General features: G+C 63.8%; 61 protein-coding genes and 1 tRNA gene (1 of these 62 only partly in view). 57 read left to right on the forward strand and 5 right to left on the reverse strand.

Going from position 1 to position 55,653, the window contains the following annotated elements; genetic code table 11:
* Positions 1–44: 44 nt before the first annotated feature.
* Positions 45–1,142, reverse strand: a complete 1,098-nt coding sequence (locus GB880_RS06120; protein WP_154490472.1) for an ATP synthase F0 subunit B — start codon at positions 1,140–1,142, stop codon at positions 45–47.
* Positions 1,143–1,529: 387 nt separating this feature from the next.
* On the opposite strand from GB880_RS06120, the gene GB880_RS06125 reads away from it, so the two are divergent.
* The 56 genes from GB880_RS06125 to GB880_RS06400 all read left to right on the forward strand — a co-directional run bounded on the left by GB880_RS06125 (position 1,530) and on the right by GB880_RS06400 (position 49,931).
* Positions 1,530–3,371, forward strand: coding sequence for an ABC transporter ATP-binding protein (locus GB880_RS06125; RefSeq protein WP_154490470.1), 1,842 nt, complete (start codon positions 1,530–1,532; stop codon positions 3,369–3,371).
* 48 nt (positions 3,372–3,419) lie between these two features.
* Positions 3,420–3,495, forward strand: a tRNA-Trp gene (locus GB880_RS06130).
* 120 nt (positions 3,496–3,615) lie between these two features.
* Positions 3,616–3,810, forward strand: a complete 195-nt coding sequence (gene secE, locus GB880_RS06135; protein WP_154490468.1) for a preprotein translocase subunit SecE — start codon at positions 3,616–3,618, stop codon at positions 3,808–3,810.
* 184 nt (positions 3,811–3,994) lie between these two features.
* Entirely contained in the window at positions 3,995–4,534 is a 540-nt protein-coding gene (gene nusG, locus GB880_RS06140; RefSeq protein ID WP_154490466.1) for a transcription termination/antitermination protein NusG, read from the forward strand.
* A gap of 71 nt (positions 4,535–4,605) precedes the next feature.
* Entirely contained in the window at positions 4,606–5,058 is a 453-nt protein-coding gene (gene rplK, locus GB880_RS06145; RefSeq protein WP_154490464.1) for a 50S ribosomal protein L11, read from the forward strand.
* 3 nt (positions 5,059–5,061) lie between these two features.
* Complete coding sequence (rplA, locus tag GB880_RS06150; RefSeq protein ID WP_154490462.1) at positions 5,062–5,760, forward strand: 50S ribosomal protein L1; 699 nt, start codon at positions 5,062–5,064, stop codon at positions 5,758–5,760.
* A 233-nt stretch (positions 5,761–5,993) separates the two neighbouring features.
* Entirely contained in the window at positions 5,994–6,509 is a 516-nt protein-coding gene (gene rplJ / locus GB880_RS06155) for a 50S ribosomal protein L10 (RefSeq protein WP_263467365.1), read from the forward strand.
* A gap of 66 nt (positions 6,510–6,575) precedes the next feature.
* Positions 6,576–6,950 carry a 50S ribosomal protein L7/L12 gene (gene rplL, locus GB880_RS06160; protein ID WP_011747091.1) on the forward strand — a complete coding sequence of 125 codons (375 nt, stop codon included), beginning with the start codon at positions 6,576–6,578 and terminating at the stop codon, positions 6,948–6,950.
* 251 nt (positions 6,951–7,201) lie between these two features.
* Entirely contained in the window at positions 7,202–11,350 is a 4,149-nt protein-coding gene (gene rpoB, locus GB880_RS06165; protein ID WP_154490458.1) for a DNA-directed RNA polymerase subunit beta, read from the forward strand.
* Positions 11,351–11,402: 52 nt separating this feature from the next.
* Positions 11,403–15,608: a DNA-directed RNA polymerase subunit beta' gene (gene rpoC, locus GB880_RS06170; RefSeq protein WP_154490456.1), complete on the forward strand. Its 4,206-nt coding sequence runs from the start codon at positions 11,403–11,405 to the stop codon at positions 15,606–15,608.
* 268 nt (positions 15,609–15,876) lie between these two features.
* Positions 15,877–16,758: a DMT family transporter gene (locus GB880_RS06175; protein ID WP_229774265.1), complete on the forward strand. Its 882-nt coding sequence runs from the start codon at positions 15,877–15,879 to the stop codon at positions 16,756–16,758.
* Complete coding sequence (locus tag GB880_RS06180; protein ID WP_154490454.1) at positions 16,758–17,567, forward strand: glycosyltransferase; 810 nt, start codon at positions 16,758–16,760, stop codon at positions 17,565–17,567. The genes GB880_RS06175 and GB880_RS06180 overlap by 1 nt, the downstream gene beginning before the upstream one ends.
* Positions 17,568–17,671: 104 nt before the next feature.
* Positions 17,672–18,277 (forward strand): methyltransferase family protein, encoded by a 606-nt coding sequence (locus tag GB880_RS06185; RefSeq protein WP_154490452.1) that lies wholly within the window; start codon positions 17,672–17,674, stop codon positions 18,275–18,277.
* 261 nt (positions 18,278–18,538) lie between these two features.
* Positions 18,539–18,910 carry a 30S ribosomal protein S12 gene (gene rpsL, locus GB880_RS06190; RefSeq protein WP_010399029.1) on the forward strand — a complete coding sequence of 124 codons (372 nt, stop codon included), beginning with the start codon at positions 18,539–18,541 and terminating at the stop codon, positions 18,908–18,910.
* Positions 18,911–18,922: 12 nt separating this feature from the next.
* Positions 18,923–19,393 carry a 30S ribosomal protein S7 gene (gene rpsG / locus GB880_RS06195; RefSeq protein ID WP_154490450.1) on the forward strand — a complete coding sequence of 157 codons (471 nt, stop codon included), beginning with the start codon at positions 18,923–18,925 and terminating at the stop codon, positions 19,391–19,393.
* A gap of 17 nt (positions 19,394–19,410) precedes the next feature.
* Positions 19,411–21,534: an elongation factor G gene (gene fusA, locus GB880_RS06200; RefSeq protein WP_154490448.1), complete on the forward strand. Its 2,124-nt coding sequence runs from the start codon at positions 19,411–19,413 to the stop codon at positions 21,532–21,534.
* 66 nt (positions 21,535–21,600) lie between these two features.
* Entirely contained in the window at positions 21,601–22,776 is a 1,176-nt protein-coding gene (tuf, locus tag GB880_RS06205) for an elongation factor Tu (protein WP_154490446.1), read from the forward strand.
* 363 nt (positions 22,777–23,139) lie between these two features.
* Complete coding sequence (gene rpsJ / locus GB880_RS06210; RefSeq protein ID WP_010400227.1) at positions 23,140–23,448, forward strand: 30S ribosomal protein S10; 309 nt, start codon at positions 23,140–23,142, stop codon at positions 23,446–23,448.
* 11 nt (positions 23,449–23,459) lie between these two features.
* Positions 23,460–24,329: a 50S ribosomal protein L3 gene (gene rplC / locus GB880_RS06215; RefSeq protein WP_154490444.1), complete on the forward strand. Its 870-nt coding sequence runs from the start codon at positions 23,460–23,462 to the stop codon at positions 24,327–24,329.
* Positions 24,326–24,946 (forward strand): 50S ribosomal protein L4, encoded by a 621-nt coding sequence (gene rplD / locus GB880_RS06220; RefSeq protein ID WP_154490442.1) that lies wholly within the window; start codon positions 24,326–24,328, stop codon positions 24,944–24,946. The genes rplC and rplD overlap by 4 nt, the downstream gene beginning before the upstream one ends.
* Positions 24,943–25,239, forward strand: coding sequence for a 50S ribosomal protein L23 (locus GB880_RS06225; protein WP_154490440.1), 297 nt, complete (start codon positions 24,943–24,945; stop codon positions 25,237–25,239). The genes rplD and GB880_RS06225 overlap by 4 nt, the downstream gene beginning before the upstream one ends.
* Positions 25,240–25,333: 94 nt before the next feature.
* Positions 25,334–26,170, forward strand: a complete 837-nt coding sequence (gene rplB / locus GB880_RS06230) for a 50S ribosomal protein L2 (RefSeq protein ID WP_154490438.1) — start codon at positions 25,334–25,336, stop codon at positions 26,168–26,170.
* Between the two features lie 3 nt (positions 26,171–26,173).
* Entirely contained in the window at positions 26,174–26,452 is a 279-nt protein-coding gene (gene rpsS / locus GB880_RS06235) for a 30S ribosomal protein S19 (protein WP_010400236.1), read from the forward strand.
* A 5-nt stretch (positions 26,453–26,457) separates the two neighbouring features.
* A complete protein-coding gene (rplV, locus tag GB880_RS06240; protein ID WP_154490436.1) occupies positions 26,458–26,838 on the forward strand; it encodes a 50S ribosomal protein L22 in 381 nt (126 codons plus the stop codon).
* Positions 26,838–27,560 (forward strand): 30S ribosomal protein S3, encoded by a 723-nt coding sequence (gene rpsC / locus GB880_RS06245; protein ID WP_154490434.1) that lies wholly within the window; start codon positions 26,838–26,840, stop codon positions 27,558–27,560. The genes rplV and rpsC overlap by 1 nt, the downstream gene beginning before the upstream one ends.
* Positions 27,561–27,571: 11 nt before the next feature.
* A complete protein-coding gene (gene rplP / locus GB880_RS06250) occupies positions 27,572–27,985 on the forward strand; it encodes a 50S ribosomal protein L16 (RefSeq protein ID WP_024844057.1) in 414 nt (137 codons plus the stop codon).
* Between the two features lie 189 nt (positions 27,986–28,174).
* A complete protein-coding gene (gene rpmC, locus GB880_RS06255) occupies positions 28,175–28,381 on the forward strand; it encodes a 50S ribosomal protein L29 (protein WP_154490487.1) in 207 nt (68 codons plus the stop codon).
* An 11-nt stretch (positions 28,382–28,392) separates the two neighbouring features.
* Complete coding sequence (gene rpsQ / locus GB880_RS06260; RefSeq protein WP_154490432.1) at positions 28,393–28,641, forward strand: 30S ribosomal protein S17; 249 nt, start codon at positions 28,393–28,395, stop codon at positions 28,639–28,641.
* A 63-nt stretch (positions 28,642–28,704) separates the two neighbouring features.
* Entirely contained in the window at positions 28,705–29,073 is a 369-nt protein-coding gene (rplN, locus tag GB880_RS06265; RefSeq protein WP_010400243.1) for a 50S ribosomal protein L14, read from the forward strand.
* Positions 29,073–29,378: a 50S ribosomal protein L24 gene (gene rplX / locus GB880_RS06270; RefSeq protein WP_154490430.1), complete on the forward strand. Its 306-nt coding sequence runs from the start codon at positions 29,073–29,075 to the stop codon at positions 29,376–29,378. The genes rplN and rplX overlap by 1 nt, the downstream gene beginning before the upstream one ends.
* Complete coding sequence (gene rplE, locus GB880_RS06275; RefSeq protein WP_154490428.1) at positions 29,378–29,938, forward strand: 50S ribosomal protein L5; 561 nt, start codon at positions 29,378–29,380, stop codon at positions 29,936–29,938. The genes rplX and rplE overlap by 1 nt, the downstream gene beginning before the upstream one ends.
* A gap of 18 nt (positions 29,939–29,956) precedes the next feature.
* Positions 29,957–30,262, forward strand: coding sequence for a 30S ribosomal protein S14 (gene rpsN / locus GB880_RS06280; protein ID WP_154490426.1), 306 nt, complete (start codon positions 29,957–29,959; stop codon positions 30,260–30,262).
* Between the two features lie 9 nt (positions 30,263–30,271).
* Positions 30,272–30,670, forward strand: a complete 399-nt coding sequence (rpsH, locus tag GB880_RS06285) for a 30S ribosomal protein S8 (RefSeq protein ID WP_154490424.1) — start codon at positions 30,272–30,274, stop codon at positions 30,668–30,670.
* A gap of 11 nt (positions 30,671–30,681) precedes the next feature.
* The gene (gene rplF / locus GB880_RS06290) at positions 30,682–31,215 is read left to right on the forward strand and encodes a 50S ribosomal protein L6 (RefSeq protein WP_154490422.1); all 534 of its coding nucleotides are present in this window, start codon (positions 30,682–30,684) and stop codon (positions 31,213–31,215) included.
* 11 nt (positions 31,216–31,226) lie between these two features.
* Positions 31,227–31,586, forward strand: a complete 360-nt coding sequence (rplR, locus tag GB880_RS06295) for a 50S ribosomal protein L18 (protein ID WP_154490420.1) — start codon at positions 31,227–31,229, stop codon at positions 31,584–31,586.
* Positions 31,587–31,698: 112 nt separating this feature from the next.
* Positions 31,699–32,265 carry a 30S ribosomal protein S5 gene (gene rpsE, locus GB880_RS06300; protein ID WP_154490418.1) on the forward strand — a complete coding sequence of 189 codons (567 nt, stop codon included), beginning with the start codon at positions 31,699–31,701 and terminating at the stop codon, positions 32,263–32,265.
* Positions 32,266–32,277: 12 nt separating this feature from the next.
* The gene (gene rpmD, locus GB880_RS06305) at positions 32,278–32,466 is read left to right on the forward strand and encodes a 50S ribosomal protein L30 (RefSeq protein WP_154490416.1); all 189 of its coding nucleotides are present in this window, start codon (positions 32,278–32,280) and stop codon (positions 32,464–32,466) included.
* 134 nt (positions 32,467–32,600) lie between these two features.
* The gene (locus GB880_RS06310) at positions 32,601–33,338 is read left to right on the forward strand and encodes a hypothetical protein (RefSeq protein WP_154490414.1); all 738 of its coding nucleotides are present in this window, start codon (positions 32,601–32,603) and stop codon (positions 33,336–33,338) included.
* 149 nt (positions 33,339–33,487) lie between these two features.
* Positions 33,488–33,973, forward strand: a complete 486-nt coding sequence (gene rplO, locus GB880_RS06315) for a 50S ribosomal protein L15 (RefSeq protein ID WP_154490412.1) — start codon at positions 33,488–33,490, stop codon at positions 33,971–33,973.
* Positions 33,974–34,079: 106 nt separating this feature from the next.
* Positions 34,080–35,453 carry a preprotein translocase subunit SecY gene (secY, locus tag GB880_RS06320; RefSeq protein WP_154490410.1) on the forward strand — a complete coding sequence of 458 codons (1,374 nt, stop codon included), beginning with the start codon at positions 34,080–34,082 and terminating at the stop codon, positions 35,451–35,453.
* A gap of 30 nt (positions 35,454–35,483) precedes the next feature.
* Positions 35,484–36,146, forward strand: coding sequence for an adenylate kinase (locus GB880_RS06325; protein ID WP_154490408.1), 663 nt, complete (start codon positions 35,484–35,486; stop codon positions 36,144–36,146).
* A 155-nt stretch (positions 36,147–36,301) separates the two neighbouring features.
* Positions 36,302–36,670, forward strand: coding sequence for a 30S ribosomal protein S13 (gene rpsM, locus GB880_RS06330; protein WP_263467366.1), 369 nt, complete (start codon positions 36,302–36,304; stop codon positions 36,668–36,670).
* 12 nt (positions 36,671–36,682) lie between these two features.
* Positions 36,683–37,072, forward strand: coding sequence for a 30S ribosomal protein S11 (gene rpsK, locus GB880_RS06335; RefSeq protein ID WP_028713553.1), 390 nt, complete (start codon positions 36,683–36,685; stop codon positions 37,070–37,072).
* 117 nt (positions 37,073–37,189) lie between these two features.
* Entirely contained in the window at positions 37,190–38,206 is a 1,017-nt protein-coding gene (locus GB880_RS06340; protein ID WP_154490406.1) for a DNA-directed RNA polymerase subunit alpha, read from the forward strand.
* Between the two features lie 109 nt (positions 38,207–38,315).
* On the forward strand, positions 38,316–38,738 hold the full coding sequence (gene rplQ, locus GB880_RS06345) for a 50S ribosomal protein L17 (RefSeq protein WP_154490404.1): 423 nt from the start codon (positions 38,316–38,318) through the stop codon (positions 38,736–38,738).
* 333 nt (positions 38,739–39,071) lie between these two features.
* The gene (locus GB880_RS06350; protein ID WP_154490402.1) at positions 39,072–39,683 is read left to right on the forward strand and encodes an autoinducer binding domain-containing protein; all 612 of its coding nucleotides are present in this window, start codon (positions 39,072–39,074) and stop codon (positions 39,681–39,683) included.
* A gap of 67 nt (positions 39,684–39,750) precedes the next feature.
* Entirely contained in the window at positions 39,751–40,341 is a 591-nt protein-coding gene (locus tag GB880_RS06355; RefSeq protein ID WP_154490400.1) for an acyl-homoserine-lactone synthase, read from the forward strand.
* Positions 40,342–40,400: 59 nt separating this feature from the next.
* On the forward strand, positions 40,401–41,729 hold the full coding sequence (locus GB880_RS06360; RefSeq protein WP_154490398.1) for a replication-associated recombination protein A: 1,329 nt from the start codon (positions 40,401–40,403) through the stop codon (positions 41,727–41,729).
* 88 nt (positions 41,730–41,817) lie between these two features.
* Positions 41,818–42,867, forward strand: a complete 1,050-nt coding sequence (locus GB880_RS06365; protein ID WP_154490396.1) for an RluA family pseudouridine synthase — start codon at positions 41,818–41,820, stop codon at positions 42,865–42,867.
* Positions 42,864–43,523: an HAD-IA family hydrolase gene (locus GB880_RS06370; protein WP_154490394.1), complete on the forward strand. Its 660-nt coding sequence runs from the start codon at positions 42,864–42,866 to the stop codon at positions 43,521–43,523. Before GB880_RS06365 ends, GB880_RS06370 begins: the two co-directional genes overlap by 4 nt.
* Positions 43,516–44,226, forward strand: coding sequence for an ATP12 family chaperone protein (locus GB880_RS06375; protein ID WP_154490392.1), 711 nt, complete (start codon positions 43,516–43,518; stop codon positions 44,224–44,226). The genes GB880_RS06370 and GB880_RS06375 overlap by 8 nt, the downstream gene beginning before the upstream one ends.
* Positions 44,227–44,379: 153 nt before the next feature.
* Positions 44,380–45,405 (forward strand): amino acid ABC transporter substrate-binding protein, encoded by a 1,026-nt coding sequence (locus tag GB880_RS06380; protein ID WP_154490390.1) that lies wholly within the window; start codon positions 44,380–44,382, stop codon positions 45,403–45,405.
* A gap of 114 nt (positions 45,406–45,519) precedes the next feature.
* On the forward strand, positions 45,520–46,773 hold the full coding sequence (locus GB880_RS06385) for an amino acid ABC transporter permease (protein ID WP_154490388.1): 1,254 nt from the start codon (positions 45,520–45,522) through the stop codon (positions 46,771–46,773).
* 1 nt (position 46,774) lies between these two features.
* On the forward strand, positions 46,775–48,229 hold the full coding sequence (locus GB880_RS06390) for an amino acid ABC transporter permease (protein WP_154490386.1): 1,455 nt from the start codon (positions 46,775–46,777) through the stop codon (positions 48,227–48,229).
* 10 nt (positions 48,230–48,239) lie between these two features.
* Positions 48,240–49,010, forward strand: a complete 771-nt coding sequence (locus GB880_RS06395) for an amino acid ABC transporter ATP-binding protein (protein ID WP_154490384.1) — start codon at positions 48,240–48,242, stop codon at positions 49,008–49,010.
* 84 nt (positions 49,011–49,094) lie between these two features.
* Positions 49,095–49,931, forward strand: a complete 837-nt coding sequence (locus GB880_RS06400; protein WP_154490382.1) for a calcium-binding protein — start codon at positions 49,095–49,097, stop codon at positions 49,929–49,931.
* A gap of 46 nt (positions 49,932–49,977) precedes the next feature.
* Here the strand turns inward: GB880_RS06400 and GB880_RS06405 are convergent, their stop codons facing one another.
* Positions 49,978–50,838 (reverse strand): D-amino-acid transaminase, encoded by an 861-nt coding sequence (locus GB880_RS06405; RefSeq protein WP_154490380.1) that lies wholly within the window; start codon positions 50,836–50,838, stop codon positions 49,978–49,980.
* Positions 50,839–51,007: 169 nt separating this feature from the next.
* Between GB880_RS06405 and GB880_RS06410 the strand changes: the two genes are divergently transcribed.
* Positions 51,008–51,964: an L-malyl-CoA/beta-methylmalyl-CoA lyase gene (locus GB880_RS06410; protein ID WP_154490378.1), complete on the forward strand. Its 957-nt coding sequence runs from the start codon at positions 51,008–51,010 to the stop codon at positions 51,962–51,964.
* A 436-nt stretch (positions 51,965–52,400) separates the two neighbouring features.
* Here the strand turns inward: GB880_RS06410 and GB880_RS06415 are convergent, their stop codons facing one another.
* The 3 genes in view from GB880_RS06415 to GB880_RS06425 are tightly spaced (each overlapping or abutting the next) and all read right to left on the reverse strand, a layout consistent with a single transcriptional unit that may run on beyond the window.
* Entirely contained in the window at positions 52,401–54,038 is a 1,638-nt protein-coding gene (locus GB880_RS06415) for an ABC transporter ATP-binding protein (RefSeq protein ID WP_154490376.1), read from the reverse strand.
* A complete protein-coding gene (locus GB880_RS06420) occupies positions 54,035–54,847 on the reverse strand; it encodes an ABC transporter permease (protein ID WP_154490374.1) in 813 nt (270 codons plus the stop codon). Before GB880_RS06420 ends, GB880_RS06415 begins: the two co-directional genes overlap by 4 nt.
* Positions 54,844–55,653: the 3' portion of an ABC transporter permease gene (locus GB880_RS06425; protein ID WP_154490372.1), read on the reverse strand. The gene runs 129 nt beyond the window's last position; the window shows 810 of its 939 coding nt (coding positions 130–939); its start codon lies beyond the right edge, outside the window; its stop codon occupies positions 54,844–54,846. Before GB880_RS06425 ends, GB880_RS06420 begins: the two co-directional genes overlap by 4 nt.

Raw genomic sequence — 55,653 nt, forward strand, 5'->3', positions numbered from 1 at the left:
GGGGCGGGCTTGTGGCATCGTTCAATCGCGAAAAGTTCGGGCGGTCAGCGGCGGTAGGATAATCCGCCCCAGATGCGTCCTTCGTCACGATCGCGCCCGCCGCGAACGGCGCCGATATATGCCGCAGCGGCGGCGACAAGCGCCGAAGCCGCCAGCAGGAAGGCCGTCAGAATTCCGGTTATCCGGGCCTTTTCGGCAGCATCGGCAGCCTGCTGCTTGGCCTCCTCGATACGGCGATCGGCCTCGGCCTTCAGCTGCTCTGCCTGTGCCTTGGCTTCCTCGAGCTTCTTTTCGGCCTCGTCCCGGATCGCCTGGGCGCGCGTCACCGCCTCTTCGACACGGGCATCGACCTGCTGTTCGTCAAGACCGGTGCGCAAGGCAACCTGCTGACGCAGATAATTGCGGTCGGATTCCGGAATTTCACCGGTGCGGATCAGATTGGCGAAAATACCGACGATCTGGCGCTGGGTTTCCGTTCCATTGGCCTGCACATCCTGTTGCAGGTTGGTCAGGGGGCCTTGTCCATCCGGCCGCAGCAAGGTGTCGGTGACATATTCCAGCGGATTGGCCTGCATTCCGGCCGGCATGGCGTCCTCCAGCGCTGGTGCCGCAGCCTGGCTGACACCTTGCGCCATACCGCCAAGCACCTGCCCGGCCCCCGAAACGGCGCCTCCGGCCAGTTGACCGGCGCCCTGGGCAATACCGCCTACCGCGGAACCTGTCGCCTGGACGACACTGTCAACGGCAGTGCCGGCTGCACGCAAGCCGCCCGTGACCGCCGAGGCGGTCATGACTGCGGTCACGATGATGCCGATGCCCCAGACCGTCAGCCCGTTCATGCCATCCCGAACACTGACTTCCTCGCTGGAGGCTGCACCGACAGGACGGCGCATCCGACCGGCAATATAACCGCCCAGCCAATTGGCCGCGACCAGGGATGCAATCATGAAAATGGCGGTGATAATCAACCAGATGATGCTGATTCCGCCATCCTCTCCGATCGAAACCGATCCAAGACCCAATGCGGCGGAAAATGTCGTGAAAACCACGGCAATGGCCGTGGCGACAACCGCACCGGCCAGAACTGCAGCCCAATCCACGTAGCTGCCACTGGTTTTCGTGGTGTTTTCGGGCATCGACATCAGCGCAATCCCAGCAATGACAGGACGAAAAGGACAACGACGACAAGGCCGACCAGATAGATTATCGAGTTCATGGGTTCATATCCTCGGAATGGATGCAATTCCGGGTTTGAACGTATCGGCGGGATATCCGGTTTCCCGTTTTCGCGGCATTTTCTGAAACAGGGCAGGCGAAATAGAAAACGTGCAAGTGGCACATGATTATTGCATATATATCAATGGCGACAAGAAAGTCGCAAATAATGGCGGGCGCGATCGGCATGTGTTGACATGATTGTGGTTGCCACTGACAGACTGTAGCTTCCGGGCAGACCGCGTGCGGGCGCATTGCGCCCCGATGCCATGATCGGGCGCGGTCAATCGACGATCTGCAAAAGAGGCCAGCCGATGTTCACCTGGTTCGAGCGGCGGCTCGATCCCTATCCCGTCGAGGCGCCGCGGATGCCCCCGCAGGGGCTGTGGCGCTTCATCCTGCATTTCTCGGCCGGGGCCAAGGGCTACATGCTGGCCATGGCGGCCTGTTCGGCGCTGATCGCAGTGGCCGAGGTGGTGCTGTTCGGTTATCTGGGCACGCTGGTCGATCGGCTGGCCGCCAGCGACCGCGCGGGGTTCTGGGCCAGTGAAGGGCCGCGGCTTTTGTGGATGGCGGCGATCCTGGTCATCGGCCTGCCGCTGTTGCAGGTGCTGTTTTCGCTGCTGATGCATCAGACGCTGATGGGCAATTTTCCCCAGCGCATCCGCTGGCAGGCGCATCGCTATCTGCTGCGCCAGTCGATGAGCTATTTCCAGGACGAGTTCGCCGGGCGCATCGCCACCAAACTGATGCAGACCGCGCTGGCCGTGCGCGAAGTGGCGATGAAGTTCATGGATGTGCTGGTCTATGTCGGGGTCTATTTCATCGGCGCGCTGGTGCTGGCGGCCTCGACCGACGGCTGGCTGGCGCTGCCGTTTCTGGGCTGGGGACTGCTTTACGGCCTGCTGCTGTGGTGGCTGGTGCCACGCATCGGCCGCATCAGCCAGGCCCAGGCCGATGCGCGGGCGGTGATGACCGGGCGGGTGGTGGACAGCTATACCAATATCTCGACGGTGAAGCTGTTTTCCCATTCCTCGCGCGAGGAGGCCTATGTGAGGGCCAGCATGGACGGGTTCCTGGCCACGGTGCATGGGCAGATGCGGCTGGCGTCCCTGCAGAACATCCTGCTGGCCTCGTTGAACTCGGGGCTGATCTTCGCGGTGACGGGGCTGGGTCTGTGGTTGTGGCTGCGCGAGCAGGTCGAGGTCGGGGCGCTGGCGGTGGCAATTCCGCTGGCACTGCGGCTGGGCAACATGTCGCACTGGATCATGTGGGAATTTGCGGGGCTGTTCGAGAACATCGGCACGGTGCGCGACGGCATCGGGTCGCTGTCCTTGCCGCGCATGGTCACGGATGCGCCCGACGCGCGGCCGCTTGCGGTGGTCGCGGGCGAGGTGCGGTTCGAACGGGTGACCTTCCGCTATCCGCAGGCCGGCCGCGCCGGGGCCGAGGCGGTTCTGGACGATCTTGACCTGACCATCGCGCCGGGCGAGCGCATCGGCCTGGTCGGTCGTTCCGGGGCGGGCAAATCGACGCTGGTGAACCTGCTGCTGCGTTTTCACGATCTGCAAGGCGGGCGCATCCTGATCGACGGCCAGGACATCGCGCGGGTGACGCAGGAATCGCTGCGCGCGGCCATCGGCGTGGTGACGCAGGATACCTCTTTGCTGCACCGCTCGATCCGCGACAACGTGGCCTATGGCCGGCCCGATGCCAGCGAGGCCGACATCCGCCGCGCGCTGGATCTGGCCAGGGCGGGGTTCATCGACGGGCTGACCGATTCGCATGGCCGCCGCGGCCTGGACGCGCATGTGGGCGAACGCGGCGTCAAGCTGTCGGGCGGGCAGCGTCAGCGCATCGCCATCGCCCGGGTGCTGTTGAAGGATGCGCCGATCCTGGTCCTGGACGAGGCGACCAGCGCGCTGGACAGCGAGGTCGAGGCGGCGATTCAGGATCAGCTGGAACTGCTGATGCAGGGCAAGACCGTGATTGCCATTGCGCATCGGCTGTCCACCATCGCCCGCATGGACCGGCTGGTGGTGATGGAACGCGGCCGCATCGTCGAACAGGGCACGCATGATGACCTGCTGGCGCGCGGGGGGATTTACGCCGGCCTCTGGGCGCGGCAATCGGGCGGCTTCATCGAGGCGGGATGATTTCCTCTTGAACCGGGCGCGCGGCTGCCTTAATCAGATGCGCGGCTTAGGGGTTTAGCTCAGTTGGTAGAGCATCGGTCTCCAAAACCGAGGGTCGTGGGTTCGAGTCCCCCAACCCCTGCCAGCCGCCTTTCCGGCATTCCTTGGATCTAAAGCCACCACCGCGCCAATCCGCCCGGTGGCAGGGGTTGAAACGCGGCCCGGCTCCGGCTATCTGAGGCGCTGCAAGACCGAAGGGAAACCCATGGCCAACCCCGCCCAGTTCATCAGTCAGGTGCGCGCCGAAGTCGGCAAGATCACCTGGCCCACCCGTCGCGAAGTCATCACGACCACCATCATGGTGTTCATCATGGCGACCTTGGCGTCGATCTTCTTCTTCCTGGTCGATCTGGCCATCAAGACCGGGATTTCGGCGATCATCCAGTCGGTGGGCAGCTAGGGCTTGCATTGTCTTGCGGGTGGCGGTATGTCCGCCCGACTTGCCCGAACTGCGGCGTGCAACGATTCGCTCGTGCGCGCCGATTTCAATTTGGCCCGGCGGCGTCAGTCGCTTGTGGCGGGCATAACAGGAATTCAATGGGGCGGTGCAGCCGTTCCGGATGGAAGCAGGGGTCGATCGAGACATGGCAAAGCGTTGGTATTCGGTCAGCGTCCTGTCGAACTTTGAAAAGAAGGTTGCCGAAGCCATTCGTCAGGCTGCTGTCGAAAAGGGGCTCGAGGCCGAGATCGACGAGGTGCTGGTTCCGACCGAGGAGGTCATCGAGATCCGGCGCGGCAAGAAGGTGACCTCCGAGCGTCGCTTCATGCCGGGCTATGTGCTGGTGCATATGGATCTGACCGATCGCACCTATCACCTGGTCAACTCGATCAATCGCGTGACCGGCTTTCTGGGCGCCCATGGCAAGCCGATGCCGATGCGCGATGACGAGGTTAATGCGATCAAGCATCGGTCGGGTGTTGGCGGCGCCGAGGTGGCCCCGCGCAACCTGATCCGCTTTGATGTGGGTGAAAAGGTCAACGTGACCGATGGCCCCTTCGAGGGCTTCTCGGGCATGGTCGAGGAGGTGGACGAGGCGGCGAACCGGATCAAGGTCACGGTTTCGATCTTTGGTCGTCCCACCCCCGTCGAACTGGAATTCACGCAGGTGTCCAAGACCGCGTGATCGTTGCGGGAGGCCTAGCGCCGCACCGCTAAGTCGGCCCCCAGCGGGCGTGATGATAAGGAGAGGGCCAGATGGCCAAGAAAGTTGTCGGCAGCCTCAAGCTGCAAATCAAGGCGGGTCAGGCGAACCCGTCCCCGCCCGTCGGCCCGGCCCTGGGTCAGCGCGGCATCAACATCATGGAATTCTGCAAGGCGTTCAACGCCAAGACGCAGGAGATGGAGCCGGGCTCGCCGGTTCCGGTGGTGATTACCTATTACGCCGACAAGTCGTTCACCTTCGTGACCAAGACGCCGCCGGCCTCGTTCCTGCTGAAGAAGGCCGCCGGGCTGAAGCCGGTGGGCAAGCGCAACCGTGCCAAGGGTTCGGAAAAGCCCGGGCGCGTGGTTGCGGGCACCGTCACCGCCAAGCAGGTGCGCGAAATCGCCGAAGCCAAGATGAAGGATCTGTCGGCCAACGACATCGACGCGGCCATGCAGATCATCCTGGGGTCGGCCCGGTCGATCGGCATCGAGGTGAAAGGCTAAGCCATGGCAAAACTGTCCAAGAAACAAGCCGCCGCCCGCGCCGCCTTTGCCGGCAAATCGAACCTGTCGGTCGAGGAAGCTGTCAAGCTGGTCAAGGAACACGCCACCGCGAAATTCGACGAGACCGTCGAGATCGCGATGAATCTGGGTGTCGATCCGCGTCATGCCGACCAGATGGTGCGCGGCGTCGTGACCCTGCCGAACGGCACCGGCAAGGACGTGCGCGTCGCCGTCTTTGCGCGCGGTCCCAAGGCTGACGAGGCGAAAGCCGCCGGTGCCGAGATCGTCGGCGCCGAGGATCTGATGGAGACCATCCAGTCGGGCAAGATCGAATTCGATCGCTGCATCGCCACCCCGGACATGATGCCGCTGGTCGGCCGCCTGGGCAAGATTCTGGGCCCGCGCAACCTGATGCCGAACCCCAAGGTCGGCACCGTCACCATGGACGTCAAGGCTGCGGTCGAGGCTGCCAAGGGCGGCGAGGTCCAGTTCAAGGCGGAAAAGGCCGGCGTGGTCCATGCGAGCGTTGGCAAGGCTTCGTTCGATGCCGAAAAGCTTGCCCAGAACATCCGTGCCTTCGTGGATGCGGTGAACCGGGCCAAGCCTTCGGGTGCCAAGGGCACCTATGTCAAGAAGGTCTCGATCAGCTCGACCATGGGGCCGGGCGTGTCGCTGGACCTGGCTTCGACCGCCGCGCAGTAAGCGGCAAGAATTTCGCCAGAGCAATCTGGCGGATGGCGGGGCAGCGATGCCCCGTCCTGTCCGAGACGGAGGGTGCGGGGAAACCCGCTTAATTTCCTTCCTGAGATGGGATCAAGACCATTTTCCGAAGGTTTCTTCGGGGGATCTTGGACCGTCACGGACCCGTTCCTGCCGCTGTTCTGGCGACAGGAAAGTGAGAGCCGGGGGGAAACCCCCATACTTGGAGTGAAACCGTGGATAGAGCGCAGAAAGAGCAATTGGTCGAGGAACTCGGCCAGATCTTCGAAGCCTCTGGCGTCGTGGTGGTTGCCCGCTACGAGGGGATGACGGTTGCCGAAATGCAGGACCTGCGCGCGCAGATGCGCGAAGCTGGCGGGTCCGTGCGCGTTGCCAAGAACAGGCTCGCCAAGATCGCCCTGGATGGAAAGCCTTGCGCCAGCATCGCCGACTATCTGACGGGCATGACCGTGCTCGCCTTTTCCGAGGACCCGGTGGCTGCTGCCAAGGTCGCGGACAAATACGCCAAGGGCAACGACAAGTTCGTGATCCTGGGCGGTGCCATGGGCGACTCGGCACTTGACCCTGCCGGTGTGAAAGCCGTGGCCCAGATGCCGTCGCGCGAAGAGCTGATCGCTCAGATCGTGTCCTGCATCGGCGCCCCTGCCTCGAACATCGCGGGCGCGATTGGCGCACCTGCTTCCAACATCGCGGGCATTCTCAAGACTCTGGAAGAGCGCGAGGCTGCCTGAGGCAATCCCGTCCCGTCTCGGGGTTGAAACCCCGACGTTGGAACACTTAATCGAAAGAACGGAAAAATGGCTGATCTGAAAAAACTCGCCGAAGAAATCGTGGGCCTGACCCTGCTGGAAGCCCAGGAACTGAAGAACATCCTGAAAGACGAATACGGCATCGAGCCGGCCGCCGGTGGCGCCGTCATGGTTGCCGGCCCGGCCGCTGGCCCGGCTGAAGCCGCCGAGGAAAAGACCGAATTCGACGTCGTCCTGGTCGACGCCGGCGCCAACAAGATCAACGTGATCAAGGAAGTGCGCGGCATCACCGGTCTGGGCCTGAAAGAAGCCAAGGACCTGGTCGAAGCCGGCGGCAAGGTGAAGGAAGGTGCTTCCAAAGCCGACGCCGAAGAAATGAAGAAGAAGCTCGAAGCGGCTGGCGCCAAGGTCGAGCTGAAATAATCGGTCCGGCACCTGATGGTGCGCATCGACTGATGTCGTGACACAGGCAGGGTCCGGGGTTTCCCCGGTCCCTGCCGAGCCTGTCTTGAAGGGCGGTCTGGCTGTCAGACTTTCCTTCAGGGCATGTTCGGGGTTCGGGAGCAGCGCGGTGGGACGCGCGGCACGAATTGAACCCCGCCCCTCATTCGCCGCCTTGCGCCGGTCGGGCCCCGACGGTCGTCGCAAGCGAAAGACGAAAGGTAAGACCCTCTATGGCGCAAGCATTTGTCGGCCAGAAACGCATCCGGCGTTACTATGGCAATATCCGCGAAGTTCTGGAGATGCCGAACCTGATCGAGGTTCAGAAATCCTCCTACGACCTGTTCCTGCGGTCGGGCGAGGGCGAGGGGCATCAGGATGGCGAAGGCATCCAGGGCGTGTTCCAGTCGGTGTTTCCGATCAAGGACTTCAACGAGACCGCGACGCTGGAATTCGTCAAATACGAGCTGGAAAAGCCGAAATACGACGTCGATGAATGCCAGAGCCGCGACATGACCTATGCCGCGCCGCTGAAGGTGACGCTGCGTCTGATCGTGTTCGATGTCGACGAGGCTACCGGCGCCAAATCGGTCAAGGACATCAAGGAACAGGATGTCTACATGGGCGACATGCCCCTGATGACCCAGAACGGCACCTTCATCGTCAACGGCACCGAACGTGTCGTGGTGTCGCAGATGCATCGCTCGCCGGGCGTGTTCTTCGATCACGACCGCGGCAAGACCCATTCCTCGGGCAAGCTGCTGTTCGCCTGCCGCATCATTCCCTATCGCGGTTCGTGGCTGGATTTCGAATTCGATGCCAAGGATCTGGTGTTCGCGCGCATCGACCGGCGGCGGAAACTGCCGGTGACCACGCTGCTCTATGCCCTGGGCATGGATCAGGAAGGCATCATGGATGCGTTCTATGACACCGTCGATTACAAGCTTCAGCGCGCCGGCAAGGGGCAGGGCGCCGGCTGGGTCACGCGGTTCTTCCCCGAGCGCGTGCGCGGCACCCGTCCGACCTTCGACCTGGTCAATGCCGATACCGGCGAGATCATCACCAAGGCAGGTGACAAGGTAACGCCGCGTCTGGTCAAGCAGCTGGCCGAGAAGGGCGAGATCAACCTGCTGCTGCCGTTCGAGCGCATCGTCGGCCGCTTTGTCGCCAAGGACATCATCAACGAGCAGACCGGTCTGATCTATGCCGAGGCCGGCGACGAAATCACCGCCGAATACGACCGCGACGGCGAACTGTCCGGGGGGCTGCTGAAGGTTCTGCTGGACAACGGCATCGAGGACATCCCGGTGCTGGACATCGACCATGTGAATGTCGGCCCCTATATCCGCAACACCATGGCCGCGGACAAGAACATGAACCGCGACGGCGCGCTCATGGACATCTATCGCGTCATGCGTCCGGGCGAGCCTCCGACGATCGAGGCGGCCTCGGCGCTGTTCGACAGCCTGTTCTTTGACAGCGAGCGTTACGATCTGTCGGCCGTGGGCCGGGTCAAGATGAACATGCGTCTTGATCTTGACGCGCCCGACACCCAGCGCACCCTGCGCAAGGATGACATCATCGCCTGTATCCGCGGGCTGGTCGAACTGCGCGACGGCAAGGGCGAGATCGACGACATCGACCACCTCGGCAACCGCCGCGTGCGTTCGGTGGGCGAGCTGATGGAAAACCAGTATCGCATCGGTTTGCTGCGCATGGAGCGGGCCATCCGCGAACGCATGTCGGGGGTCGAGATCGACACCGTGATGCCGCAGGATCTGATCAACGCCAAACCGGCGGCTGCGGCGGTGCGCGAATTCTTCGGCAGCTCACAGCTGTCGCAGTTCATGGACCAGACCAACCCGCTGTCCGAGGTGACGCACAAGCGCCGGCTGTCGGCGCTCGGGCCGGGCGGTCTGACGCGCGAGCGTGCGGGCTTCGAGGTGCGCGACGTGCACCCGACCCATTATGGCCGGATGTGTCCGATCGAAACGCCGGAAGGTCAGAACATCGGTCTGATCAACAGTCTGGCGACCTTTGCCCGGGTGAACAAATACGGCTTCATCGAAACCCCCTACCGCAAGGTGGTGGACGGCAAGGTGACCGACGAGGTCGTCTACATGTCCGCGACCGAGGAAATGCGCCACACCATCGCCCAGGCGAACGCCACCCTGGACGAAAACGGCCGTTTCGTGGACGAGCTTATCTCGACCCGTCAGGCGGGCGATTTCATGCTGAACCCGGTCGAGGCGGTGGATCTGATCGACGTGTCGCCCAAGCAGCTGGTCTCGGTCGCTGCGGCGCTGATTCCCTTTTTGGAAAATGACGACGCCAACCGCGCGCTGATGGGCTCGAACATGCAGCGTCAGGCGGTTCCGCTGCTGCGCGCCGAGGCCCCCTTTGTCGGCACCGGCATGGAGGCGACCGTGGCCCGCGATTCCGGGGCCGCGATCATGGCGCGCCGTGGCGGCATCATCGACCAGGTCGATGCCCAGCGGATCGTTATCCGCGCCACCGAGGATCTGGGCGCGGGCGATGCCGGCGTCGATATCTATCGTCTGCGCAAGTTCAAGCGCTCGAACCAGTCCTCGACCATCAACCAGCGCCCGCTGGTCAAGGTGGGCGAAAAGGTGGTCAAGGGCCAGGTCATCGCCGACGGTCCCTCGACCGATCAGGGCGAACTGGCGATCGGCCGCAACGTGGTCGTGGCCTTCATGCCCTGGAACGGCTACAACTACGAGGACTCGATCCTGATTTCCGAGCGGATCCACCGCGACGACGTGTTCACCTCGATCCATATCGACGAATACGAGGTGGCGGCCCGCGATACCAAGCTGGGCCCCGAGGAGATCACCCGCGACATCCCGAACGTCGGCGAGGAAGCGCTGCGCAATCTGGATGAAGCCGGCATCGTCTATATCGGCGCCGAAGTGGGGCCGGGCGACATCCTGGTGGGCAAGATCACCCCCAAGGGCGAAAGCCCGATGACGCCCGAGGAAAAGCTGCTGCGCGCCATCTTCGGCGAAAAGGCCAGCGACGTGCGCGACACCTCGCTGCGTCTGCCGCCGGGTGCCTATGGCACCGTGGTCGAGGTGCGTGTGTTCAACCGCCACGGCGTGGACAAGGATGAACGCGCGCTGCAGATCGAGCGCGAGGAGGTCGAGCGTCTGGCCCGCGACCGGGACGACGAGCTGGCGATTCTGGAACGCAACATCTATGCGCGCCTGAAGTCGCTGATCCTGGGCAAATCCGTGGTCAAGGGCCCCAAGGGCATCAAGGCCGGCGTCACCATCGACGAGGATCTGCTGGGCCAGTTGAGTCGCGGCCAGTGGTGGCAGCTCGCCGTCGCCGACGAGGATACCGCCAAGGAAGTCGAGGCGCTGAACCAGCAGTTCGATGCGCAGAAACGTGCGCTGGACAACCGTTTCGACGACAAGGTCGAAAAGGTCCGTCAGGGCGACGACCTGCCGCCGGGCGTGATGAAGATGGTCAAGGTGTTCGTCGCGGTGAAGCGCAAGCTTCAGGCCGGCGACAAGATGGCCGGTCGCCACGGCAACAAGGGCGTGGTGTCCAAGGTCGTTCCGATCGAGGACATGCCCTTCCTGGCCGATGGCACCCCCGTCGACCTGGTGCTGAACCCGCTGGGCGTGCCCAGCCGGATGAACGTGGGTCAGATCCTTGAAACCCACATGGGCTGGGCCTCGCGCGGGCTGGGCATCAAGATCGACGAAGCGCTCGAGGAATATCGCCGCAACGGCGACATGACCCCGGTGCGCGAGGCGATGAAAAACGGCTATGGCGACGATTTCTATGCCGAGACCTTCTCGGGCATGGATGACGACACGCTGCTGGAACACGCGCAGGCGGTCCGCGGTGGCGTGCCGATTGCCACGCCGGTCTTCGACGGCGCCAAGGAGGCCGATGTCAACGATGCGCTGAAACGCGCCGGGTTCGACACCTCGGGCCAGTCGGTGGTCTTTGACGGCCGCACCGGCGAGCAGTTCGCCCGCAAGGTCACCGTGGGGATGAAATATGTCCTGAAGCTGCATCACCTGGTCGATGACAAGATGCACGCGCGCTCGACCGGTCCCTACAGCCTGGTGACCCAGCAGCCGCTGGGCGGCAAGGCGCAGTTCGGTGGTCAGCGTCTGGGCGAGATGGAGGTCTGGGCGCTGGAAGCCTATGGCGCCGCCTATACCCTGCAAGAGATGCTGACGGTGAAGTCCGACGACGTGGCCGGCCGCACCAAGGTCTATGAGAGCATCGTGAAAGGCGAGGACAACTTCGAGGCCGGCGTGCCGGAATCGTTCAATGTTCTGGTCAAGGAGGTCCGGGGTCTGGGCCTCAACATGGAACTCCTGGATGCGGAGAACGACGATTGAGGCGCAACAGCGCCTCGATCCGCCCTGCCGCGCCCCTCATTAGGATTTGGAAATGAACCAGGAACTCGCTCATAACCCGCTGAACCCGCTGGCCTCGCCGCGGCAGTTCGACGAAATCAAGATCTCGCTGGCCTCGCCCGAGGAAATCCTCGCCTGGTCCTATGGCGAGGTGAAGAAGCCCGAGACCATCAACTATCGCACCTTCAAGCCCGAGCGCGACGGTCTGTTCTGCGCCCGCATCTTCGGGCCGATCAAGGATTACGAATGCCTTTGCGGCAAATACAAGCGGATGAAGTATCGCGGCCTGGTCTGCGAGAAATGCGGCGTCGAGGTGACGCTGCAGAAGGTCCGCCGCGAACGCATGGGCCATATCGAACTGGCCGCGCCGGTCGCGCATATCTGGTTCCTGAAGTCGCTGCCCTCGCGCATCGGCCTGATGCTGGACATGACGCTGCGCGATCTCGAGCGGATCCTGTATTTTGAAAACTATGTGGTGATCGAGCCGGGTCTGACCGACCTGAGCTATGGCCAGCTGCTGACCGAGGAAGAATTCCTCGACGCCCAGGATCAGTATGGCGCCGACGCCTTCACCGCCAATATCGGCGCCGAGGCGATCCGCGAGATGCTCGCGAACATCGACCTGGCCGCCACCGCCGAACAGCTGCGCGAAGAGCTGAAGGAAGCCACCGGCGAGCTGAAGCCGAAAAAGATCATCAAGCGGCTGAAGATCGTCGAGAACTTCCTGGAATCGGGCAACCGTCCCGAATGGATGGTGCTGACCGTGATTCCGGTCATTCCGCCGGAACTGCGGCCGCTGGTGCCGCTGGACGGCGGGCGCTTTGCCACCTCGGACCTGAACGACCTGTATCGCCGGGTCATCAACCGCAACAACCGCCTCAAGCGGCTGATCGAACTGCGCGCGCCCGACATCATCGTGCGCAACGAAAAGCGCATGCTGCAGGAATCGGTGGATGCGCTGTTCGACAACGGCCGTCGCGGCCGGGTCATCACCGGCAACAACAAGCGGCCGCTGAAATCGCTGTCGGACATGCTGAAAGGCAAGCAGGGCCGGTTCCGCCAGAACCTGCTGGGCAAGCGCGTCGACTTCTCGGGTCGTTCGGTCATCGTGACCGGCCCCGAACTGAAGCTGCACCAGTGCGGCCTGCCCAAGAAGATGGCGCTCGAGCTCTTCAAGCCGTTCATCTACTCGCGGCTCGAGGCCAAGGGGCTGTCCTCTACCGTCAAGCAGGCCAAGAAGCTGGTCGAAAAGGAACGCCCCGAGGTCTGGGACATCCTGGACGAGGTGATCCGCGAACACCCGGTCCTGCTGAACCGGGCGCCGACGCTGCACCGTCTGGGCATCCAGGCGTTCGAGCCGATCCTGATCGAGGGCAAGGCCATCCAGCTGCACCCGCTGGTCTGTTCGGCCTTCAACGCCGACTTCGACGGCGACCAGATGGCCGTGCACGTTCCGCTGAGCCTTGAGGCCCAGCTGGAAGCGCGCGTCCTGATGATGTCCACGAACAACGTGCTGTCGCCCGCCAACGGCGCGCCGATCATCGTGCCGTCGCAGGACATGGTGCTGGGGCTTTACTACACCACCATGGAACGCGAAGGCATGCCGGGCGAAGGCATGGCATTTGCCAACCTTGAAGAGGTGGAACACGCCCTTGCCTCGGGCGCGGTGCATCTGCATGCCCGCATCACGGCGCGTCTGCCCCAGATCGACGAAAACGGCAATGAGGTGGTGAAGCGTTTCCAGACCACCCCCGGCCGGATCCGCCTGGGGGCGCTGCTGCCCAAGAACGCCAAGGCACCGTTCGATCTGGTGAACCGCCTGCTGCGCAAGAAGGACATCCAGAACGTCATCGACACCGTCTACCGCTACTGCGGTCAGAAGGAATCGGTGATCTTCTGCGACCAGATCATGGCACTGGGCTTCCGCGAGGCGTTCCGGGCCGGGATTTCCTTCGGCAAGGACGACATGGTTGTTCCGCCCACCAAATGGGAACTGGTCGAGGAAACCCAGGAGCAGGTCAAGTCCTTCGAGCAGCAGTATCTGGACGGCCTGATCACCCAGGGCGAAAAATACAACAAGGTCGTCGATGCCTGGTCGAAGTGCAACGACCGCGTGACCGAAGCGATGATGAAGACCATCTCGGCCACCAAGAAGGACGAGAACGGGGCCGAACTGGAGCCGAACTCGGTCTACATGATGGCCCATTCAGGCGCCCGGGGTTCGGTCAGCCAGATGAAGCAGCTGGGCGGGATGCGCGGCCTGATGGCCAAGCCGAACGGCGAGATCATCGAAACGCCGATCATCTCGAACTTCAAGGAAGGTCTGACCGTTCTTGAATACTTCAACTCGACCCACGGTGCCCGCAAGGGTCTGTCCGACACCGCGCTCAAGACCGCAAACTCGGGCTACCTGACCCGGCGTCTGGTGGACGTGGCGCAGGATTGTATCATCCGCGAGCATGACTGCGGAACCGACCGGGCGATCACCGCCTCGGCCGCGGTCAATGATGGCGAGGTGGTCAGCCCGCTGGCCGAACGCATCCTGGGCCGTGTCGCGGCCGAGGACGTGCTGGTTCCGGGTGAAGACACGATCATCGTGCGCAAGAACGAACTGATCGACGAGCGCAAGTCTGACGAGATCGAGGCTGCCGGCATCCAGTCGGTGCGCATCCGTTCGGCGCTGACCTGTGAATCCGACGATGGCGTCTGCGCGCTGTGCTATGGTCGCGACCTGGCGCGGGGCACGCTGGTCAATATCGGCGAGGCTGTCGGCATCATCGCCGCCCAGTCGATCGGCGAGCCCGGCACCCAGCTGACGATGCGGACCTTCCACATCGGCGGTATCGCGCAGGGTGGCCAGCAATCCTTCATCGCCGCCTCGCAAGAGGGCACGGTTGCCTTCGAGAACGAAAGCACGCTGGAAAACGCTTCGGGCGAGCTGATCGTGATGAGCCGCAACATGCAGCTGCACGTCAAGGGTGCCACCGGCGATACCCTGGCCAGCCACAAGCTGTTCTACGGCTCGAAGCTGTTCGTGCGCGAAGGCGATGCGGTGACGCGCGGTCAGAAGATGTTCGAATGGGATCCCTATACCCTGCCGATCATCGCCGAAAAGGGCGGCGTCGCCAAATATGTCGATCTGATCACCGGTCTTTCGGTCCGCGACGAGACCGACGATGCCACCGGCATGACCCAGAAGATCGTGACCGATTGGCGCTCGGCCCCCAAGGGCAACGAGCTGAAGCCCGAGATCATCATCGTCGACAGCGACGGCGAGCCGGTGCGCAACGAACAGGGCAACCCGGTCACCTATCCGATGTCGGTCGATGCGGTCCTGTCCGTCGAGGACGGGCAGGAGATCAAGGCAGGCGACGTGGTGGCGCGTATCCCGCGCGAAGGCGCCAAGACCAAGGACATCACCGGGGGTCTGCCCCGCGTGGCGGAACTGTTCGAGGCGCGTCGACCCAAGGATCACGCCATTATCGCCGAGATCGACGGCTATGTGCGCTTTGGCAAGGATTACAAGAACAAGCGTCGCATCACCATCGAGCCTGCGGACGACACGCTGGAGCCGGTCGAATACATGGTGCCTAAGGGCAAGCATATCCCGGTGCAGGAAGGCGACTTCGTGCAGAAGGGCGACTATATCATGGACGGCAACCCGGCGCCGCATGACATCCTGCGGATCATGGGGATCGAGGCCCTGGCCGACTATCTCATCGACGAGGTGCAGGACGTCTATCGACTGCAGGGCGTGAAGATCAACGACAAGCATATCGAAGTGATCGTCCGCCAGATGCTGCAGAAGATCGAGATCCTCGACAGCGGCGACACCACCCTGCTGAAGGGCGAGCATGTCGAGCGCGACGAGTTCGAGGAAGAAAACGCCAAGGTCGTTGCCAAAGGCGGTCGTCCGGCCGTGGGCGAGCCGGTGCTTCTGGGCATCACCAAGGCCAGCCTGCAGACCCGCAGCTTCATCTCGGCCGCATCCTTCCAGGAGACGACGCGGGTGCTGACCGAGGCTGCGGTCCAGGGCAAGCGCGACAAGCTGGTCGGGCTGAAGGAAAACGTCATCGTCGGCCGGCTGATCCCTGCCGGCACCGGTGGCGCCACGGCCCGCGTGCGCCGCATCGCCGGCGAGCGTGACCATCAGGTGATCGAGGCCCGCCGCGCCGAGGCCGAGGCCGCCGCGGCGCTGATCGCGCCGCAGGACAGCCCGGCCGACACCGCCGGCGAGTGATCCTGTCCCGATGAAGCAGAGGCCCGGCCATGTGCCGGGCCTTTTGCGTTGCGCCATTTGCCAGCCCCGGCTTTCCTGCGGGCAATGGTTGCCGTGGTGCGTGGCCGAAAGGCTGCGCCTGCGGCTGCGGCGACGCTGGCGCGGACGTGACCTCTGGCGTTTTGCGCTGCGCCTCAATACCCATGAGCAGAGGCTTCGGGGATCGTCCATGCGCATGTCGTCGCTTTCGTCCGCTCGCAATCGGCAGTCAGGGCAGTCAGGATCGGCGATGCCCACGTCCGGCACCGAAAACATGCAGGGCACACTGCTGATGATGCTCAGCATGGCGGCATTTACCTGCAACGACGCGGTGATGAAGGCGGTGACGCGGGAACTGCCGCTGTATCAGTCGATCGCCGTGCGCGGCGCGATGGTGGTGGTGCTGATGCTGGTGCTGTTCGGGGCCCAGGGCCGGCTTCGGTTTCGGGTGCCGCAGCGCGACAGCGGACCCTTGTGGGGCAGGACGCTGACCGATGTGGCCTCGACGGTGCTTTATCTGCTGGCCTTGCAGAAGATGGCCCTGGCGGATCTGCTGGCGATCATGCAGGCCCTGCCCCTGGCGGTGACGCTGGGGGCGGCGCTGTTCTTTGCAGAGCCATTGGGATGGCGTCGTCTGGCGGCAATCGGCGTCGGTTTCCTGGGTGTGCTGCTGATCTTGCGGCCCGGCACCGGCGCATTCGACCTGTGGTCGGTGGCCGCATTGGCAGCCATGCTGCTGATCACGGCGCGCGATCTGTTCACCCGGCTGTTTTCTCCGGCGCTGTCCTCGGCCACGGTGGCGCTTTATGCGGCGGTTGCGGTGGCTTTGACGGGGGCGGTGCTGGGCATGAACGAGGACTGGCGCTGGCCCCGCCCGGGCGAATGGCTGCTGCTGCTGATGGCAGCGGTGTTCCTGACGGTCGGTTACGTCACGGCCGTTGCCGCCATGCGGGTGGGAGACATCGGGGTGGTGGCGCCGTTCCGCTACAGTTCGCTGATTTGGGCCATCGTGCTGGGCCTGCTGGTATTCGGCGAATGGCCCGACCTCTGGACATGGGCCGGCTCGACACTGGTGGTGGGCGCGGGGATCTACACCATCCTGCGCGAACGACAGCTGGCAAGGCGCGGCTGATGCGGGTCCAGATGCTGGGCCTGTGCCGGTTTTCCTACCTGGGCGAGCGCGGCTTTCAGACGCGTCATCGCAGCCTGCAGGATCGACGTGCATTCCTGTATGATCCGCAGCGGCTTGCCCGCCGCTGGCATTGGTTCGAGCGTGTGACCCTGCCGGCCCTGCTGGCCCAGACCGAACCTGATTTCACGCTGGTGCTGATGACCGGCCCCGACCTGCCCGAACCCTATCTGTCGCGCCTGCGCGAGCTCGAGTCTCTGGCGCCGCAGTTCCGGCTGGCGCTGGTTCCGCCGATGCCGTTCCATCTGCGTGCCTGCCTGCGCGCAATCGCGCCCCATATCGATGCCCGCGCCGATGTGGTCGGCCATTTCCGCCAGGACGACGATGACGCGGTCGCCGTCGATTATATCCAGCGTTCGCGCGCCGATTTTGCCGATCTGCAAGGGCTGTGGAAGCGGGAAGGACGCCTGTTCTGCGATCACGCCCGCGGCCTTGTCCTGCACGCCAAGGCGCGCCCCGTCACGCTCGAGCAGCGGGTGATCCATGCCGCCAGTGCCGCCTTGACCGTTTTTCTGCCCCCCGATGCCGGACAAAGCGTCCTGCACTTTCCGCATTGGCAGATCGCCTGCCACATGCCGGGGGTGACATTTGCGGATCGGCTGATGTTCCTGCGCGTGCTGAATCAGGATAACGATTCGGGCGCAGTCGGCGCAGGCTATGGGCTGGCCATGCCCGATGTCGACTGGCGCGCCATTCTGGCCCGGCGCTTTCGCATCGATCTGTCCGGCCTTTCCGACCCCGTAGCCCATTGATCGCGGGTAATTGACCGGACCGGCGCGTGACGGATGGATTGCCAGACCATCCGGGTGACGCTAGCACTGAACCGGGCAAGACCTGCCAAGGAAAAGGGGATCGCATGCGCGCCGCCGTCAATCAGAAGGTCCGCATCAACATTCTGCGGCTGTCGGCGCTGGCTCTTGTGCCGGCGGTGCTGGTCATCCAGCCGATGCTGGGCCTGGAGGGTTTTGGTCACGAGACCATCGAATCGCTGGGAATCCTGCTGCTTCTGGCGGGCGTGCTGGGCCGGTTCTGGTCCATCCTTTATGTTGGCGGGCTGAAAAACCGCGTGGTGATGCAGGACGGGCCGTATTCGATGACGCGAAACCCGTTGTATTTCTTTTCGACGGTGGCGGCGACCGGCATCGGGCTGATGTTCGGGGCGGTGGGTTTTGCGCTGATGATCGGCGGCACCGTGGGCGTGATCCTGTGGCTGACGGCCCGACGCGAGGCTGCGTTCCTGTCGCAGGAATTCGGCCCCGAATACGACGCCTATGCCGCGCGCACGCCTTTCTTCCTGCCCGATCCCCGGCTGTTCCGCACCGGCCGCGTGAACAGCTTTGATGCTTCGACCCTGCGTCGCAACCTGTTCGACGCCTTCGTGTTCCTGAGCTTCATCCCTCTGGTCGAGATGGTCGATCAACTGAAGCTGTATCTGCACTGGTCGCTGATCAGCCTGTGGTAAGTGGCCGCGCCCGTCCGGGCGATGTTGACTTGGCGGGCGATTGCTCATATACGCCGCACACCCGTCGGGAAACCGCCGGGAAGGCCAGAACCTTCATCGGTCACGATCCGGGCCGGAAATGCCCCGATCCTCTGGAAAAATGCCCATCCTCCCCGCTGGGGCCGGATGGGTCGTGGCGTTTCACGATACGCGTGATTCGCTGTCGAGAAGTGGCGCAGCCCGGTGGCTGCGAGTATTGACGAAAGCAAGACGGGGAACCGAATGCCGACGATCCAACAGCTGATCCGCAAACCGCGGCAGCCCAAGGTGCAGCGCTCGAAGTCGCAGCACCTGCAATCCTGCCCGCAGAAGCGGGGCGTTTGCACGCGCGTCTACACCACGACGCCGAAAAAGCCGAACTCGGCCATGCGGAAGGTTGCCAAGGTGCGCCTGACCAATGGTTTCGAGGTCATCTCCTATATTCCGGGCGAAAAGCACAACCTGCAGGAACACAGCGTCGTGCTGATCCGCGGCGGCCGGGTGAAAGACCTTCCCGGTGTGCGCTACCACATCCTGCGCGGTGTTCTGGATACCCAGGGCGTCAAAGACCGTCGTCAACGCCGTTCGAAATACGGCGCGAAACGTCCGAAGTAAGGAGATCACGCAATGTCTCGTCGTCACGCCGCTGAGAAGCGCGAAGTGCTGCCCGACGCCAAATATGGCGATCGCGTGCTGACCAAATTCATGAACAACCTGATGATCGACGGCAAGAAATCGGTTGCCGAGCGCATCGTCTACAATGCGCTGGACCGGGTTCAGGCCAAGCTGAAGCGCGAGCCCGTCGAAGTGTTCCACGAAGCGCTGGACAACGTGAAACCCTCGGTCGAGGTGCGCTCGCGCCGGGTCGGCGGTGCCACCTACCAGGTGCCTGTCGAGGTGCGCCCCACCCGTCGCGAGGCTCTGGCGATCCGCTGGCTGATCACCGCTGCCAAGAATCGCAACGAACACACCATGGAAGAACGCCTTGCCGGCGAGCTGGCCGATGCGGTCAACGGCCGCGGCACGGCCGTGAAGAAGCGTGAGGACACGCACAAGATGGCCGACGCCAACAAGGCGTTCAGCCACTACCGCTGGTAAAGGAAGGAAGGCCCTTCATGGCACGCGAATATCCGCTGGAGCGCTATCGGAACTTCGGGATCATGGCCCACATCGATGCGGGCAAGACCACGATGACCGAGCGCATCCTGTTCTATACCGGCAAGAACCACAAGATCGGCGAGACCCACGACGGCGCCTCGACGATGGACTGGATGGAGCAAGAGGCCGAGCGCGGCATCACCATCACCTCGGCGGCGACCACCACCTTCTGGCAGCGCCACGAAGATCCGGTGTTCACCGAGGACCAGTCGCAGCGCAACCGTTTCAACATCATCGACACCCCCGGCCACGTGGACTTCACCATCGAGGTCGAGCGTTCGCTGGCGGTTCTGGACGGTGCCATCTGCCTGCTGGACGGCAACGCCGGCGTCGAGCCGCAGACCGAAACCGTGTGGCGTCAGGCTGACCGCTACAAGGTTCCGCGGATCGTCTTTGTCAACAAGATGGACAAGATCGGCGCCGACTATTTCAACTGCGTGCGCATGATCAAGGACCGCACCGGCGGCACCCCGTGCCCGATCGCCTTGCCGATCGGTGCCGAGGACAAGCTGGAAGGCATCATCGACCTGATCAAGATGGAAGAATGGATCTGGAAGGGCGACGATCTCGGCGCTTCGTGGACCCGTCAGCCCATTCGCGAGGATCTGCAGGATCTGGCCGAGGAATGGCGCGGCAAGATGATCGAACTGGCCGTCGAACAGGATGACGCGGCCATGGAAGCCTATCTCGAGGGCAACGAGCCCGACGAGGCCACGCTGCGCGCGCTGATCCGCAAGGGGACGCTGTCGCTGTCGTTCTTCCCGGTGATGGCGGGTTCGGCCTTCAAGAACAAGGGCGTGCAGCCGCTGCTGAACGCGGTGGTCGATTTCCTGCCGGCCCCGACCGACGTTCCGGCCTATGTCGGCTTTGCTCCGGGCGACGAGACCGAGACCCGCAACATCGAACGCACGGCCTCGGACGAGCAGCCCTTCTCGGCGCTGGCGTTCAAGATCATGAACGACCCCTTCGTCGGTTCGCTGACCTTCACCCGCATCTATTCGGGTCAGCTCAAGAAGGGCGACCAGATGCTGAACTCGACCAAGGGCAAGCGCGAGCGTGTCGGCCGCATGATGATCATGCACGCCATCAACCGCGAGGAAATCGAGGAAGCATTCGCTGGCGACATCATCGCGCTGGCCGGTCTGAAGGAAACCACCACGGGCGACACCCTGTGCGACCCGGCCAAGCCGGTGGTTCTGGAAACCATGACCTTCCCCGAGCCGGTGATCGAGATCGCCGTTGAGCCCAAGTCCAAGGCTGACCAGGAGAAGATGGGCCTTGCCCTGCAGCGCCTGGCCGCCGAAGACCCGTCCTTCCGCGTCGAAACCGATCTGGAATCGGGTCAGACCATCATGAAGGGCATGGGCGAACTGCATCTCGACATTCTGGTCGACCGCATGAAGCGCGAGTTCAAGGTCGAGGCGAATGTCGGTGCGCCGCAGGTGGCCTACCGCGAGACGATCAGCCGTCCTGCGGAAATCGACTATACCCACAAGAAGCAGACCGGTGGCACCGGGCAGTTCGCTCGCGTCAAGCTGGAAATCACCCCGACCGAGCCGGGCGAAGGCTATTCCTTCGAATCGCGCATCGTCGGCGGTGCGGTGCCCAAGGAATACATCCCGGGCGTCGAAAAGGGTATCAAGTCGGTGATGGACTCGGGTCCGCTGGCGGGCTTCCCGGTGATCGACTTCAAGGTGGCGCTTGTGGACGGTGCCTTCCACGACGTCGACTCGTCGGTTCTGGCGTTCGAGATCGCGGCGCGTGCCGCGATGCGCGAAGGTCTGAAGAAGGCCGGCGCCAAGCTGCTCGAGCCGATCATGAAGGTCGAGGTGGTCACTCCCGAGGAATATACCGGGTCGATCATCGGTGACCTGACCAGCCGTCGCGGCATGGTGCGCGGCCAGGATACCCGCGGCAATGCCAACGTCATCGACGCGATGGTGCCGCTGGCCAACATGTTCGGCTACATCAACAACCTGCGCTCGATGTCCTCGGGCCGGGCGGTGTTCACGATGCAGTTCGATCATTACGATGCCGTGCCGCAGAACATCTCGGACGAGATCCAGAAGAAATACGCCTGATCGGGCAGGCGGGGCATCGCCCCGCCACCCTGACCCCAGACATTCAGAATTCAAGGAGCCCTGCTGATGGCAAAGGCAAAGTTTGAGCGTACGAAACCGCACGTCAACATTGGGACGATTGGTCACGTTGACCACGGCAAGACGACGCTGACGGCTGCGATCACCAAGTATTTTGGCGAATTCAAGGCCTATGACCAGATCGACGGCGCGCCGGAAGAGCGTGCGCGCGGGATCACGATCTCGACCGCGCATGTGGAATACGAATCGGATTCGCGCCACTATGCGCATGTGGACTGCCCCGGCCACGCGGACTATGTGAAGAACATGATCACCGGCGCGGCGCAGATGGACGGCGCGATCCTGGTGGTGAACGCGGCCGACGGCCCGATGCCGCAGACGCGCGAGCACATCCTGCTGGGCCGTCAGGTGGGCATTCCCTACATGGTCGTCTACCTGAACAAGGTCGACCAGGTTGACGATCCCGAGCTGCTGGAACTGGTCGAGATGGAAGTGCGCGAGCTGCTGTCGTCCTACGACTATCCCGGCGACGACATTCCGATCGTGAAGGGTTCGGCGCTGGCGGCGCTGGAAGGCCGCGACCCCGAGATCGGCGAGAATTCGATCCGCGAACTGATCAAGGCGGTTGACGAATACATCCCGACGCCGGAGCGTGCGGTGGACCAGCCGTTCCTGATGCCGATCGAGGACGTGTTCTCGATCTCGGGCCGTGGCACGGTTGTGACCGGCCGGGTCGAGCGTGGCGCGGTGAACGTGGGCGACGAACTGGAAATCGTCGGCATCCGCCCGACGAAGAAGACGACCTGCACGGGCGTCGAGATGTTCCGCAAGCTGCTGGATCGCGGGGAAGCCGGCGACAACATCGGCGCGCTGCTGCGCGGGATCGAGCGTGACGGCGTCGAGCGCGGTCAGGTGCTGTGCAAGCCGGGTTCGGTGAAGCCGCACACCGAGTTCGAGGCCGAGGCCTATATCCTGACCAAGGAAGAGGGCGGCCGCCACACGCCGTTCTTTGCGAACTATCGCCCGCAGTTCTACTTCCGCACGACGGACGTGACCGGGACGGTGAAACTGCCCGAGGGCACCGAGATGGTGATGCCGGGCGACAACCTGAAGTTCACGGTCGAGCTGATCGCGCCGATCGCGATGGAAGAGAAGCTGCGCTTCGCCATCCGCGAAGGCGGCCGCACCGTCGGCGCCGGCGTGGTGTCGAAGATCCTGAAGTAAGGGCTGCCGGGCGCAGCTGCTGCGCCCGCACCCCCCTTCGCAGGTGCGCGCAACCCCTGCGCCGCCCCCATCACCGCCGGATAATCCCCCGGGATATCACGGCAAGACCAGGGCCGCCCCAAAAGGGCGGCCTTCGGTTTCGGGGCAAATCACCGGAACTGGTCATCTTGGGCTTGACCTTGGCCGGAAATTCGGGCAGATGCCCTGCGATCGCTGTCGATACCTTTGCTTTTTGCAAGAATCGGTTGCTTCGGGCCGGGCCGCCACGAATCGGGCGGCCTGCTCTTATTTTACGGTTCGACGCTGCCGGGGCATGGGGCCCTGTCAGCCTCTCAACTGGAACTCCCCGCAAGAGGGATGACAATGCAAAGCCAGAATATCCGCATCCGGCTGAAGGCGTTTGACTATCGCGTCCTGGATGCCAGCACGCAGGAAATCGTGAACACCGCCAAGCGCACCGGCGCCCAGGTGCGTGGACCGATCCCGCTGCCGAACAAGATCGAGAAATTCACTGTTCTGCGCGGTCCGCACATCGACAAGAAATCGCGCGACCAGTGGGAAATCCGCACGCACAAGCGTCTGCTGGATATCGTCGATCCGACCCCGCAGACCGTTGACGCGCTGATGAAGCTCGACCTCGCCGCCGGCGTGGATGTCGAGATCAAGGTTTAAGGGGGGGCATCATGCTGCGGACTGGTGTTATCGCCAAGAAGCTGGGCATGACCCGGCTGTTCCTGGAAGACGGGCGTCAGGTGCCCGTGACTGTCCTGCATGTGGACAATGTGCAGGTGATCGCGCAACGCACTGCCGAAAAGGATGGCTATGTGGCGCTGCAGCTGGGCGCTGGCGAAGCCAAGGCCAAGCGCACGACCGCTGCCATGCGCGGCCACTTTGCCAAGGCAAATGTTGCCCCCAAGCGCAAGATTGCCGAATTCCGCGTGGCGCCCGAGAACCTGGTGGACGTGGGCGAGGAAATCATCGCCGACCACTATTTCGAGGGGCAGTATGTCGACATCGCCGGCACCTCGATCGGTAAGGGCTTTGCCGGTGCGATGAAGCGTCACAACTTCGGCGGTCTGCGGGCCTCGCACGGTGTGTCGATCAGCCACCGTTCGCATGGTTCGACCGGCCAGTGCCAGGACCCGGGCAAGGTGTTCAAGGGCAAGAAGATGGCCGGGCATCTGGGTGCGGTTCGTGTGACCACCCAGAACCTTCAGGTCGTGAAGACCGATGCCGAGCGTGGCCTGATCATGGTCAAGGGCTCGGTGCCGGGCTCGAAGGGTGGCTGGGTCACCATCAAGGATGCCGTGAAGAAGCCTCTGGCCGAAACCACGATCTTCCCCGCCGCGACGCGCTCCAAGGCCAAGGAAGCCGCACGTCTTGCTGCCGAAGCCGCTGCCGCTGCCGCCGCCGAAGAGGAAGCTGCCCGCAAGGCCCAGCTGGAAGCTGAAGCTGCTGCGCAAGCCGCTGCCGAGGCCGAAGCCCAGGCATCGATCGCCGCCGACAAGGCTGCTGCCGATCCCAACGCCGCGCCCGAAGGAGAAGATAAATGAAACTCGATGTGATCACGCTCGAAGCCGGCAAGGCCGGTGACATCGAACTGAGCGATGACATCTTCGGGCTCGAGCCGCGTGCGGATCTGCTGCACCGCGTCGTGCGCTGGCAGCGTGCGAAGGCGCAGCAGGGCACCCACTCGGTGCTGGGCAAGTCGGATGTCAGCTATTCGACCAAGAAGATCTACCGCCAGAAAGGCACCGGCGGCGCCCGTCACGGCAGCCGCAAGGCGCCGATCTTCCGCCACGGTGGTGTCTACAAGGGCCCGACCCCGCGGTCGCACGCCTTTGATCTGCCCAAGAAGGTTCGCGCCCTTGGCCTGAAGCATGCTCTGTCGGCGAAAGCCTCGGCCGGTGAACTTGTGATCGTGGAGAACCTCGATCTCGCCGAAGCCAAGACCTCGGTCGTGGCCAAGGCGGTCAAGGAAAACGGCTGGAAGCGCGTTCTGGTCATCGATGGGGCCGAGGTGAACGAGAACTTCGCCCGCGCCGCACGCAACCTGGAAGGTGTCGATGTGCTGCCCTCGATCGGCGCCAACGTCTATGACATCCTGCGTCGTGACACGCTCGTGCTCACCCGCGCCGGTGTCGAAGCACTGGAGGCTCGCCTGAAATGAGCGTTAAACCCGAACATTACGATGTGATCGTCAAGCCGCTGATCACCGAAAAGGCGACGCTGGTGGCGGATGCCAACGCCTATGTCTTTCAGGTGGCCAAGGATTCGTCCAAGCCGGCGATCAAGGATGCGGTCGAGGCGCTGTTCAATGTCAAGGTGAAGGCGGTGAACACGACCATCACCAAGGGCAAGACCAAGCGTTTCCGGGGCCGCCCCGGCGTGCGCTCGGACGTGAAGAAGGCCTATGTGACGCTGGAAGCTGGCAACAGCATCGACGTGTCGACCGGTCTCTGATAAGAAGCCGCGAATCGACGGCCCCGCAAGCGGGGCCGTCCGTATTTGACTGAAACGGACCAGTAACGGTCCAAAGCAACGGAAGACAGAAAGCATGGCACTCAAGTCGTATAAACCGACGACGCCTGGCCAGCGTGGGCTGGTGCTGATCGACCGTTCGGAGCTTTGGAAAGGGCGCCCGGTCAAATCCCTCACCGAGGGGCTGACCAAGAACGGCGGCCGGAACAACACCGGACGGATCACGATGCGCCGCAAGGGCGGCGGGGCGAAGCGTCTCTATCGCATAGTCGATTTCAAGCGCACGAAGTTCGATGTTTCGGCCACGGTCGAGCGGATCGAATACGATCCCAACCGCACCGCCTTCATCGCGCTGATCAAATATGAAGATGGCGAGCAGGCCTATATCATCGCGCCGCAGCGTCTGGCTGTCGGCGACAAGGTGGTGGCCGGCGCCAAGGTCGATGTGAAGCCCGGCAATGCCATGCCCTTCAGCGGCATGCCCATCGGGACCATTGTCCACAACGTCGAGCTGAAGCCGGGCAAGGGTGGCCAGCTGGCCCGCTCGGCGGGCACCTATGCCCAGTTCGTCGGCCGCGATGGCGGCTATGCCCAGATTCGCCTGTCCTCGGGCGAATTGCGCATGGTGCGTCAGGAATGCATGGCGACCATCGGCGCCGTGTCGAACGCCGATCACTCGAACCAGAACCTGGGCAAGGCCGGTCGCAACCGCCACAAGGGCATCCGCCCGAGCGTGCGCGGTGTGGCCATGAACCCGATCGACCACCCGCATGGCGGTGGTGAAGGCCGCACCTCGGGCGGTCGTCACCCGGTGACCCCTTGGGGCAAAGGCACCAAGGGCACCAAGACCCGCTCGAACAAATCGACCGACAAGTATATCCTGCGGTCGCGTCACGCGAAGAAGGGGCGTTAATCCATGGCACGTTCTGTTTGGAAGGGCCCCTTTGTCGATGCCTATGTGCTTCGCAAGGCCGAAAAAGCCCGCGAATCCGGCAAGTCGGATGTCATCAAGATCTGGTCGCGCCGTTCGACCATCCTGCCGCAGTTCGTCGGCCTGACCTTCGGCGTCTACAATGGCCAGAAGCATATCCCGGTGTCGGTGACCGAAGAGATGATCGGTCAGAAGTTCGGTGAATATTCGCCGACCCGGACCTATTACGGTCACGCCGCCGACAAGAAAGCGAAAAGGAAGTAATCGTCATGGGTAAGGAAAAGAATCCGCGCCGCGTGGCGGAGAACGAAGCTTTCGCGAAAGCGAAGATGCTGCGCACCTCGCCGCAGAAGCTGAACCTGGTTGCGGCACTGATCCGCGGCAAGAAGGTCGACAAGGCCCTGGCCGATCTGACCTTCTCGCACAAGCGCATTGCGGGCGATGTCAAGAAATGCCTGCAGTCGGCGATCGCCAATGCCGAGAACAATCACAACCTTGACGTCGACAATCTGATCGTCGCCGAGGCCTGGGTTGGGAAGAACCTGGTGATGAAACGCGGCCGTCCGCGCGCCCGTGGTCGCTACGGCCGCATCATGAAGCCGTTTTCGGAAATCACCATCAAGGTGCGTCAGGTCGAGGAGCGCGCGTAATGGGTCAGAAGGTAAACCCCATCGGGATGCGTCTCCAGGTCAACCGCACCTGGGACAGCCGCTGGTATGCGGATGACAAGGACTATGGCAATCTGTTGCTCGAGGACTTGAAGATCCGCGATTTCATCCGCAGCGAAGCGAAACAGGCCGGTGTCAGCCGCGTCATCATCGAGCGCCCGCACAAGAAATGCCGGGTGACGATCTATGCCGCGCGTCCGGGCGTGATCATCGGCAAGAAAGGCGCCGATATCGAAACGCTGCGCAAGAAGCTGGCGAATTTCACCGCTTCGGAACTGCACCTCAACATCGTCGAGGTCCGCAAGCCCGAACTGGACGCGCAGCTGGTCGCGGAATCGATTGCCCAGCAGCTCGAGCGGCGGGTCTCGTTCCGCCGCGCGATGAAGCGTGCGGTGCAGAATGCCATGCGCATGGGTGCGCTGGGTATTCGGGTGAACGTGTCGGGCCGTCTCGGCGGTGCCGAGATTGCCCGCACCGAATGGTATCGCGAAGGTCGCGTGCCGCTGCACACGCTGCGTGCCGACATCGACTATGCCCTGGCCGAAGCCTCGACCCCCTACGGGATCATCGGTGTCAAGGTCTGGATCTTCAAGGGCGAGATCATGGAGCACGATCCGCAGGCCCGCGACCGCCGCGTCAACGAGGCGCAGGAAGGTCCGGCACCGCGTGGTCCGCGCCGTGATCGCGACCGCGACGCGCGCTAAGGAGTAGAAAGATGCTGCAACCGAAACGGACCAAGTTCCGCAAACAGCACAAGGGCCGCATTCACGGCGAGGCCAAGGGCGGCTTCAACCTGAACTTCGGCTCCTACGCGCTGAAGGCGATCGAGCCCGAGCGTGTCACCGCCCGTCAGATCGAGGCGGCCCGCCGCGCGATCACCCGCCACATGAAGCGTCAGGGCCGGGTCTGGATCCGGATTTTCCCGGATGTGCCGGTTTCGTCGAAGCCGACCGAGGTGCGGATGGGTAAGGGCAAGGGGTCGGTCGATTACTGGGCCGCCCGCGTCCACCCCGGCCGGATCATGTTCGAGATCGACGGCGTGAACGATGCCATCGCCCGCGAAGCACTGCGCCTGGGCGCGCAGAAGCTGCCGGTGCTGACCCGCATCGTCGCCCGCGAGGACTGGTAATCCAGCCCGGCGCATGATCGGAACGCCCCGCCGCAAGCCGGCGGGGCGTTTTCCTTGCAAATCTCTGGAATAATGCTTGCCAAGGGCCGGTTCAGCCTGTATGGGCAAGCCTTCATCATGAAACTCCACCGGAATCAGGGTGGCCCTGCACGGCAGGGGCTCTCCGGTGATGTTGAAAGGAAGAAGCGCATGAAAGCGCAAGAACTGAAAGACAAGACGCCGGATCAGCTGAAGGAACAGCTGCTGTCGCTGAAGAAAGAGGCCTTCAACCTGCGCTTCCAGCAGGCGACCGGCCAGCTCGAATCGACCGCCCGCATGCGCGCCGTCCGCCGCGATGTCGCCCGTGTGAAAACCATTCTGAACCAGAAAGCGGCAGAAGCCGCGGCGTCGAAGTAAGGAGCCCGGTCATGCCCAAACGCATCCTGCAAGGCAAGGTCGTCAGCGACAAGAACGAACAGACCGTCACCGTCCTGGTCGAGCGTCGTTTCAAGCATCCGCTGCTGCACAAGACCGTGCGCTCGTCCAAGAAGTATCGCGCCCATGACGCGAACAACCAGTTCAAGGTCGGCGACACCGTTCGCATCGTCGAATGCGCGCCGATCTCGAAAACCAAGCGCTGGACCGTTCTGCTTGACGCTGTCGAAGCTCAGGCTTGATCACCAGATTAATCGAAACCCTGGGGCCGGCGCCGTCGGTCCCCAAAGGTCGGGAGTAACCCAATGATCCAGATGCAGACCAATCTGGATGTCGCTGACAACTCCGGCGCACGCCGGGTGCAGTGCATCAAGGTCCTGGGTGGTTCGCACCGTCGCTATGCGTCGGTGGGCGACATCATTGTCGTTTCCGTCAAGGAGGCCATTCCGCGCGGTCGCGTTAAGAAAGGTGATGTCCGCAAGGCCGTCGTCGTGCGCACCGCAAAAGAAGTGAAGCGCGAGGATGGCACCTCGATACGCTTCGACCGCAACGCCGCCGTCATCCTGAACAACCAGGGCGAACCCGTCGGCACCCGGATTTTCGGGCCGGTCGTGCGTGAGCTGCGCGCCAAGAACTTCATGAAGATCATCTCGCTTGCACCGGAGGTGCTGTGATGGCTGCCAAGCTGAAGAAGGGCGACAAGGTCGTCGTGCTGACCGGCAAGGACAAGGGCAAGCAGGGCGAGATCACTGCGGTGTTCCCGAAAGAGAACAAGGCCGTGGTCGATGGCGTGAATATCGCCATCCGTCACCAGCGCCAGACCCAGGCGACCCAGGGCGGCCGCGTGGCCAAGGCCATGCCGATCGACCTGTCGAACCTCGCGCTGCTGGACAAGAACGGCAAAGCGACCCGCGTTGGCTTCCGTATGGAAGGCGACAAGAAGGTCCGTTTCGCCAAGACCACCGGAGACGTGATCTGATGCTGGACCAAACCACCTACACCCCGCGCCTCAAGTCGCTCTACAAGGACAAGGTCCGCGCCGCGCTGAAGGAAGAGTTCGGCTACAAGAACGACATGCAGATCCCGCGTCTGGACAAGATCGTTCTGAACATGGGCATCGGCGAGGCCGTCAAGGACACCAAGAAGGTCAAGCAGGGCGCTGAAGACCTGTCGCTGATCGCCGGTCAGAAGGCCGTCATCACCAAGGCCAAGAAGTCGATCGCCGGCTTCCGCGTCCGCGAGGAAATGCCTCTGGGCGCCAAGGTCACCCTGCGCGGCGACCGGATGTATGAATTCCTGGACCGGCTCATCAACATCGCGCTGCCCCGCGTCCGCGACTTCCGCGGCGTCAAGGGCACGGCCTTCGACGGTCGCGGCAACTATGCCATGGGCCTGAAGGAACACATCGTTTTCCCGGAAATCAACTTCGACAAGGTCGACGAAGTTCTGGGGATGGACATCATCATCTGCACCACCGCGAAGACCGACGCGGAAGCGAAATCGCTGCTGAAGCATTTCAACATGCCGTTCAACAGCTGATCGCGGAGGGAAGAAGATATGGCTAAGAAATCCATGATCGAGCGCGAGAAGAAGCGCGAGAAACTGGTCCGCAAGTATGCCGCCAAGCGCGCGGCGCTGAACGAGATCATCCACGATCAATCCCGCCCGATGGAAGAGCGCTTCAAGGCCAGCCTGAAGCTGGCCGAACTGCCGCGCAATTCCTCGGCCACGCGCCTGCACAACCGTTGCCAACTGACCGGCCGTCCGCATGCGTATTACCGTAAACTGAAACTGTCGCGGATCATGCTGCGCGAGCTGGGCTCGTTCGGTCAGATCCCCGGCATGGTGAAATCGAGCTGGTAAGGGGGCAATATGTCGATGAACGATCCGCTCGGCGATATGCTGACCCGCATCCGCAACGCTCAGATGCGCGGCAAATCCACGGTCCGCACGCCGGCGTCGAAACTGCGCGCCTGGGTTCTGGACGTGCTGAAGGCCGAAGGCTACATCCGCGGCTATGAAACCGTGACCACCGAGTCCGGCCATACCGAACTGGAAATCAGCCTGAAATACTATGAGGGCGCTCCGGTCATCCGCGAGCTGGCCCGCGTGTCCAAGCCCGGCCGTCGCGTCTATGCCTCGGTCAAGGACATCCCGCTGGTCCGTAACGGTCTGGGGGTTTCCATCGTGTCGACTCCGAAAGGGGTCATGTCTGATGCAGCGGCTCGCAGCGCCAATGTCGGCGGCGAAGTGCTCTGCACCGTGTTCTAAGGAGGGCAGAGATGTCTCGGATTGGTAAGAAGCCGGTCGCCCTCCCCAAGGGCGTGACCGCAGAGATCAACGGTCAGACGATCGAGGTAAAGGGGCCCAAGGGCACCCGCAGCTTCACCGCAACGGATGACGTGACGCTGAGCATCGAGGACGGGGCCGTCAAGGTCACGCCGCGCGGCCTGTCGAAGCGCGCCCGTCAGCAGTGGGGCATGACCCGCTCGATGGTCGAGAACCTGACCATCGGGGTCAGCGAAGGCTTCAAGAAAGAGCTCGAAATCCAGGGCGTGGGTTACCGCGCCGCGATGCAGGGCAAGACGCTGAAGCTGTCGCTGGGTTATTCGCACGAAGTCAACTTCGAAACGCCGGATGGGGTGACGATCACCGCGCCCAAGCAGACCGAAATCGTGGTCGAGGGCATCGATCAGCAGCTGGTCGGCCAGGTCGCGGCCAATATCCGCGAGTGGCGCCAGCCCGAGCCCTACAAGGGCAAGGGTATCCGCTACAAGGGCGAAGTCGTCTTCCGCAAGGAAGGCAAGAAGAAGTAAGGGGCGCAACAATGGCACTGAACAAGAAAGAGCTGTTCCAGAAGCGCCGCCTGCGCGTGCGCAACAAACTGCGGGCCATCGCCAACGGTCGTCCGCGGTTGTCCGTCCACCGTTCGTCCAAGAACATCAGCGTGCAGCTGATCGACGACGCGAAAGGGGTCACTCTGGCCTCGGCCTCGTCGCTGGAAAAGGATCTGGGCGTGGTTGGCAAGAACAACGTCGAGGCCGCGGCCAAGATCGGCGCCGCGATTGCCGAACGGGCCCGCAAGGCCGGGGTCGAGGAAGTGATCTTCGACCGTGGCGGCTTCCTGTTCCACGGCAAGATCAAGGCCCTGGCCGACGCAGCCCGCGAAGGCGGTCTGAAGTTCTGATCCTGCGGGCGGCGTCAGCGCCGCCCCGATGATCCGGGGGTTGCCGGGCGACCGGCGCCCACCTGGATTGGAAACAACGGCGCAGATCGCGCCAGCTAGAAAGGAATGCCTGATGGCAGAACGTGAAAATCGCCGGGGCCGCCGCGAAGAGCGCGAGGAAACCCCGGAATTCGCCGATCGTCTGGTTGCGATCAACCGTGTGTCGAAAACCGTCAAGGGCGGCAAGCGCTTCGGCTTTGCGGCTCTGGTGGTCGTCGGCGATCAGCGCGGTCGCGTCGGTTTCGGCAAGGGCAAGGCCAAGGAAGTGCCCGAGGCCATTCGCAAGGCAACCGAACAGGCCAAGCGCAGCCTGATCCGCGTGCCGCTGCGCGATGGCCGCACCTTGCACCATGACATCGAGGGACGTCACGGCGCCGGCAAGGTCATCATGCGCACTGCGGTCCCGGGGACCGGTATCATCGCCGGCGGCCCGATGCGCGCCGTGTTCGAGATGCTGGGTGTCCAGGACGTCGTGGCCAAATCGCAAGGTTCGCAGAACCCCTACAACATGATCCGCGCCACCATCGACGGCCTCAAGAAGGAAGCTTCGCCGCGCAGTGTCGCCCAGCGTCGCGGCAAGAAGGTGGCCGACATCCTGGCGCAGGACACCAAGCCGGCGGAAGCCGCTGTCGAAGCGTAAGGAGAGGACACCATGGCCAAGACCATCGTCGTCAAGCAGATCGGTTCGCCGATTCGTCGCCCCGCCATCCAGCGCGAAACGCTGAAGGGCCTGGGCCTCAACAAGATGCACCGCACCCGCGAGCTGGAGGATACCCCGGCCATCCGCGGCATGGTTGCCAAGATCCCGCATCTGGCGGTCATCATCGAAGAGCGCGGCTGAGATCGCCCGCCCTCGGCTGGAATACGCGCCCCGAAGCCTGGCTTCGGGGCGTTTTCCGTTCGTCTTAACCTTTCGTCAACCTTTGGTGCCTACCCTGGTCGGGTGACGTAACTGCCGGTTGGGAAGGGGGGCGGATGGGTCTGCGCCTGTGGATGCTGGTGCTGGCGTTGATGCTCGCCAGCGCGGCCACGGCCGGGCCTTGGGGCCGTGATCCAGGCAGCGGTTTTCTGTCGGCAACGGTCGAAGGCGATCGCGCCGGCTACGGCTCCAAAAGCCTTTACGCGGAATATGGTGTTTCACCGCGCCGCCTGCTGGGGCTGGAACTGGGTCATTCCCGGACGGGTGAAAGCAACCTGCTGCTGTGGTGGCAGCAGCAACTCGATGCAGGAGATGGCCCCGATCGTTGGACGGTATCGCTGGGCGGCGGCTTGCTGCGGCGCGACGGTGCTCTGATGCCGCTGGTGCAGATCGGCACCGCCTGGGGGCGCGGGCTGGATGCCGTGCCGGGGTTGCGGCACCTGCCGGGTGGGGGCTGGGTGGCAATAGAGACGCGCCTGAAACTGGCCGGCAAGTTCCGAGAAGTCGATGCCCTCTCGCTGCATGCGGGCGAAACCTCGGGTTTCCTCGACCATGTCACGGCCGAAACCAGTGCCAAGGCGCAGGCGACGCTGGGATGGAATGCCCGGGACGGGCTGTCGCTCATCCAGCAGCTGCGGCTGGAAAAGCGCGACGATGCCGATTTTTCGAGCAAGCTGGCGGCGTCGGTGGTGCAGGAACTGGGCATGAACACGCGCCTTGAGGTGGGGATGGTTCAACCGTTGAACCGGCCGGAAGGGCGGTCACTGTTTCTGGGCACCTGGTTCGATTTCTGAACAGCTGGTCGCCACGGGGCAAGGCGCTTGAACTTGTCCGGCAAAAGGCATAAGCAGCCGCGGTGCCGCCTGGCACGACTCAACCAATCAAGAAATGCCGTGTCCGTCCCCTTTCGCTTCGCGGGACGCTTCCGGCAAGGAGAAGCGACATGAAACTGCATGAATTGCGCGACAACGAAGGCGCCAACCGCAAGAAAAAGCGCGTGGCCCGCGGCCCCGGTTCGGGCAAGGGCAAGACCGCGGGCCGCGGTATCAAGGGTCAGACCTCGCGTTCGGGCGTTGCGCTGAACGGTTACGAAGGCGGCCAGATGCCGCTCTACCGCCGCCTGCCCAAGCGCGGGTTCAACAAACCCAATCGGCTTGAATTCGCGGTGGTGAACCTGGGTCAACTGCAGGCATTCGTCGATGCCGGCAAGCTGGATGCCAAGGCCGATGTCACCGAGGACGCGCTGATCGCCGCAGGCGTGATCCGCCGCAAGCTGGACGGTGTGCGCGTGCTGGCCAAGGGGGCGTTGAATGTGGCGCTGAACCTGACGGTTGCCGGTGCGTCGAAAGCCGCGATCGAGGCGGTCGAGAAAGCCGGCGGCAAGCTGACCGTGACCCGCGCGGCGAAAGAAGAAGCCGCGGCCGAATAAGCTGTTGAAGGGGGCGTCTGCGCCCAATAGATAGCTTGCAAGGTTTTCCATGCGCCGCGGGATCGGAAAACGATCCGGCGGCGCTGCCACGAAAGGGGCATGAAGCATGGCGTCAGCCGCAGAACAGATGGCCGCGAACCTTTCCTGGGGCGCGCTTGGCAAGGCGACCGAGCTGCGCCAAAGGATCTGGTTCACGCTCGGTCTTCTCATCATCTATCGCCTGGGCACATATATTCCCGTGCCCGGCATCGACGGCGCCGCGCTGCGCAATTTCATGGATCAGGCGCAATCGGGTATCGGTGGCATCCTGTCGATGTTCACCGGTGGCGCGCTGGGGCGGATGGGCATTTTTGCCCTGGGAATCATGCCCTATATCTCTGCCTCGATCATCGTGCAGCTGCTGGCCTCGATGGTGCCGTCGCTGGAGCAGCTGAAGAAAGAGGGCGAACAGGGCCGCAAGAAGATCAACCAGTATACCCGCTATGGCACCGTGGCACTGGCGCTGTTCCAGGCCTGGGGTCTGGCGGTCAGCCTGGAACATGGCGGACTGGCGCATGATCCGGGCCTGTTCTTCCGCGCCTCGGTCGTGATTACCCTGGTTGGCGGGACCATGTTCCTGATGTGGCTGGGCGAACAGATCACTGCCCGCGGCATCGGCAACGGCATTTCGCTGATCATCTTTGTCGGCATCGTCGCCGAAATTCCCGGCCATCTGGCGCAGTTCCTGGCGCAGGGGCGCACCGGGGCCGTCTCGACGCCGGTCATCCTGGGCGTGCTGGCGATGGTGGTGGCGGTCATTGCCTTTGTGGTGTTCATGGAACGGGCGCTGCGCAAGATCCACATCCAGTATCCGCGCCGCCAGGTCGGCATGAAGATCTATGACGGCCAGTCCAGCCATCTGCCGATCAAGGTGAACCCGGCAGGCGTCATCCCGGCGATCTTTGCCAGCTCGCTGTTGCTGCTGCCGATCACAATCTCGACCTTTTCGGGGAACCAGACCGGGCCGGTGATGTCCACCATCCTGGCCTATTTCGGGCCGGGGCAGCCGTTGTATCTGGTGTTCTTCGCGCTGATGATCGTGTTCTTTGCGTATTTCTACACCTTCAACGTCAGCTTCAAGACCGATGACGTAGCCGAGAACCTGAAGAATCAGGGTGGCTTCATCCCCGGCATTCGGCCGGGAAAACGGACCGAGGATTATCTGACCTATGTGGTGACGCGCGTGCTGGTGATCGGCTCGGCCTATCTGGCCGCCGTCTGCCTGCTGCCCGAGATCATCCGCCACCAGCTGTCGATTCCGTTCTATTTCGGCGGCACTTCGGTGCTGATCGTGGTGAGCGTCGTCATGGACACGATCAACCAGGTGCAAAGCCACTTGCTTGCGCATCAATACGAAGGTTTGATCGAGAAATCACAATTGCGTGGCAGGCGCGGGAAACCAGGCGCGGTCAAGCCCCGGAAACCGCCGGCGCGCCGCTGAGCCGCCACCGCGCCAGAGGAGAGGGACAAGATGGCGATCAACATCATTCTGCTGGGGCCGCCCGGCGCAGGAAAAGGCACCCAGGCCCGGCGCATGATCGATGAACGCGGTCTGGTCCAGCTGTCGACCGGTGACATGCTGCGCGAGGCGCGCAACTCGGGCACCGAAATGGGCAAGCGTGTCGCCGAGGTGATGGACCGCGGCGAGCTTGTCACCGACGAGATCGTCATCGGCCTGATCCGCGAACAGCTCGGGCGCGGCGGCAAGGGCTTCATCTTTGACGGCTTCCCGCGCACCCTGGCCCAGGCTGATGCCTTGCAGGCGCTGATGGCCGAAACCGATCAGCGCATCGATGCGGTGATCGAGATGCGGGTGGACGATGCGGCGCTGGTCAGCCGGATCTCGGGCCGTTTCACCTGCGGCAATTGCGGCGAGGTCTATCACGACAGCACCAAGCCTACCAAGACCGCAGGCGTTTGCGATGTCTGTGGATCCACCGACCTGCGGCGCCGGGCGGATGACAACGAGGAAAGCCTGCGCACCCGGCTGATCGAATATTACAAGAAAACCTCGCCGCTGATCGGCTATTATTACTGCAAGGGCAATCTGCACGCGGTCGACGGGCTTGCCGATATCGACGATGTCGCGGCCGCCATCGGCAAGGTTCTGGACCGCATTCCCGGTCAGGCTTGACCTTGGCCGGGTAATGCCGTAACTCGCAGCATCTCGCATGAGAATCACCTGGTTCCCAGGTGGCCGTTGAAGGCCCGAAGGCGATGCTTTCGGGTCTTTGGTTGTGAAAAAAGGTTCCGGCGCTACGGAACCGCAACGCAGAAAAGGAAGCACGCGTGGCTCGTATTGCTGGCGTCAACATTCCGACCGGGAAACGTGTCCCGATCGCACTGACCTACATCCACGGGATCGGCCCGAAATTCGCCGAAGAGATCGTGACCGCCGTCGGTATCGAGCCGACGCGCCGCGTGAACGAACTGTCGGACGCCGAAGTTCTGAAGATCCGCGAATACATCGACGCCAATTACACCGTCGAAGGCGACCTGCGCCGCGAGACGCAGATGAACATCAAGCGCATGATGGACCTGGGGTCGTATCGTGGTCTGCGCCACCGTCGCGGCCTGCCGGTCCGCGGTCAGCGCACCCACACCAATGCCCGCACCCGCAAGGGCCCGGCGAAACCCATCGCCGGCAAGAAGAAGTAAGGGGGAACGGACATGGCACGCGACAAGACCCGCATCAAGCGCAAGGAGCGCAAGAACATCGCCACCGGCGTGGCGCATGTGAACAGCTCGTTCAACAACACCAAGATCCTGATTTCGGACGTGCAGGGCAACGCCATTTCCTGGTCGTCGGCTGGCACCATGGGCTTCAAGGGATCGCGGAAATCGACCCCCTATGCCGCACAGATGGCCGCCGAGGATGCCGGCCGCAAGGCGCAGGAACACGGCGTCCGCACGCTCGAGGTCGAGGTGCAGGGCCCCGGTTCGGGCCGCGAATCGGCGCTGCGCGCGCTGGCCGCGGTCGGGTTCAACATCACGGCGATCCGTGATGTGACGCCGATCGCCCACAACGGTTGCCGCCCGCCGAAGCGCCGTCGGGTCTGATTCCCGTTAATCACGACGCGTTCCGCGCGGGGTTTCCGCGCGGGGCGCTTTACGCTTTTTCACCTCGGGCGTTTCCGGCCACCGATCATGGGTCGGGAACAGGTATGGAGGCAACGCATGATCCACAAGAATTGGGCCGAACTCATCAAGCCCACTCAGCTTGAAATCAAGCCTGGGGCCGATTCGTCCCGCGTCGCCACCGTCGTGGCGGAACCGCTCGAGCGCGGCTTCGGCCTGACGCTGGGCAACGCGCTGCGTCGGGTGCTGCTGTCGTCGCTGCAAGGCGCGGCCATCACTTCGGTTCAGATCGACAATGTTCTGCACGAGTTTTCCTCGGTTCCCGGCGTCCGCGAGGACGTGACCGACATCGTCCTGAACCTCAAGGGCGTGACGCTGAAGATGGAAGTCGATGCGCCCAAGCGGCTGACGCTGTCGGCCAAGGGCCCGGGCGAGGTCAAGGCCGGCGACATCCAGGAAACCGCAGGCATCACCATCCTGAACCGCGACCATGTCATCTGCCACCTCGACGAGGGCGCCGAACTGCACATGGAGCTGACCGTTGCCAATGGCAAGGGTTACGTCGCCGCCGACAAGAATCGCCCCGAGGATGCGCCCATCGGCCTGATCCCGATCGACGCCATCTTCTCGCCGGTCAAGCGCGTCAGCTACGAAGTCACGCCCACCCGCGAGGGCCAGGTGCTGGACTATGACAAGCTGACCATGAAGGTCGAAACCGACGGTTCGCTGACCCCCGAGGATGCGGTGGCCTATGCTGCGCGCATCATCCAGGACCAGCTGTCGGTGTTCGTGAACTTCGAGGAGCCGGAAACCGCCAGCCGCTCGGACGCCGAGGATGGGCTGGAGTTCGATCCGCGCCTGTTGAAGAAGGTGGACGAGCTGGAACTGTCGGTGCGTTCGGCCAACTGCCTCAAGAACGACAACATCGTCTATATCGGCGACCTGATCCAGAAGACCGAGGCCGAGATGCTGCGCACCCCGAACTTTGGTCGCAAATCCTTGAACGAGATCAAGGAAGTGCTGTCCAGCATGGGGCTGCATCTGGGCATGGATGTCGTGGACTGGCCGCCAGAAAACATCGAGGATCTGGCCAAGCGCTTCGACGACCAGTTCTGAAGTTTCGGCGGGGGGCAACCCCCGCCGCACCGGGCATCCCGCCCCAAGGAGAGCGGCCCGCCACGCATGGGTCGCCGGACAAAGCAAAAAGACGTCATAGGAGAACATCATGCGTCACGCCCGCGGCTATCGCCGCCTCAACCGCACCCACGAGCACCGCAAGGCGCTGTTTGCCAACCTGGCCGGTTCGCTGATCGAGCATGAGCAGATCAAGACGACCCTGCCCAAGGCCAAGGAATTGCGCCCGGTGGTCGAAAAGCTGATCACACTGGCCAAACGCGGCGATCTGCACGCGCGCCGTCAGGCGGCCGCCGTGCTGAAGCAGGACAAGGATGTCGCCAAGCTGTTCGAAGTTCTGGGCCCGCGCTACAAGGAACGCAACGGCGGCTACACCCGCGTGCTGAAGGCCGGTTTCCGCTATGGTGACATGGCCCCGATGGCGATCATCGAATTCGTCGATCGCGACACCAGCGCCAAGGGTGCAGCCGATCGCGCCCGCCTCGAGGCCGAATCGGCAGCCGACGAATCGTAAGAAAATTAAATCTTTCTTACGGTTAACGAATCGTTATGCCCGCAGCGGATTATTTCGCTGCGGGATTTTTGTCACAGTGGAAGAAAAAGCGTGACGGTGTCGGCCACGATTCCGTGAATCGCATTCTGGGCAAGCGTCAGGAAGAAAAGGGATTTTGACGGATACACGTATCCGTATCGTCAAAATGCGACGGTTCACGCAAAGATTGCCGTCAAGTTGACCTTGCGGCATGCCGACAAACTCGGACTCGCCAGCGCGGATTTGCTTGAATACGCTGGGAACCATGCCATTTCTTGTGCTAACCGGTAATAAACACAATCTGTACAAATCGACATGTCGTCTCGCGCGGAAATCAATGCGGCACTTGCCAAGCTGAAGAAGCTAGCCCCGGCGGGCTATTTCATTGGGCTGCACATTCGCTTTGCTGCACCGCTGATGCAGTTCCAGACCTATAACAAGGAATGGGCGCAGCGCTATTCCGAGCGGGCCTATGCCCTGCGCGATCCCACCATCGCCTGGGGTTTCTCGACGACAGGCGCCTGCCGCTGGAGTGTATTGCCGATCCCCGATCCGTTCTCGATCCTGCAGGACGCGGCGGATCATGGTCTGCATTACGGTCTGGTGGTGGCGCACGGGCCGATCAAGTCGCGCACCATCGCGGCTTTCGCACATGACAAGCGCGAGTTCACGGATGAGGAAATCGATGTGATCTCGACCACGATTCGGCGGCTTCATGACATCACCGAGCCGCCGGAAAGCCTGACAAAGGCGCAACAGGAAGCCCTGAGGTGCATCGCAGAAGGGGACCGACATGCAGCAGCGGCTGCCAAACTTGGTATCACGGAAAGCGCATTCAAGGCTCGTCTCATATCGGCGCGTGAACGACTGATGGCGCGTACGACAGCCGAGGCGCTGCAACGGGCCAAGGATTACCGCTTGCTGTAGTCAGTTCCGCCCGCTGCTGCGGTGCACCCTGGGGACCACCACCACACCACCACCCCAGGAGACCACCATGCAAACCACCACTCTGTCTTTCGCCAACATCCACAACCACGGCGAGCTGTTCGCAAACATTTTCCGTGCGCGCAAACAAAGCTTCATCGTCCAGAAACGCTGGGATCTGCCCCAGACCGACGACATGGAGTTCGACCAATACGACACCCCGATGAGCCGCTGGGTCGCGATTCACCAGAACGACCGTGTGCTTGCCGGTGTGCGGCTGACGCCCACGACGGCCAAATGCGGGATGTATTCCTACATGATTCGCGATGCGCAACTGGACCTGCTGGGCGGGTCGATCCCCAAGAATCTGCTGGACGCTCCGGCCCCGGTCGAAGCCAGCACCTGGGAAGCCAGCCGGCTGTTTGTCGATCACAGCATTCCGCAGCGCGAGCGCCGCCGCGTGCATCTGAATCTGGTTGCTGAAATGACCAATTCGGCGCGCGAGCTGGGCGCGGCGCGGCTGGTTTGTCTTGTGGCGGCGACATGGCCACGGTGGCTGCTGCCCTGCGGGCTGGATGCGCAAGCCATGGGTCCGGTGGTCTGGATCGACGATGGCTATTTCCAGTGCGTTTCGATCAACCTTGCGACCAAGATGCACTGAGCCGGCCGGTGCAGGTTCGTCTTTCGTCCGCCATGGGACCGGCGTAACATGCCGCTTCCATGGCTGATCTGTTCGACACACCATCCAGCGCGGATGATGATTCCGCCCTTACGGCAAGGCCGCTGGCCGATCGCCTGCGTCCCGCGCGTCTGGCGGATGTGGTCGGCCAGCACAAGCTGCTGGATCCCGAGGCTCCGCTGGGCGCGATGCTGGCGTCAGGGCGGCTGTCCTCGCTGATCCTGTGGGGGCCGCCCGGGGTCGGCAAGACCACCATCGCGCGGCTGCTTGCCCGCGAAACCGATCTGACCTTCGTGCAGATCTCGGCGATCTTTTCAGGGGTGCCGGAACTGCGCAAGGTTTTCGATGCGGCGCGGCTGCGCCGTCAGCAGGGCCGCGGAACCTTGCTGTTCGTCGACGAAATCCATCGCTTCAACAAGGCGCAGCAGGACAGTTTCCTGCCGTTGATGGAGGATGGAACCATCATCCTGGTGGGCGCAACCACGGAAAACCCCAGCTTTGAACTGAACGCAGCCTTGTTGTCGCGCGCCCAGGTCATGGTGCTGGAACGGCTGAGCCTGGCCGATCTGGAACATCTGGCCCAACGTGCCGAGCGCAGCCTGAACCGGCCGCTGCCGCTGACCGCCCCCGCGCGCGAGCGGCTGCTCGAGATGGCCGATGGCGACGGGCGCGCGGCGCTGAACCTGATCGAGCAAGTGATGTCCTGGAAGCTGCCGGGCAAGCTTGATCCCGAACAACTGGCACAGCGGTTGATGCGGCGGGCGCCGAAATATGACAAGTCCGGCGACGAACACTACAACCTGATTTCGGCGCTGCACAAATCGGTGCGCGGCAGTGACCCCGATGCGGCGCTTTACTGGCTGGCGCGGATGCTCGAGGGGGGCGAGGATCCGCGCTATATTGCCCGGCGGCTGACGCGCATGGCGGTCGAGGACATCGGCCTGGCCGATCCGGCGGCGCAGCGCCATTGCCTGGATGCCTGGGCGCTTTACGAACGGTTGGGCTCGCCCGAGGGTGAACTGGCACTGGCGCAGGCGGTGCTGTATCTGGCGCTGGCGCCGAAATCGAACGCCGGCTATGTGGCCTACAAGGCGGCGCGCGACCTGGCGCGGCGTTCAGGCAGCCAGATGCCGCCCCGGCATATCCTGAATGCGCCCACCGCGCTGATGGCCGATCAGGGTTATGGCGCCGGCTATGCCTATGACCACGATGCCGAGGACGGGTTTTCCGGGCAGAACTATTTTCCCGATGGCATGAAGCGACCTGTTCTGTATCTGCCGGTCGAGCGCGGATTCGAGCGCGAGTTGAAAAAGCGCGTTGAATGGTTCGCCAGCCTGCGCCACAAGCGCCGGACAGAGGGCAAGGCATGATCGGTTTGCCTGCGCGTTCCGGCGACCGCCACGGTTTGGGCCAGGGGCGCGTGTCGGACCTGACGGCCCATGAAACAAGGAGCAGGCGATGAGCGCCGTTCAAACCATCTATGTCGGCGCAGACGAGGGCGATCAGCGTCTGGACCGCTGGCTGAAGAAGCGGTTTCCGCAGCTGAGCCAAGGTGCGGTGGAAAAGTGGTGCCGCACCGGGCAATTGCGGGTCGATGGTGGCCGGGTCAAGGCCAGCACCCGCATCGTCCCCGGTCAGGAGGTGCGTGTGCCGCCGCTGCCCGCGCCCTCGGCACCGGTCGCGGCGCCGGTCAGGGCGCGCGTCAAAGCTTCGGATGCCGAGATGATCCAGGGCTGCGTCCTGTGGCGCGACGAACATGTGATTGCGCTGAACAAACCGCCCGGTCTGCCGTCTCAAGGCGGCTCGGGGCAGGGCGATCGGCATGTGGACGGCCTGACCGAGGCGTTGATGTTCGGCTACAAGGATCGGCCGAAACTGGTGCATCGCCTGGACAAGGATACTTCGGGCGTGCTGTTGCTGGCGCGCACCGACCGCATTGCCCGCGCCCTGTCCGAGGCATTCCGCCATCGGCTGACGCGCAAGATCTATTGGGCGGCGGTGGCGGGCGTGCCGCATCCCCGCATGGGTTCGATCAGATACGGTCTGGTCAAGGCGCCCGGCCGCGGCCGCGGTGGCGAAGGCGAAAGGATGCTGGCCATCCACCCTTCGGCCGTGGCCACGACCGAGGGCGCCAAGCGCGCCCATACCGATTACGCCGTGTTGTCGGGCCTGGGCGGGCGGGTGGCCTGGGTGGCGATGGTGCCGGTGACCGGTCGCACCCACCAGTTGCGCGCGCATATGGCCGAAATGGGCCATCCCATCGTCGGCGACGGCAAATACGGCGGCTCGGGTCAGGAAAACCTGGGTGACGGCTGGGGTGCGCAGCTGGGCGGCGAGATCAGCCGCAAGCTGCATCTGCACGCCCGGATGATCCGGTTCGAGCATCCGATCACCAAGAAGCTGGTGACCGTGACCGCACCCTTGCCGGAACACATGCAGCGCACCTGGGCCACGCTGGGCTGGTCGGAACAGGACGTGCCCGAAGACCCGTTCGCCGATCCGACATGAAGCTGGTGGTTTTCGATGTCGATGGCACGCTGATCGACAGTCAGGACATGATCGTATCGGCGATGAATGCGGGGCTTGCCGATGCCGGTCTGCCGGCGCTGCCGCGTGCGGCCATCCTGGCCATCGTCGGGCTGTCGCTGCCGGTGGCCGTGGCGCAGCTGGTGCCCGAGGCCTCGGCGCGCCAGCAGCAGCAGGTGGTCGCCGGTTATCGCAACGCCTATCTGCGCGGCCGCGCCCAGGGCGATGCGCCGCTGTATCCGGGGGCGCAGGACTGTCTGGCAAGGCTGGCCGCGCGCGACGATCTGTTGCTGGCCGTGGCCACCGGCAAGGCGCGGCGCGGGCTTGATGCGCTGATCGCGTCCCATGGCTGGGGGCGGCTGTTCGTCAGCCTGCAAACGGCCGATCTGCACCCCTCGAAACCGCATCCGGCGATGTTGCAGGCAGCTCTGGACGAAGCCGGAGTGCGGGCCGATGCCGCGGTGATGGTGGGCGACAGCGAATTCGACATCGCCATGGCGGTGGCTGCGGGCACGCGCGCCTATGGTGTTTCCTGGGGCTATCACCCGCCGGCACGCCTGCTGGCCGCCGGGGCGGATCTGGTCGCCCCCGACTATCCGGCGCTGACACGCGCCCTGATGGAGTGGGCCGATGGCTGAATGGCAGGCACGACGTTTCTGGAGCCGAGTTTCGGTCGAACAGGATGCTGCGGGCTGGACCGTGCTTCTGGACGACCGCAGATTGCGCACGCCGGGCAAGCAACCGCTGGCGCTGCCGACGCAAGCCCTGGCCCTGGCCATTGCCGAGGAATGGCAGGCACAGCCCGAGGTGATCTCGCCACAGCTGATGCCGCTGACGCGCGCCGCCAATTCCGCCATCGAAAAGGTGACACCGCAGTTTGACGAGGTGGCGGCGATGCTGGCGGCCTATGGCGGGACAGATCTGCTGTGCTATCGGGCCGAAACGCCCGAATCGTTGGTGGCCGCCCAGGCTGCGGGCTGGGATCCGTTGATCGACTGGGCAGCAACGGAATTGCGCGCGCCTTTGCGCATCACCCACGGCGTGATCCCGGTTGATCAACAGGCCGAAACGTTACGTCAATTGCATCAGCATGTCGCGGGGCTGGACATATTCGGGCTGACCGCGCTGCACGATCTGGTCACGCTGCCCGGATCCCTGGTGCTGGGTCTGGCCGTGATCCGGGGACGGATTGACGCGGGCGAGGCCCATAGACTTTCGCGAATAGACGAGGATTTTCAGGCGGAACGCTGGGGCCGCGATGATGAGGCCGAGGAGGCGGCGGCCGACCGACGGGTGGCCATGCAGACCGCCGAACGGCTCTGGCGGCTCAGCCGGATCTGAGGCGCGCAGATCGGCTTCTTCTTGACGCATTCCTCTGCATCGGCACAATGCCGCTTATGGGGGTATTAACGCTCCTTGTGAAAACGGGGCCGTTGGCGGCGAGCGATGCGCGGCTGTCACAGGGGAACCCGGGAAACAACAGTGAGGAAATCCATGAAGAAATCGGTATTGTTCGGTTCGGTCACGGCAATGGCGCTGGCAGCGTCGGGGGCCATGGCCGCCGAAGGCGACACGCTGAAAGAGGTCAAGGCCCGTGGCGTGCTGAACTGCGGCGTGAACACCGGTCTGGTGGGGTTTGCCGCGCCCGATGCGAACGGCAACTGGTCCGGCTTTGACGTGGCCTTCTGCAAGGCAATGGCCGCGGCAGTCCTGGGCGATGCCTCGAAGGTCAAGTATGTCCCGACGACCGGGCAGACACGCTTCACCGCGCTGAGCTCCGGCGAGGTGGATATCCTGGCCCGCAACTCGACCTGGACGTTCCAGCGCGATACCGATCTGAAACTGGACTTCGTGGGGGTCAACTACTACGACGGCCAGGGCTTCATGGTGCGCAAAGATCTGGGGGTCAGCTCGGCCAAGGAACTGAACGACGCAACCATCTGCATCCAGACCGGAACCACGACCGAACTGAACCTTGCCGATTACTTCAAGTCGAATGGCATGACCTACAAGCCGGTCAACATCGACAGCAACGCCGAGGGCGAACAGCAGTATCTGGCCAATGCCTGCGACGCCTACACCACCGATGCCTCGGGTCTGGCGGCGACGCGCGCGGCTTTTGCCGATCCGGAAAACCACATCATCCTGCCCGAGATCATCTCGAAAGAGCCCTTGGGGCCGGCGGTGCGCCATGGCGACAACAACTGGGGCGACATTGCCCGCTGGACGCTTTACGCGCTGATCGCGGCCGAGGAATATGGCGTCACCTCGGCCAATATCGATGAGCTGGCGAAATCCTCGCAGAATCCCGAGGTGCAGCGTCTGCTGGGCACCACCGACGATCTTGGCAAGATGCTGGGTCTGGATGCCGAATGGGCCAAGCGCGCGATCAAGGCCAGCGGGAACTATGGTGAAATCTTTGCCGCCACCATCGGCGAGCAGACCCCCATCGGTCTGGCGCGCGGCCTGAACGCGCAGTGGACCCAGGGTGGCCTGATGTATGCCATGCCGTTCCGCTGATCGCGGCTGAACAGAGGGCGCGGGGACAGCTTCCCCGTGCCCACACAAAATAAGGCCGGCGGCCAGCAAGAGGTCAAAGACCCGGATGCCAGCCGGCACAGGGGGTTCTGGATCATGGTTACCTATCCGGGGGCGGAGAAGCCGCCATTCCGATTGTCCATGCTGGTCTATGACCAGCGCTACCGCTCGCTGACCTTGCAGGCGATCGTCTTTATCCTGGTGATGCTGTTTGCCAGCTGGCTGATCGACAACACGGTGCGCAACCTTGCCGTGATGGGCAAGACCTTCAGCTTCGACTTTCTGTTCCGTCGCGCAGGTTACGACATACCGCAGCAGCTGATCCCCTATACCTCGGACGACACGCATCTGCGGGCGACCGTGGTGGGGCTGCTGAACACCTTGCTGGTGTCGGTGCTGGGCTGCATCGCGGCCACCATCGTGGGCGTGATCGCGGGGGTGCTGCGGCTGTCGTCGAACTGGCTCATCGCGCGGCTGATGACGATCTATGTGGAAATATTCCGCAACGTGCCGCTGCTGCTGTGGATTCTGGTGATCCTGGCCATCTTTACCGAGGTGATCCCGGCGCCCAATGCCTATCGCGGAGAGAATCCGCAGGCCAGCATGATCCTGTTCGACACCATTGCCCCCACCAATCGCTATACGGCCATCCCGTCCCTGGCCATGACCAATCCGCCCGGCACGATTGCACTGGGGCGCGAGGGCATCAGCTGGGCGGTCATCGTCTTTGCAGCCGTGCTGACTGCGGCCTGGATCGCGCATCGCCGCCTCAAGGCCTGGGCGCAGCGCATTCAGGATGCCACCGGGCGTCGTCCCTCGACCTGGTGGATCAGCCTGGCGCTGTTCGTGCTGCCGGTGCTGCTGCTCAGCTGGTATTACGGTCTGCATCTGGTGCCGCCAGAGCTGCGCGGCTTCAACTTTGCCGGCGGGATCAATGTGGACAACTCGCTGGTGGTGCTGTGGCTGGCGCTGACCCTTTATACCGGCGCCTTCATCGCCGAAATCGTGCGCGCCGGCATTCTGGCCGTCAGCAAGGGTCAGACCGAGGCCGCCTATGCCCTGGGGCTGCGTCCGCGCCGCACCATGTCGCTGGTGATCCTGCCGCAGGCGCTGCGGGTGATCGTGCCGCCGCTGATCTCGCAATATCTGAACCTGACCAAGAACAGTTCTCTGGCCATTGCCGTCGGCTACATGGATCTGCGCGGCACGCTGGGGGGCACGACCCTGAACCAGACCGGGCGCGAGATGGAATGCATGATCCTGATGATGGGCATCTATCTGGCGCTGAGCCTGATCATCTCGGGCGCGATGAACGTGTTCAACAGTCGCGTCAAGCTGAAGGAGCGGTGAGATGAGTGAGACCCACGCCCAAACCACCGCCTATGTCCGCGACACCATGCTGCCGCCGCAGCCACCGCCGGTGTCGGAACGCGGCGCGGTCAAATGGCTGCGCGAGAACCTGTTCTCGGGGCCGCTCAACATCGGGCTGACCATCCTTGGCCTGGCCATCGTCTGGCTGGTGGTCGGCACGATCTGGCCCTGGCTGTCGCATTCTGTCTGGAACGCCGACAGCATGGCCGATTGTCGCCGCATCATCGCCGAGACCTGGGGCGAGGGCGCCCATGGCGCCTGTTTTGCCATCATCAAGCACCGCTGGAACCAGTTCGTCTTCGGCTTCTACCCGCAGGCGCTGTATTGGCGCCCGGTGCTGGCCTTTGGCCTGCTGTTCCTGGCGCTGGCGCCGGTGCTGTTTTCCGAAAGCCCGCGCGCGCGCCATATCGTGCTGGGGCTGGCGGTGGTGCTGACGGTGCTGTTCTGCGCGCTGCTGGGCGCAGGCGGCACGGCGCTGCTGCTGATCGCGGGGGTGATGATCGCCTGGGCGCTGATGGTCGAGATGCGGCCGGGATGGGCATTGCTGGCAACCCTGGTCTATCCCTTCGTGGCGGTCTGGCTGCTGTGGGGGGGATCGCTGTGGCAGGAAATCGCGGCCCTTGCCGGCTTTGCCATCGGCTTCGGCATCTGGCGACTGCTTGCGGCACGGCTGGGCATGGCGGCATTCGCCGCCGCAGTGGTGGGCGCGGCAATCTGGTGGCTGCTGCTTTCCGCACCGGTTGCCAATATGCTCTCTGCGGTGCTGCCCTTGCGGCTGCAGCCGGTATCCTCGGATCAGTTCGGGGGATTCGTGCTGTCCATCACCATCGGCGTGGCCGGCATCGCGCTGTCGCTGCCGCTGGGTGTGGTGCTTGCCCTGGCGCGGCGATCCGACCTGCCCATCATCAAGATGATGGCGGTGATGTTCATCGAGTTCATCCGCGGGGTGCCGCTGATCACGCTGCTGTTCGTGGCATCGCTGCTGCTGAACTATTTCCTGCCGCCCGGCACGAATTTCGACATCATCCTGCGGGTCATCATCATGGTCACGATCTTTTCGGCCGCCTATATGGCCGAGGTGATCCGCGGCGGTCTGGCCGCCCTGCCCAGGGGGCAATACGAGGCCGCCGATGCGCTGGGACTGGATTACTGGAAGGCGCAGCGGCTGATCATCCTGCCGCAGGCGCTGAAAATCTCGATCCCCGGCATCGTCTCGACCTTCATCGGCATGTTCAAGGACACCACGCTGGTGGTCTTTGTCGGCCTGTTCGACCCGCTGAAGGCCATGGCCGACACCATCCGCGCCAGCTTCGAATGGAAAGGCGCCTATTGGGAGCCCTATATCTTCGTCGGGGCGATCTTCTTCATCATCTGTTTCGGCATGTCGCGCTATTCGATGTATCTCGAACGCCGGCTGAAGCGCGACCACCGCTGAGGAGCATTCCATGGCCCAGAACCAACCTATCCAGGCCCCGATGGCCGAAGCCGCGATCGAGATTTCGCGCCTGAACAAATGGTATGGCACCTTTCACGTCCTGCGCGACATCGATCTGAGCGTTGGCCGCGGCGAGCGCATCGTCATCGCCGGCCCCTCGGGGTCGGGGAAATCGACGCTGATCCGCTGCATCAACCGGCTCGAGGAACACCAGTCCGGCAAGATAGTCGTCGATGGCACCGAACTGACCCATGATCTGAAGAACATCGACAAGGTCCGGTCCGAGGTCGGGATGGTGTTCCAGCACTTCAACCTGTTCCCGCATCTGACCATCCTGGAAAACTGCACCCTGGCGCCGATCTGGGTGCGCAAGATCCCGCGCCAGCAGGCCGAAGAAACGGCGATGCATTTCCTGACCAAGGTCAAGATCCCCGATCAGGCGCATAAATACCCCGGCCAGCTGTCCGGCGGCCAGCAGCAGCGCGTGGCGATCGCGCGCGCGCTGTGCATGCGCCCGCGCATCATGCTGTTCGACGAGCCGACATCGGCCCTGGACCCCGAGATGATCAAGGAGGTCCTGGACACCATGATCGAATTGGCCGAGGACGGCATGACCATGCTGTGCGTCACCCATGAGATGGGCTTTGCCCAGGCGGTGGCGCATCGGGTCATCTTCATGGACCAGGGCCAGATCGTCGAACAGAACACGCCCAAGGAGTTCTTCAACAACCCCAAATCCGAACGCACCAAGCTGTTTCTCAGCCAGATCCTGGGGCATTGAACAGGGCGCGGAGGAGCGGCTTTCGCCGGTTGCCGCGGCGGCCGGCGTCGGTCTATCCTGCGGCCAACAGCGGACGAGGGTGCGATGAACGAAATGCTTTTCCTGGTGGTCGGGCTGCTGGGTCTGGCCGGAATCGGGGCGCTGGTCGCCAATAACGACGACGATGTTCCGCCCGAGGAGCCGGGCGATCCCACCGGTGGCCGCGAGGTGATCGAAGGCACGGCCGAGGACGACATCCTGACCGGCACCGATGCCGGCGATGCCATCCTGGGGATGGGGGGCAACGATTCCATCGCCGCAGGGGCGGGCGACGACCTGGTCTATGGCGGGCTTGGCCGTGATACCGTCGACGCCGATGCCGGCGATGACGAAATCTATCTGGGCGCGGATGACGATGTCTATGGCGCGGCGAACCCCGGCGCCGACGAGGGCGCCGATTCCATCCACGGCGGCAGCGGCAACGATACCATCATCGTCAACGGCGGCGATCACGCGCTGTGGGGCGATGACGGCGACGACCGGCTCGAGGATCTGGGCGGCCGGGTGCAGATCGACGGCGGCGACGGCGACGACCTGATCCTGTCGCCAGATGCCTCGGATGCCGATGCGCGCGACAGCCTGCTGGGCGGCGCGGGCGATGACACCATTCATGCCGGCGCCGGCGATTTCGTCGATCCGGGCACCGGCAGCGACCAGATCATGCTGCGCGGCGATGCCGGCGGCGCGGCGGAAATCCTTTACGGCAGCGCCGACCGGCTGAACATCGGCCTGCCTGCCGATTACGCCGGCGCGGGCGAATATCAGCTGGTCCAGGACGGCGAGGACGTGCGCCTGCTGCTGGACGGGCAAGAGGTGGCCTTGCTGCGCGGGGTGCAGGCGGCCAATGTGCGCAATATCGCGGTTACCCGCGACCTCGCGTGATTGCAGCGGGCGGCGGGCGCGGGACCAAGCCGCGCCCCCTGTCCGGTCAGATCGCGGTTTTGCGCGATTCTTCCAGGTAGATCTCGCGCAGGCGAGTGGTGATCGGCCCGGGCTTGCCATCGCCCAGCACCGCGCCGTCGATTTCCACCACCGGCATCACGAAGGCCGAGGCCGAGGTAAAGAACGCCTCGTCCGCGGCCTGCGCCTCGGCGATGGTGAAGGGGCGTTCCTCGATCTGCATCTGCGCCTCGCGGGCAAAGCGCAGCAGGGCGGCGCGGGTGATGCCGTGCAGGATGTCGTTGGACAGCTGCCGGGTGATGATGCGGCCGTCCTTGACGATATAGGTATTGTTCGACGTTCCTTCGGTCACGAACCCGTCCTCGACCAGCCAGGCGTCGTCGGCGCCCTGGGCCTTGGCCTGCATCTTGGCCAGCGAGGGATACAGTAGCTGCACGGTCTTGATGTCACGCCGGGCCCAGCGCAAATCCTCGACCGAGATCACCCGGATGCCGGTGCGCGCTTGCGGATTGGCCGCCAGCCCCGGCTTGGCCTGGGTGAAAAGCACCACCGTCGGCGGCGTGTCGGCGGGCGGAAAGGCAAAGTCGCGGTCGCCGGGGTTGCCGCGCGTCACCTGCAGATAGACCATGCCTTCCTCGATGCCGTTCAGCTCGACCAGTTTCCGGTGGATGGCCAGCCATTCGTCATCCGTCAGCGGGTTGCGGATCTGCAGCGCCTCGAGCGAGCGGCCAAGCCGCGCCAGATGGCCCGGGAAATCCAGCAGCTTGCCGTCCAGCACGCTGGTCACCTCATAGACGCCATCGGCCATGACAAAGCCGCGATCAAAGATCGACACCCGGGCCTCGGCCTCGGGCAGGTATTCGCCGTTGAGATAGACGGTGCGGGTCATCGGGGTCTCCGTAAGCTGGGATGGGCTGGTCCTGCGCCGAAAGCGGGCAGCCGTCAAGTCCGGGCCGGCAGCCTGTTTCGCAATTGCAAAACACGCTTGATGCAGATGCAGCAATTATCTAACAACATACCTGCCACAATTGTAACTTCATTGCCAAGACGAGGCGCCCATGTCCTTTCGCATCCAACCGCCCGCCCCGGCGCGTCTGAACCGCTGCCAGCTTTTCGGCCCTGGCTCGCGCGAAGCGCTTTTTGAAAAGATGGCCCGGTCCGAGGCGGATGTGATCAACCTGGATCTGGAGGATTCGGTTGCGCCCGACGACAAGCCGCAGGCGCGGCGCAATATCATCCAGGCGATCGGCGACATCGACTGGGGCAACAAGACGCTTTCGGTGCGCATCAACGGGCTGGACACGCCGTTCTGGTATCGCGATGTGGTCGATCTGCTGGAACAGGCGGGCGAGCGGCTGGACCAGATCATGATCCCCAAGGTCGGCAATGCTGCCGACGTCTATGCCGTCGATGCGCTGGTCACCGCCATCGAGGCCGCCAAGGGTCGGCAAAAGCGCATCAGCCTTGAGGTCATCATCGAATCCGCCGCCGGCATCTCGCATGTCGAGGAAATCGCCGCCGCCTCGCCCCGGTTGCAGGCGATGAGCCTGGGCGCGGCCGATTTCGCCGCCAGCATGGGCATGGCGACCACCGGCATCGGCGGGACGCAGGAAAACTATTACATGACCCATGGCGGCGCTCGTTACTGGGCCGATCCCTGGCACTGGGCGCAGGCGGCAATCGTCGCGGCCTGCCGCACCCATGGCGTGCTGCCGGTCGATGGTCCCTTCGGCGATTTCAGCGATGACGAAGGCTTTCGCGCCCAGGCCCGGCGCTCGGCCACGCTGGGCATGGTGGGAAAATGGGCCATCCATCCCAAGCAGGTCGCCTTGGCCAATGAGGTGTTTTCCCCCAGTGCCGAGGCGGTCGGCGAAGCGCGCGAGATCCTTGCCGCGATGGAGGAAGCCAAGCGCAGCGGCGCCGGTGCGACGGTATACAAAGGTCGACTGGTTGACATCGCCTCTATCCGTCAGGCAGAAGTGATCGTGCGCCAGGCAGAGTTGATCAACGCCTGAGCAACGGAACACCTGGGCGGCCGTGCGGGGAGGCCGGTCGCCATTTCAGGGGGGGAGCAGCAGGCCCTGCGCATGCGGGGCCTGTTGTCGTCTGTAACCCAGACATGGCCGGGAAACCCATGGCTGCAAGGTTCCGGGTGGAGGTCGCAGTTGGTTGAAATGCGATGACTTTCAGGTCCCTGGATGCTGGTCCGGGACTGGGCTCATGCAGCCCGCCCCCAGCGTGTCCGAATAATCCGGGCGTCATCGCCGGCCCGCTCCGGCGCGCCCTCGCGCCAGGGCCAGGGCAGCGGGCCTTCGGGCATCGCGGGATAGCAGCCGAACAGCAAGGGGCGAATCAGCGCGTCCTGTGCTGCCCGCGCAGGGCGAATCGCCCGGACGGTTGTGGCTGGTCTGGTCATGATACGGTTCATCGGGTCGCCGTGGCAGTTGTCGCTCAGGGGGCGTCCGTGTGCACGGACTCGGCATCCAAGGCAAGGGACTGCACCGAATCGTGAAAGGCCAGTTCGGGGGGGATCTGCGGGGTCGCTGCCATCAGGCCGCGGGTATAGGGATGTTGCGGGTTTTCCATGACCGCGATGGTCGGTCCCTGTTCCACGATCCGGCCCTGCTGCATGATCAGAACCCTGTCGGTGATCTGGCGGACCACCGACAGATCATGGCTGATGAACAGATAGCTCAGACCATGGCTGACGCGCAGCCGCGCCAGCAGATCCAGAACCTGTGCGCGCACCCGCACGTCCAGCGCGCTGACCGCCTCGTCCAGCACGATCAGCCGTGGCTTGATGATCAGGGCGCGGGCAATGGCGATGCGTTGGCGCTGACCGCCGCTGAATTCATGGATGTGGCGGCGCAGGGCATCCCCGGTGATGCCTACCTCGAACAGGGCTTCGGCGACCTGTTCGCGCCAGTCCCGCGGACGCCCGATCAGATGGAAGGGTTCGGCCACCAGCCGCTCGACCCGCCAGCGCGGATCGAAACTGGCGAATGGGTCCTGGAACACGACCTGCATGCGTGCGCGCAGCTCTGCCGGCATCTGGCGGCCGGCGCGGACAGGGTGCCCGTCCAGCGTGATCTGGCCGCCCTGCAACGGATCAAGTCCCAGGATGGCGCGTGTCAGCGTGGATTTGCCGCAGCCCGATTCCCCGATCAGTCCAAGGGATTCGCCGGCATCCAGCCGCAGACTGACACCATCGACCGCGCGCAGCATCCCCCGCGGCTGGCCGCGCGCCGGCCAGGGCAAGGGATATTCGCGCACCGCATCCGTCACCTGAAGTAACGGTTTCGGCTGGGGAGGGGGCAACACAAGGCGCGGCTGATGGGTCGATGCTGCAAACAGCGCCCGGGTATATTCGTGCCGGCGCTGGCGAAACACCTGCGCGACGCTGCCCTGTTCGACGATCTGGCCCCGGTTCATCACCGCCACCCGATCGGCGATGCCCGCCACCACGGCAAGGTCATGGGTGATCAACAGAAGCGACATCCGCTCTTCGCGGACCAGCTGGCGCAGCAGGGACAGGATCTGCGCCTGCGTGGTCACATCCAGCGCGGTGGTCGGTTCGTCTGCGATCAGCAGATCCGGCCTTTCGGCGATGGCCATGGCGATGGCGACGCGCTGGCGCTGGCCGCCGGACAGTTCATGCGGATAGAGCGTCAGCGGAAAGCGTGGCGAGCCCAGCCCCACGCGGTCCAGCCGTTCGCGCGCGCGCAGCAGCGCCCTGTCGCAGGGCAGGCCCTGGTGGATGCGCAGAACCTCGGCCACCTGATCGCCAATGGTCATCAGCGGATTCAGCGCCGTCATCGGCTCCTGGAAGATCATGCCGATGCGCTTGCCCCGGATGCGGCACAGCGCCGGATCGGGCAGTTCCAGCAGGTTGCGGCCATCCAGCTCGACCCGGCCATCGGTCCGGGCGCCGGGGGGCAGCAGGCCGATGATTGCAAGTGCCGCCATCGACTTGCCCGAGCCGCTTTCCCCCACCAACCCGGTGATTTCGCCCGGCATCAGCCGCAGGTTGATGCCGCGCAGGATCGGGTGGTGGCCGATGCTCAGCTGCAGGCCCTTGACCTCGATCATGGCGACCTGCGCAACCTGGGGTCCAGCGCATCGCGCAGCCCGTCGCCGAGCAGGTTCAGCCCCAGCACGGTGATGACGATGGCCAGGCCGGGGATGATCGCGACATGCGGTGCCAGCGAGACCATGGTCTGCGCCTCGGCCAGCATCCGCCCCCAGCTGGGCGTGGGCGGCTGCGCGCCCAGTCCGACATAGGACAGGCCGGCCTCGGCCAGGATGCCCAGGCTGAACTGGATGGTGCCCTGCACGATCAGCACATTGGCGATGTTGGGCAACACATGCTGCCAGCTGATGCGCGCCGGCCCCTTGCCGGCGACCTGGGCGGCGCGGATGAAATCCAGCGTCCAGATCGGCAGGGCCGAGGCGCGGGTGACGCGGGCAAAGACCGGGATGTTGAAGATGCCGATGGCGATGATGGCATTGACCGCCGATGGCCCCAGCGCGGCCGTGATCAGGATGGCGATAACCAGGCTGGGAAAGGCAAAGACCAGGTCGTTGCCGCGCATCACCAGCTCGTCCAGCCAGCCGCCGCTGCGGGCTGCCGCCGCCAGACCCAGCGGCACCCCCAGCCCCAGGCCGATGCCCACCGCGACCAGCGCCACAGCGATCGAGGTGCGCGCCCCTACCATGATCATCGCCAGCATGTCGCGGCCCAGATGGTCGGTGCCCAGCCAGTGCTGGGCCGAAGGCAGCCGCAGCTTCTCGCCGATGGCCAGTTCGGTGACATCGGCGGGCGTCCAGACAAAGGATAGCGCCGCCGCCAGCAGCGCCAGCCCCGACAGGACCGCCCCCAGGATCAGCGCCGCCTTCATCGCCGCAGCCTCGGATCGACCAGCGCATAGGACAGGTCGACCAGAAATGTGACCAGGATCACCGCCGCCACCAGCACCAGCACCGCGCTTTGCACCACGATCAGGTCGCGCTGGGTGATGGCCTGAAAGATCAGCCGACCCAATCCCGGCAGGTAGAACACGTTTTCAATGATGATGGCGCCGGCCAGCAGAAAGGAAAACTGCATGCCCAGGATGGTCAGCACCGGGATCAGCGCGTTGCGCAGCGCATGGCCGGTCAGCACTTGCGCCGGGCTCAGCCCCTTGGCGCGGGCGCTGCGGATGTAATCCTGGCCCAGCGTCTCGACCAGAGCCGAACGCAGTACCCGCGCCAGGATCGCCGCCTGCGGCAGCGCCAGCGCGACCGCCGGCAGGATCAGCGCCCGCAGCGCCATGCCGGGCCGGTCCCAGCCCGGAAAGCCGCCCGCGGGCAGCCAGCGCAGCTTGACCGCGAACAGCAGCACCAGCAGCATCGCGAACCAGAAATTCGGCAGCGCGATCCCGATCTGCGTCACGCCCATCACCACCGCATCGCCCGGCCGGCCGTGACGCGCGGCGGCGTAAAGCCCGATCGGCAGGGCAATGGCTGCCGCCAGCGCCAGCGCCAGCAGCGCCAGCGGCAGCGAAACCTGCATCCGGTCCAGGATCATGCCCGCGACCGGTGTCTTGTAGGTGAAGCTGTGGCCAAGATCGCCCGTCAGCACCCCGCCCAGCCAGTGCAGGTAGCGCAGGGGCAGCGGCAGATCCAGGCCCATCTGTTCGCGCAGCGCCTGCACGGTTTCGGGTTG

Source organism: Paracoccus sp. SMMA_5_TC (genome assembly GCF_009696685.2).
Classification (GTDB): domain Bacteria; phylum Pseudomonadota; class Alphaproteobacteria; order Rhodobacterales; family Rhodobacteraceae; genus Paracoccus.

Excerpts from the sequence above, each read along its gene's own strand:
- GB880_RS06120 (WP_154490472.1), bottom strand. The coding sequence starts at position 1,142 with ATGTCGATGCCCGAAAACACCACGAAAACCAGTGGCAGCTACGTGGAT.
- GB880_RS06125 (WP_154490470.1), top strand. The coding sequence starts at position 1,530 with ATGTTCACCTGGTTCGAGCGGCGGCTCGATCCCTATCCCGTCGAGGCG.
- secE (WP_154490468.1), top strand. The coding sequence starts at position 3,616 with ATGGCCAACCCCGCCCAGTTCATCAGTCAGGTGCGCGCCGAAGTCGGC.
- nusG (WP_154490466.1), top strand. The coding sequence starts at position 3,995 with ATGGCAAAGCGTTGGTATTCGGTCAGCGTCCTGTCGAACTTTGAAAAG.
- rplK (WP_154490464.1), top strand. The coding sequence starts at position 4,606 with ATGGCCAAGAAAGTTGTCGGCAGCCTCAAGCTGCAAATCAAGGCGGGT.
- rplA (WP_154490462.1), top strand. The coding sequence starts at position 5,062 with ATGGCAAAACTGTCCAAGAAACAAGCCGCCGCCCGCGCCGCCTTTGCC.
- rplL (WP_011747091.1), top strand. The coding sequence starts at position 6,576 with ATGGCTGATCTGAAAAAACTCGCCGAAGAAATCGTGGGCCTGACCCTG.
- rpoB (WP_154490458.1), top strand. The coding sequence starts at position 7,202 with ATGGCGCAAGCATTTGTCGGCCAGAAACGCATCCGGCGTTACTATGGC.
- rpoC (WP_154490456.1), top strand. The coding sequence starts at position 11,403 with ATGAACCAGGAACTCGCTCATAACCCGCTGAACCCGCTGGCCTCGCCG.
- GB880_RS06175 (WP_229774265.1), top strand. The coding sequence starts at position 15,877 with ATGCCCACGTCCGGCACCGAAAACATGCAGGGCACACTGCTGATGATG.
- GB880_RS06180 (WP_154490454.1), top strand. The coding sequence starts at position 16,758 with ATGCGGGTCCAGATGCTGGGCCTGTGCCGGTTTTCCTACCTGGGCGAG.
- GB880_RS06185 (WP_154490452.1), top strand. The coding sequence starts at position 17,672 with ATGCGCGCCGCCGTCAATCAGAAGGTCCGCATCAACATTCTGCGGCTG.
- rpsL (WP_010399029.1), top strand. The coding sequence starts at position 18,539 with ATGCCGACGATCCAACAGCTGATCCGCAAACCGCGGCAGCCCAAGGTG.
- rpsG (WP_154490450.1), top strand. The coding sequence starts at position 18,923 with ATGTCTCGTCGTCACGCCGCTGAGAAGCGCGAAGTGCTGCCCGACGCC.
- fusA (WP_154490448.1), top strand. The coding sequence starts at position 19,411 with ATGGCACGCGAATATCCGCTGGAGCGCTATCGGAACTTCGGGATCATG.
- tuf (WP_154490446.1), top strand. The coding sequence starts at position 21,601 with ATGGCAAAGGCAAAGTTTGAGCGTACGAAACCGCACGTCAACATTGGG.
- rpsJ (WP_010400227.1), top strand. The coding sequence starts at position 23,140 with ATGCAAAGCCAGAATATCCGCATCCGGCTGAAGGCGTTTGACTATCGC.
- rplC (WP_154490444.1), top strand. The coding sequence starts at position 23,460 with ATGCTGCGGACTGGTGTTATCGCCAAGAAGCTGGGCATGACCCGGCTG.
- rplD (WP_154490442.1), top strand. The coding sequence starts at position 24,326 with ATGAAACTCGATGTGATCACGCTCGAAGCCGGCAAGGCCGGTGACATC.
- GB880_RS06225 (WP_154490440.1), top strand. The coding sequence starts at position 24,943 with ATGAGCGTTAAACCCGAACATTACGATGTGATCGTCAAGCCGCTGATC.
- rplB (WP_154490438.1), top strand. The coding sequence starts at position 25,334 with ATGGCACTCAAGTCGTATAAACCGACGACGCCTGGCCAGCGTGGGCTG.
- rpsS (WP_010400236.1), top strand. The coding sequence starts at position 26,174 with ATGGCACGTTCTGTTTGGAAGGGCCCCTTTGTCGATGCCTATGTGCTT.
- rplV (WP_154490436.1), top strand. The coding sequence starts at position 26,458 with ATGGGTAAGGAAAAGAATCCGCGCCGCGTGGCGGAGAACGAAGCTTTC.
- rpsC (WP_154490434.1), top strand. The coding sequence starts at position 26,838 with ATGGGTCAGAAGGTAAACCCCATCGGGATGCGTCTCCAGGTCAACCGC.
- rplP (WP_024844057.1), top strand. The coding sequence starts at position 27,572 with ATGCTGCAACCGAAACGGACCAAGTTCCGCAAACAGCACAAGGGCCGC.
- rpmC (WP_154490487.1), top strand. The coding sequence starts at position 28,175 with ATGAAAGCGCAAGAACTGAAAGACAAGACGCCGGATCAGCTGAAGGAA.
- rpsQ (WP_154490432.1), top strand. The coding sequence starts at position 28,393 with ATGCCCAAACGCATCCTGCAAGGCAAGGTCGTCAGCGACAAGAACGAA.
- rplN (WP_010400243.1), top strand. The coding sequence starts at position 28,705 with ATGATCCAGATGCAGACCAATCTGGATGTCGCTGACAACTCCGGCGCA.
- rplX (WP_154490430.1), top strand. The coding sequence starts at position 29,073 with ATGGCTGCCAAGCTGAAGAAGGGCGACAAGGTCGTCGTGCTGACCGGC.
- rplE (WP_154490428.1), top strand. The coding sequence starts at position 29,378 with ATGCTGGACCAAACCACCTACACCCCGCGCCTCAAGTCGCTCTACAAG.
- rpsN (WP_154490426.1), top strand. The coding sequence starts at position 29,957 with ATGGCTAAGAAATCCATGATCGAGCGCGAGAAGAAGCGCGAGAAACTG.
- rpsH (WP_154490424.1), top strand. The coding sequence starts at position 30,272 with ATGTCGATGAACGATCCGCTCGGCGATATGCTGACCCGCATCCGCAAC.
- rplF (WP_154490422.1), top strand. The coding sequence starts at position 30,682 with ATGTCTCGGATTGGTAAGAAGCCGGTCGCCCTCCCCAAGGGCGTGACC.
- rplR (WP_154490420.1), top strand. The coding sequence starts at position 31,227 with ATGGCACTGAACAAGAAAGAGCTGTTCCAGAAGCGCCGCCTGCGCGTG.
- rpsE (WP_154490418.1), top strand. The coding sequence starts at position 31,699 with ATGGCAGAACGTGAAAATCGCCGGGGCCGCCGCGAAGAGCGCGAGGAA.
- rpmD (WP_154490416.1), top strand. The coding sequence starts at position 32,278 with ATGGCCAAGACCATCGTCGTCAAGCAGATCGGTTCGCCGATTCGTCGC.
- GB880_RS06310 (WP_154490414.1), top strand. The coding sequence starts at position 32,601 with ATGGGTCTGCGCCTGTGGATGCTGGTGCTGGCGTTGATGCTCGCCAGC.
- rplO (WP_154490412.1), top strand. The coding sequence starts at position 33,488 with ATGAAACTGCATGAATTGCGCGACAACGAAGGCGCCAACCGCAAGAAA.
- secY (WP_154490410.1), top strand. The coding sequence starts at position 34,080 with ATGGCGTCAGCCGCAGAACAGATGGCCGCGAACCTTTCCTGGGGCGCG.
- GB880_RS06325 (WP_154490408.1), top strand. The coding sequence starts at position 35,484 with ATGGCGATCAACATCATTCTGCTGGGGCCGCCCGGCGCAGGAAAAGGC.
- rpsK (WP_028713553.1), top strand. The coding sequence starts at position 36,683 with ATGGCACGCGACAAGACCCGCATCAAGCGCAAGGAGCGCAAGAACATC.
- GB880_RS06340 (WP_154490406.1), top strand. The coding sequence starts at position 37,190 with ATGATCCACAAGAATTGGGCCGAACTCATCAAGCCCACTCAGCTTGAA.
- rplQ (WP_154490404.1), top strand. The coding sequence starts at position 38,316 with ATGCGTCACGCCCGCGGCTATCGCCGCCTCAACCGCACCCACGAGCAC.
- GB880_RS06350 (WP_154490402.1), top strand. The coding sequence starts at position 39,072 with ATGTCGTCTCGCGCGGAAATCAATGCGGCACTTGCCAAGCTGAAGAAG.
- GB880_RS06355 (WP_154490400.1), top strand. The coding sequence starts at position 39,751 with ATGCAAACCACCACTCTGTCTTTCGCCAACATCCACAACCACGGCGAG.
- GB880_RS06360 (WP_154490398.1), top strand. The coding sequence starts at position 40,401 with ATGGCTGATCTGTTCGACACACCATCCAGCGCGGATGATGATTCCGCC.
- GB880_RS06365 (WP_154490396.1), top strand. The coding sequence starts at position 41,818 with ATGAGCGCCGTTCAAACCATCTATGTCGGCGCAGACGAGGGCGATCAG.
- GB880_RS06370 (WP_154490394.1), top strand. The coding sequence starts at position 42,864 with ATGAAGCTGGTGGTTTTCGATGTCGATGGCACGCTGATCGACAGTCAG.
- GB880_RS06375 (WP_154490392.1), top strand. The coding sequence starts at position 43,516 with ATGGCTGAATGGCAGGCACGACGTTTCTGGAGCCGAGTTTCGGTCGAA.
- GB880_RS06380 (WP_154490390.1), top strand. The coding sequence starts at position 44,380 with ATGAAGAAATCGGTATTGTTCGGTTCGGTCACGGCAATGGCGCTGGCA.
- GB880_RS06385 (WP_154490388.1), top strand. The coding sequence starts at position 45,520 with ATGGTTACCTATCCGGGGGCGGAGAAGCCGCCATTCCGATTGTCCATG.
- GB880_RS06390 (WP_154490386.1), top strand. The coding sequence starts at position 46,775 with ATGAGTGAGACCCACGCCCAAACCACCGCCTATGTCCGCGACACCATG.
- GB880_RS06395 (WP_154490384.1), top strand. The coding sequence starts at position 48,240 with ATGGCCCAGAACCAACCTATCCAGGCCCCGATGGCCGAAGCCGCGATC.
- GB880_RS06400 (WP_154490382.1), top strand. The coding sequence starts at position 49,095 with ATGAACGAAATGCTTTTCCTGGTGGTCGGGCTGCTGGGTCTGGCCGGA.
- GB880_RS06405 (WP_154490380.1), bottom strand. The coding sequence starts at position 50,838 with ATGACCCGCACCGTCTATCTCAACGGCGAATACCTGCCCGAGGCCGAG.
- GB880_RS06410 (WP_154490378.1), top strand. The coding sequence starts at position 51,008 with ATGTCCTTTCGCATCCAACCGCCCGCCCCGGCGCGTCTGAACCGCTGC.
- GB880_RS06415 (WP_154490376.1), bottom strand. The coding sequence starts at position 54,038 with ATGATCGAGGTCAAGGGCCTGCAGCTGAGCATCGGCCACCACCCGATC.
- GB880_RS06420 (WP_154490374.1), bottom strand. The coding sequence starts at position 54,847 with ATGAAGGCGGCGCTGATCCTGGGGGCGGTCCTGTCGGGGCTGGCGCTG.